Below are 49,810 nucleotides of genomic sequence, written 5' to 3' on the forward strand. Positions count from 1 at the left end.
CTGTTCATTATTGCTAAATTTTGCTCACACAAAGATAATAATTAATTCCACATTTATTTATTGCCTGGTACACTAGGTGCAAGGTTTCAGGTACACCTTGTTTAACTGCGTTGAGCTCATCCCTTGCTGTGTCAACCCTTCCGCAGGGCGATTTGATATAGTTGATTGGTAGAAGTCTCCTGGCTTCCCCTGCGAGCTTGCCCTTGGAGGGTTTTTAATCTGCGAATGCAGTCCTTGTCTACATTCATAAAATGTCGGAGTTATAAGCAAAGTAGCTTTGCTGCGCAAGGAAAGCTTGTCCTGTAAAGAACGAAACTTCCCATTGATTGAAGCTTTTAAGTCTTCTGTAGGAGGCTTAAAAGAGCTAGAGCCGACCAAGAAACTTCAGGCATCATGGCATAAGCCAACTTATTGGCAATTCAACAAAAAGTTCGCCGAAACCTTGAGGCGCTTACTTTTGATACAGACGAAATACTTGACCTTTATCCAAACCGCAAAGCACCTGTTTGTTATGTCACCAAACGCAAGCTAGACGATCAACTCGGCTTGCTGCGCCAAAGAGTAGACGATCTTTTAACCACTATAGAAAGAGCGCATGTATTTAATGATGAGTTTGAAAAAAGAGAAAACAAACACGAGATACGACTGGCATTTAAAACATACCCAAAAGGCCAATATCATTTTTAAAAAGGGTTTATAACAAACTCAACAAACCAACAGCCCTTGCATTGGCAAAACCAGTACAAGGGCTGTTTTTATGAGAAATCGGGCAAATTGCTCACTCGTGCATACGGATGTTGGGCGGTTTTCTTAAGGGTATAGTAACTGTTCAAGCCCGAAATGCCTACATCGCCCAAGCTTGCCAAGTCTATATAGCCTTGGTCGTTTACGGCCTCATCGGGCACTATCAAGTGCATAATTTCTCCAATAATCAAAGTAGTGCCATTGATTTGGATGGGTACTTCTTGCACAAACTTCATCCCTAGCTTAAGCTTGCTTTCTTTGACAAAAGGGGCTTTAAAATCAAACAAATATTCTTCGGTAAGACGGCATTTGTCAAACTCCGATTCGTCTTTCTCAAACTTTACTGAGGTATAGTGGGCTTGCTCGACAAACGACTCGTGCACGTGGTTAATGGTATACATACCATTGTCGCAGATATTTTCGTAGGTATGGCGGCGCACCTCACCTTTGGGGCGCATAATAAAGCCCAACAAAGCCGGATTACTGCCCAAGTGCACTACAGAGCTAAAAATGGCCAGGTTGGGCTCGTTGTTGGCAGAAATTGTTCCAATAAGATTGGCAGGCTTGATACCACTCACTGAGTTGATAATATTGAGGCGTTTTACCCTTTCGGTATTTTCAATGTCTTCTTTGGTCAAATGCATAGGTATCTGTTTATAATTTTACGCTTGACATTCCTCCATCTACATGAATAATTTGCCCTGTCATCCAATTGGCTTTGTCGGAGAACAGAAAAGCCGCAGTTTGAGCAATGTCGTCAGGAGTGCCTATTTTTTTGAGCGGGTGGCGTTGGGCATTTTTGTCTTTTTTATCGTCTGAATTGAGTAAACGACCTGCCAATGGGGTATCGGTAATAGAAGGCGCAATGGCATTTACTCTAATACTAGGGGCAAACTCTGCCGCCAAAGCACGGGTCAAACCCTCAATAGCCCCTTTAGAAGCCGCTACCTGGGCATGAAACGCAAACCCTGTTTGCACCGCTACAGTAGAAAAAAACACGATAGAGGGGTTCTGGGCTGCTTTGAGCTTTTTTTGTATTGCTTGTAATACCTTTACTGCACCCAATACCTGTAACTCGTAATCATTAGCAAATTGTTGGGGCTTGATGCGGGCAAAGGGCAACAAATTGATGCTACCAGGACAATAGGCTACGCCATCGATGCTATCAGGCAAGAAGTCTAAATTGAGAGTTTCATCTGTTACATTGAGTGGGTGGTATTGCACGCCTTTAGGAGCGTCGCTTACTGCGGTGGTATGATAGGTGGCATATACTTGATGCCCCTCGCTGGCTAGTTGTGCTACCAGGGCTTTGCCTATGCCAGACGATCCTCCAATGATTAAGTAATTTTTCATAACCACTTAACTAATTGTAGCTTAAGTTGTTTTGAAATAGCTTTTACTAACGAAACCATTCGTATATTTGGGTAAGTATACGTGGGTTTTATCTATACAATAATAATGAGCTTAACGTTTAATGTAAGAGGCTTAACAAAACGATATTAGGTCTATTACATTGGGAAATTTTTTTTTAGCCATACCAGAAAAAACAGAGCTGGTAAAAAATTCTCAAAAGCATTTATAGAAATCATAAACAGTTAATAGTATGAACCAACAAGAGCTACCTTCAGAAGTAAACCACGAACTCATAGGAGTTTTAGAACAAATCCAACAAATAGATTATATGATTGAAATGCATAGAAATGATGACGATGACTTTATGCTCAACCAATACCAATACAAAAGAACTCAGTTTTTACAAGAATTAAGTGAATTGTTGCAACAAATGAATATTTCACCTGCCGATTTAGTTACTTAAGTGACTACTCAAGCACTTCTAACAACTCACTCATTTTTATCTTTTGAGCACAATCAAAATGCTCCTTTGGACACGCTGTATGCCCATGCAAACCACAAGGACGGCAGGGTAAATCGGGTACTTGCACTATAGTGGCATTATCAGACAAAGGACCATAGCCAAAGCTGGGGGCAGTAGAGCAATAAATAGTGCAACTGGGGGCATTCATAGACGAGGCAAGGTGCATAGGAGCCGAGTCGTTTACGTAGTTCATTTGGGCATTTTGCATCAATGCTGCCGACTCAAGCAAAGTCAGTTCTCCCGCCAGGTTCTTTATAGCAGGGTATTGAGCATCTGTTATAATTTGCTCACAGGCAGCTTTGTCGCCAGGTGCACCCAACAAGTATACTTGTGGCGGAGCGTCATACTTTTGCGCAATGGCTTGCAATAACTCTACCCAACGCGCTTGCAAAAACTGTTTGGTAAACCACACCGAAGTGGGTGCCATACAAATATAAGGCGTATTTTGGCTGTAGCCAGCTACCTTGGCAAATTGGGCTTGAGTGGGGTATAGCTTGGGGCGTGCTCGTTGCTCACTAGTAAGGTGCGCCACCAGCCCCAACACCCTATCTACTTCGTGAATGTTCTTACCGTATTGATAGGCTACTTTTTTGGAAAACAACCAAGCCAGCGGATTCTTTTTGAAGCCAATGCGTTGGGGAGCCCGCGAAAATGCCGTCATAAGCCCGGTAGCAAAAAAGCGTTGCATGTTTACTACCACATCGTAGCGGTTTTGGCGAATACGGCCAATCATTTTAAACATGTTTTTCTTCTTATTTTCTTGCTTGTTCCACACCAATACTTCGTTGAGTAGCGGGTGCCCTTCGAGCAAGCTTTCGTTGCCTTTACGCAGCAAGAAATCAATTTTTGCCTCAGGATAAAACGCATGTATTTTTTCAATGACTGCTGTTCCCAGAATAACATCACCAATAAAAGCCGTTTGTATCAATAATATTTTTTGCACTTTCACAGAATATCTCCAACTTTAAGTTTATTTAAATAGTCCATAGCACTGACAGGGGCAAGCTTTAAGCGACAAGTCGCAAGTTACACCCAGCTCCACAGGCAACTAACAGGGTTCTAGGTATTAGATATGCCTTACTCTACTAACAACTAATAAACTTATAGTACACTTATTTTCAGTCAATTATAAATTTATTAATTAATTAGGAGGCACAAGTGCTTAAAACCCCAATAAATATCGGATAGAAATAGGTTAGTTCACATATTAAACCTGACAAGTAAGCACTTATAAATACTTCTAACTATCAAAGTTGTAAACAATTGAAAATAAACACCTTACAAACTTGATAGTTACCTGTACTTGTCGCTCGAAGCTTGCCTCCCTGTTAAGGCTATGTACTATAAACCAAAGCACAAAAATAGGTATGAAGATAGGATTTGATGCAAAAAGAGCTTTTTTTAATCACAGTGGCTTAGGAAACTACAGTCGCAATATGCTGCAATTACTCGCCCAACACTATCCCGAGCACCAATATCATCTTTATACTCCCTCTAACCAAGATACTATTTCGTTTGAATTACAAGGGGCGCCCATCATCAAAACACCCCAAGGCTGGACAAACCGCAAGTTAAAATCGCTTTGGCGCAGCCTTTGGATGGCAAAAGACCTACAACGCGATGGCATAGACTTGTTTCACGGGTTGAGCAATCAACTGCCCAAAAATATTGGTAAGTTTAAGGGCAAATCGGTGGTCACTATTCACGACCTTATATTTTTGCGTTACCCAACGTTGTATAAAAAAGCTGACCGGATGATAGATACCCGTAAGTTTCGCCACGCTGCCCAGGCTGCCAATCGGGTGATTGCAGTAAGCAAGCAAACTAAAGCCGATTTGATCGACTTTATGCATATTCCGGCTGAAAAAATAAGTGTGGTTTATCAAAACTGCCACTCGTCTTTTAGCAAGTTGGTAAGCAAAGAAGAAAAAACTCAACTAAGCACTACCTATCATTTACCCCAAAACTATATGCTATCGGTGGGCACTATAGAAGCCCGCAAAAACATAGGCATTGTGATAGAAGCCCTGCAAAAAGGAGCGATTGATATGCCGTTGGTAGTAGTGGGGAGCCCTACCCCTTACTTAGACAGCCTCAAGGCATCTATTGCCCAAAATCCCCCCAAGGCTCCTGTTATTTTTTTGCACAATGTACCTCTAAAGCATTTGCCGGGTCTGTACCAAATGGCTCAGTTATTTGTTTATCCTTCTATTTTCGAGGGTTTTGGTATTCCTATTCTTGAGGCGTTGCACTCAAACACTCCTGTGGTTACCAGTCAGGGCAGTTGCTTTCCAGAATCGGGCGGCAACGCAGCCCAATATATTGACCCACATAACGTAGAATCAGTCATTGACGTGCTCAATAAAGTACTCAATGACAATGCTTTACAAAAACAAATGATTGCCCTTGGGCAACAGCATCTCCAGCAATTTATGGGAGACAAATTAGCCCAAGATTTGATGCAAGTATACCAATATGTACTAAACAATTGACCTTGACCAGAGGGCAATCAACCCAATAAATAGCATCATTGATCTAAAAAGCCCTTTGACAAATACAGTTTGCCTGAAAATATCGTATTTTTGCAGGTAGTACCAATTTTTTTAAAATAGTAAGATCATGGAAGTTAAAAGTGCCGAATTTATCAAAAGTAGTACCGACTACACCCAATGCCCGGCAGCACACCAGCCTGAGTATGCTTTTATTGGACGTTCGAATGTGGGGAAGTCTTCCTTGATTAACAAGTTGACCAATAGAAAAAGCCTGGCAAAGACATCTCAAAACCCGGGTAAAACCCAAACTATCAATCATTTTCTTATCAACGATCGCTGGCACCTTGTCGATTTGCCAGGGTATGGCTACGCCAAAGCAAGTAAGACCGAACGCAAAAAGTGGGGCAAGATGATCAATGACTACATCTTGAAACGAGAAGTATTACTAGGTATTTTTGTATTGATAGATGCTCGCCACGAACCCCAAAAAATTGATATGGAGTTTTTGGAATGGCTCGGCGAAGAAGGAATTCCTTTTACCATGGTGTTTACCAAATCAGACAAATTATCGTCTAACAAGCTACCTCAGGCTATAGCCAACTATCGCAAGGCTATGCTCAGAACCTGGGAAGAGATGCCTACTCACTTTGTCACTTCGTCGGTATCAGGGTTAGGGTGCGACGAAATATTAAAATTTATACGAGATGTAAATAAGACTTTCCAACATTGAAACGTTGATCTGATTTAACATAAAAGCGATAAAACACATAGACATTTTAATGCATCATTACGTATCGTTTTTAAAAAATGTCTATTTTTGAGGCTATTTTGCAAAATGTGTATGGTGTTTTCTTCATTTTTAGGCTAGATAAATATGAAGAAAACACATGCTGCATGTTATACATATTGCTTAAAGAAAGTAAAACTTTCGAATCAATTTTTATCAAAAAATATCAAATCGAATGGATTTAAAAAAGATTGCTGCCATCTCAGGAAAACCAGGGTTGTTTAAAGTAGTAAAGCCTACGCGTTCTGGTGTGATTGTAGAATCATTGGATAAGAAAAAACGCAAGGTGGTAGTGGGAGCTACCAGCCGTATGTCAGTGTTGAAAGAAGTATCCATCTACACAACAGATCAAGAAGGCTCGGTGCCTTTGGCAGATGTTATTCTAAAGATATATCAAGACTTTAACGAAGATATACAAAAACTCAACTCTAAAACTTCTTCAGCAGATTTGATGGCGTTTTTGAAAAGCATAGTGCCTGATTATGATGAAGAAAAAGTGTATGTATCAGACGTAAAAAAACTGATTAGTTGGTATAAACTAATTGGCGAAAATGCGCCCGAAACATTGGAAGAGTTAGCCAATGGTACACATGAAGAAGAAGAAGAGAAAGAGACAAAAACTGAGGCTAAGGCTGACGAGAAAGAAGAGACAGAGAAAAAAGAGTCTTAAATTTAGAAATACACCAATACTATCAAACCAATAAGTTCGCTGGGGTAGCTCCGCGAACTTATTGGTTTTTTATGCTTATTCGCCAGAGTTCAAGTTTTTCTTACCAAACTTAAGGGGTAATAAATCGGCAACAGACGAAACCACATATACATTCTCTTCTTGCCCTTGCAAAATCAACTGAATGTTATGAGGCTGTTTTTCTTCATATTCGAGCATTGCCTGGCGACAAGCACCACAAGGGGCTGCAGGTAAAAATACTTCATCGCCCCGCTGAGCAGCTACTGCAATGGCTTTGATTGTACGGTTGGGGTATTGGGCACCAGTATAATAAATAGCGGTTCGCTCGGCACAAATACCAGAGGGGTAGGCCGCATTCTCTTGATTGCTCCCTGTCACGACTGTTCCATCATCCAACAAAATGGCTGCACCTACCAAAAAGTTAGAATAAGGGGCATACGCCTGATGGGTTATTTTTTTGGCGGCTTTGAGCAAGCTGGCATACTCTGGGGCAAGTTCTGACGGGCGATCATACACCTCTATAGAAAGCGTAATATCGAGTTTTTTTTTCTGATCTGTTTGGCTCATGTTACTTGAATATTTAGGAGACAAAGTCAAATGTCTATTGAGCAACTTTTGACTTATAGTATTTTAATGGTTCAAATAACAAAGATACAGGTAACCAAACATAAGTACTTGTTATTATTGTACCTATAGCCATTGATTTTAGAGCTTTATCCTAAGTTTATTTCTTTCTCAACATTTCTAACTCTTGTTCTTTAGCTTTTAAAGCTTCCTGGAGGTCAGCTTTCTCTTTTTCAAATTTTTCTATGATTCGAGCAATAGATTTCTGTTGAGTTTCTAGTATTTCCTGGGCTTTGGCTGTTTCTTGTTCTTTGATAGAAGCAATATTTATGGCGATCTTTTCTTTTTCAAAAGCCTCTTGCTTCTGCTTTGTAATATCCTTGATAAACACCGCTACACCGGTAATTTTACGAAGTTTATTTTTGATAGGAATAAAAGAAAATTGCCAGTAAATATCCTGATTGTTTTCGGGATGATTAAAAATCTCCTCTATTTGTATTTTTTCGCCTTCCAGTGTTTTATCATAATGCTGTTTCCAGTAGTTAAACTTATCTTCCTGAAATGTTTCTGTAATATTTAATCCCGCTTTTAGGGTAATATTTCGGGTAGCATAGGCTGCCCGCATTTTATCATTCAGCAAAGTAATTTTATAACTTTGATCTACCGTCAAAATCATCTCTTCAGTGTTGTTAATCACTGCTTTTAGGTTGGCTTCTCTATTTTGTAGTTTACGCTGAGTCAATAATATTTTACGCTCAGCGTTCTTTCTATCAGTTATATCTACTGCAAACTCTACCAGCTTGTAAGGTTTGCCACTCAAGTCAAATATAGGATTAAAACTACCTTGAATCCATATTTCTTTCCCGTTTTTAGACACTCGGCGCGACTCACCCGAATGATACTCGCCTTGTACCAGTTTATCCCACAGTAGTTGATAAGCTTCCGAGTTGCGTTCTTCGTTAGTAACCAATACTGCATGGTTTTGCCCAATAATGTCATCACGCTTATACTCCATCAAACGCAGGAAGATATCGTTTGCTTCCAGAATGTTGCCATCCATATCATACTCCACAGTGGCATTTGAACGACGGAAAGACTCAAGCTGCCCCTGGAAATCAAGCCTTAGTTTTTTGTCGGTCGTAACATCAAAGGCAATTTTAAGAATTTTATACGTTTTACCTTCTTTATTTTTAATGGGAGTAAAGGTGGTTTGCAACCAGACCTCTTTGCCATACTTGGCGATTTGCTTGAACTCTCCTTTGTGAGGCACTCCGTTTTTCAGATCATTCCACAATGCCTTATAATCGTCGCTTTCAAAATCTTCGGTATCTATAAACATTCGGTAATGTTTGCCAGTAATTTCAGCTGCCGAATAATTCATAGTTTCTAAAAATAACTCATTGGCATTCAATATTTTAAACTCAATATCCATTTCCAGTGTAATCAAGGTCGTATTCATGGCATACGACTGTGCAGTAAGCACTTCTTGATTTTCTTCCATTTCTCCTTGAGTTTGTTGTAAGGTAAGCAGGTTATCGCGCATTTCCTTTTCCTGATCACGCATTTGTCGGGTAATCTCCGTAGACTCCAGCAAGAGTTTATGGGTTTGCTCTGTGGTTTTTACTGCATACAAGGTAGATGCAATGTTTTCGCCTAACTTTTCAAGAAAATCAATTTTATACCTAGGTATCTCCTCAAACGATGCCAACTCCATTACCCCATACACTGTTTCGTTTAGCTTTAATGGAATAACCAAAATACAGCTAGGGTTAGCTCCTCCCATTCCTGAAGAAATATCTACATAATCATTAGGAATGTCGGTCACATAAATAGTGTCTACATCGTTGTAGGCCTGTCCTACCAAGCCTTCGTTCGTGTTGATTTGTTGGGTTCGGTATTTTTGCTTGCCAAAGGCATAACTAGCCAATAGTTCTATAAATATATTCTGCTCATCATTGTCGTTTACTATATAAATACCTCCTTGGTTGGCATCAATGTATTTTACAATGTTAGAGATGATCTCATAACCAAGTGTTTGGGTGTTTTCGCGATAAGTTTGTAAAATATTGCTAAACATCGCCAACCCTTTATTTGCCCAGGCACGTTCTTGCTCTTCTATATTTACTGCACTTAGTTTTTCGCGCATGTTTAACAGTGCTTCTGACAAAGTATCTTTTTCTTCGGCTTCATAAGATAAATCTAACTCGCCTTGTTCAATGCCTTTGATAAAAGTGGTTGCCTGACGTATTTTACCAATCAACAAATTAAGTGTATCAGCAATAATTCCTATCTCATTTTGTTTTTGATAATCTATTCTTTGGTCAAGGTCTCCTGTTTGAATAAGTGCTGCACTGTTGTTTATTTTTTGAATTGGTATGGCTATCCAGGTGTTATACACCAAGTACCCTAAAGCAAGAAACAAGAAAAACATTCCCCAATTGATATACAACAACAACTGTAGGGTTACTTGAGTATTGTTTACAATAGACTCGCAACTGTCAAGCAACTCATTGGTTTGTTTTGACAAAGGATCAATATTTTGCTGAAGTGCCTTGTAAGCCTTGGTACTTAGCGAGTCTAAAGAGTAATCTTTGTTTAAAGTAAGTTTGTATTTTTTGGCAAGTTTCAATGCCAATGCATCAATGGCCACTATAGTATCTTTGGCATTGAGCAATTCATTTATGCCTTGGGTGGCAATAGAATCGTTGATAATTTTTTGTTGGGCTGCCCAAAAATCAAGCACAGCTTGCGCCGGAGACAATTTGTTATACTGATTGTAATCAAACTGTACACGACTTGCCAGAGTGAGTGCATTTGTTTTGTAGGTATTCCATATAGGAGCAATAAGGTTTAAGTTTAACCGGAACTCAGGCGTATTACCTGGCAAACTAATGCTTTCTTGCTCTACTGCAACCTCTCCTTCCTGGGTTACAAGGTTAAGCATTACCTGATAACGGTTTATACTTTTACGCAGTAAACGTTGACTGTTTTCGGTTTCGTATTGTTGACTAATATGATGCGCAAACAAAAGGGAAGAACTAATATCTTTATTGGCTTTAGAAATCTCATTATACAGTTTATTATAGTTTTCTATTTTACTGTTGTATACATTGATAAACAATTGTAAAATAAAAAATATAACTGCAAATGAAATAAAGAATAGGATGATTTTATTTTTGATGACCCTATGTTGATTATTCATACTTTATTCAATTATCCTATTTGAAGGGGTTTTGTTAATCAAGTCTAAATTTAATTATAAAAAACAAAGTGGCTATATAAAACTAGCTATTTTTATTAATAATAAATACCACCGTCATGATATTTTGGTTTTCAATAAGTTGACTTAGCTTTGGGGTACGAAACACAATCACATTTAATATGGCACATATTTTAGTTATAGGAGCAGGAAGATCTGCTGATGCGCTTATCAATTATCTGGCAAAAGCCGTGCAAACTTATCAATGGGAAATGACAGTTGCTGATGTGTCTGCTGACCTGTTGCCACAAAAGTTGGCTCCCTATCCACACATAAAAACGCTTGTATTCGATATATATAATCAAGCACAAGCAACTGAAACTATAGCCAAAGTCGATATGGTAGTCTCCTTATTACCGGCCAGCTTACATGCCGAGGTAGCCAAATATTGCTTAATCCATCAAAAACACTTGTTGACAGCCTCTTATTTGTCAGAAGAAATTAAAGCCATGGCAAAAGATGTAGAACAGGCTGGATTGATATTTTTAAATGAGATAGGGTTAGACCCAGGCATTGATCATATGTCGGCAATGCAAATGATTGATGAGATCAAAGCGCAAGAGGGCAATATTGTATCTTTTAAATCATATACAGGTGGGCTAGTTGCCCCAGAGTATGATAACAATCCCTGGCACTATAAATTTACCTGGAACCCACGCAATGTAATATTAGCAGGCAAAGGAGGTACCGCACAATATATAGAAAATGGTCAATACAAATACATCCCTTATCATCAGCTATTCAATCAAACCAACTCCTTAGAAGTAGAAGGCTTTGGAAAGTTTGAAACCTACGCCAACCGCGACTCGCTCAAATATCGTGAGTTATATGGGCTAGATAATATTCCTACCATGTTGCGTGGCACCCTCAGAGGAGATGGCTATTGCAGTGCCTGGGCTGTCTTGGTTAGTTTAGGGCTTACCTCAGACGACTTTGAAGTAGACACCAAGGGAATGACTTATCGTACCTTTACTGAAGCATTTTTGCCTGACACCAGTGCTAAGAATACGGTTGATAAACTTGCAAGCTTTATAGGCAAGTCTACTGACAATGAGATCATTCAAAAAATTGTCTGGACAGGTTTATTAGATGATATTCCTATTCCTGTAAAAGGTTCTCCTGCTTTTATATTGCAGCACTTGTTAGAACAGAAGTGGAAATTAGAAGATAATGACAAAGATATGATTGTCATGCAACATCAGTTTGAGTATGAATTAACAAACCAAACAAAATATACCAAAACATCTGACCTGGTAGTATTGGGCGACGAAAACCATACTGCTATGGCAAAAACAGTAGGATTGCCATTGGCTATAGCTGCCAAACTCATTTTGTTGGGCAAAATAAACTTAAAAGGGGTTTTTATTCCTACACTAAAAGAAATATATGCACCTGTCATGACTGAGTTGTTGCAACTTGGGATAGAATTTAAGGAAAGACAAACACAATTGACATAGAATATATACTTTGAATAAGTGTTTTTTTATAAATTTACAGCCAGTTTTATTTTAAACAGATAAAGAACCGACCATGAGTCAGAGTAAAAGCAAGCCTGAAGAAGACAAAAACACAGCAAAATCCATTACAGGTCTAAACGAAAAGACAAAAACAACAACCCAATCAGATGAAATAGATTTAAGGGAGTTATGGGGGCAGTTTGTTAGCTTTTTGAGAGTAGTTATTAAATTAGTAATAAAAAGAGGTCTTATTTTGGCTATTTTTCTAGGTATTGGAGGGGGAGTTGGCTTTTATTTTCATAAGGTTTCAGTACCTATCTATAAAACCAAAATGTTAATTAATGCAAAAGGTACTGATTATTCTATTTTGTCAGGCTTATTAGGAACTTTACAAAACTTAGCAGCTGACGGTAATCATAAGGCCATTGCTAATAGACTTAAACTTAAGCTGGACATAGCTAAAACTATTGTTGCTATCAAAGCAGTGGATAAGTTAGTAGTAATTAAAGATTTAAGTATTCAGCAAAACAAAGAGTTGAAGCCTGGTGCAGACAACAAAAAAAACAGTGCTAAAGAAGGAAATACAGAAGTTTTCCAACTAAAAGATCACAAGTTTTCTATTGAACTAAGCCTTACCAATAATGCCCATATTACTGCTTTAGAAAATGCGATCACTGTTTATCTTCGGGAAAATGAGTACCTGAAAAAAAGGGTAAAGACTAAAAAGATATTTTTAACTCAAAAAAAAGAGAAACTTAGAAAAGAAATCCAAGAACTTGATTCTCTAAAGCGTAATATTTCCAAATTATTCACTAACAAGAATCAAAACGTTCGAATTACAAATCCGGGTAATATTTCAAAACTTTATGAAGAAGCTGTAAAGCTACGAGAAGAAGAATTAAAAGTAGATACTACACTTGCTTTGATAGAGAATGTACAAATAATAGAAGGTTTTGTAAAACTTAATAACCCTGTTGTTCAGGTCACTAAACGTATTAAATCCGGATTATACCTTGGTTTTACTATTTGGTTTCTATTAATTTTATGGCTAGATGTACGTAAACCTTTTATTAAGTTTTTAAATAGTGAATCAAAAAACAGTGATTGATACTCAATCTATCATAGATATAAAAAGGCAAGATGCTTCTGCCTCCTGCCTTTTATATAGTATTCTTTCCTGTTTATAGCACACCACAAATACATATTGCGTTAGCCAGGCAAAATGCTTGGCTAATGATCAGTGTAATGCATCAAAAATGTCTTTCATTCCCCCCTTATTTTGAAGTAAACTATTTTAAAAAGTCATAGTAGTAACTACACTATTTTTATTGTTTTGCTCAGCAAGTCATAGACGCTTTCCATCTCATTCATCACTGATTTTATAGGTTCGGCACTTCACAATTTTTTCTAGTTGCTGCGAAAAACCATCACTTAACCAATCTATTTTCAAAGTGTTCGTCAATGAACATTTTTTGTGTTAAAGGCGAACATATAATACACTAAAAAAACCTCCTGCAACAACACAAAACACTGCATATCACATCTTTATGTAAGGTGGCACTCTAATTGGCTAAGCAAGAGCAATGGTATTCCCTGTTAGATACTACATACGCATAAGCCTTTTAATAACTATGAAATTATAAAAACATGGACAAAGTAATTCAGAAGAAACAGTGGACCCCCAAAAAAGTCTTCAGCTTTGGAGGAGCGGGTGGATTATTACTTTTACTATTGATTTACAGTTTTTTTGGTAATTCTTCATCGAAACTGAATGTAAGCCAAGGAAAAATAACTGTAGCCTCAGTGCAAAAAGCTAACTTTCAGGAGTTTATAGTAGTTGATGGTATAGCCCAACCGATCAAAACCGTGTTTTTGGACATTATAGAAGGTGGCAGGGTTGAAAAGATTTTTGTAGAAGATGGATACCAAGTAAAAAAAGGAGATAGTATTCTGAAATTCACCAATACTGCTTTACAGATTGATTTTATGAACCGCGAGTCACAATTACTAGACATGATCAATGAACGACAAACTACCCAAATCAATATGAGGCAAAATGAATTACAAACTTTAAATGAGCTTGCAGACATAGAATACAGACTAAAACAAGCCAAACGAAATCATCGACGCGACTCACAATTAATGAAAGGCAAGGCCATAGCAAAACAGGTATATTTTACCTCAAAAGATAATTATGACTACCAACAACGAAAGTTTGAGTTAGCCAAGAGGTCAATCAAACAAAATACAATGCTGAGAACCGAACGCTTAAACCAACTTGATGCTTCTATCCAACGTATGCAAAGAAACATTGGCTTGTCTCAACGTACACTAGACAACCTCTATGTAATAGCACCTATCAGTGGGCAGTTATCAACCCTCAAAGCCGAAGTGGGTGAGTCTAAATCTCCGGGTGAAAACATTGGACAAATCGATGACTTGGATGGCTATAAAATTAATGTAGGCATTGACGAACACTATATTTCTAAAGTATACACAGGACTCAAAGGAACATTTGAGTTGGAAGGAAAAAGCTATGAATTGGTAGTAAAAAAAGTATACCCTGAGGTACAATCAGGGGAGTTTAAGGTAGATATGGAGTTTTTGAAAACGATTCCGGCTAAAATTCGCCGAGGGCAAACCCTACAAATCAAGCTACAGCTCAGTAGTTCTCACCAGGCAGTTTTAATCCCTCGTGGAGGATTTTATCAGGTGACTGGTGGTGGTTGGATATTTGTGGTAAACCCCAATGGCGACAAGGCTGTAAAACGTAACATAAAACTTGGGCGACAAAATCCACACTATTACGAAGTAACCCAAGGCTTGAAACCTGGCGAAAAAGTCGTTGTATCATCTTATGAAGGTTATGAAAATATTGACCAACTTGTGTTGCAAAAATAACCAGTCTTGCTTACTTTATCACTCAGAATAAAAACCATATAAACCATTCAATGAAACTGTAGCAACCAATGCTGCCCAAAAATAGAAATCAATGATACAGACTAAGAAACTTAGTAAAATATATACTACAGATGAAATAGAAACCACTGCATTGAACAGTGTAAATATGAAGATAGACTCAGGTGAGTTTGTAGCCATCATGGGGCCTTCGGGCTGTGGCAAATCTACTCTGCTGAACATATTAGGGTTATTGGATAACCCTAGCACAGGTGAGTTTTATTTTTTAGATAAAGAAATCAGTGGGTTTAGCGAGAAACAACGTGCCGATATGCGTAAAGCAAATATTGGGTTTGTGTTTCAAAGTTTTAATTTGATTGATGAGTTAACAGTGTTTGAAAACATAGAGTTACCACTTATTTATTTAAAAGTGCCAACTGTAGAACGCAAACGCCGAGTTGAAGAAATTATGAACAAAATGGAGATTATGCACCGTAAAAAGCATTTTCCCCAGCAGCTTTCGGGTGGACAACAACAAAGGGTAGCCATTTCACGGGCTGTAATTACAAAACCAAAACTGATTTTGGCGGATGAACCTACTGGTAACTTGGACTCTAAAAATGGAGAAGAAGTAATGAACCTATTAACTGAACTCAATGCTGGCGGTACCACAATTGTCATGGTTACTCACTCATCGTTGGATGCTGAGTATGCACACCGCATTGTCAACTTATTTGATGGGCAAATTGTGAGTGAACATAAAAATGAAAATACTCTTTCATAAACACTGCCTACCAGATTGTGTACAGCACTGTATACAACCTGGTATTTTGCCAAATATGCTATGCTTCTTTCATTTCTTTTTTCTTATCTTCACTTCATCCCAATCATTTTGAATAATTAATTGATTATTTCGGAAAATAATGCGAGTATAAGGATCCAACAAGAATTTATCAGGGGCAATAGGATACAATTTTAACCCTGTTCCCCGCGACCCTGGAGTCTTGTAGTACAATTGATTGTCGGTCTTCACAATTTTAAAGATATAATACCTGCTTGCCGGGTATTTTCCCGTATGGTGTTTCCACTGGGTTGTATCAGGTTTGTAGGTAGGATAAGCAACCTTGATATACCAGCGAAATAATGCATCAAATCGTATGTGTCGCTTGGTACTTTTAGCAAGTAAAGTGTTGGCAATCAATTCATTTTTATACATTTTAGCAAAAGCAGTCTCTTGGGTAGCTTGCCATTGGGCTTGCAAGCTTTTATCATTGTTACTTATATAGTTTAAGTCAGGCAAGGAACTGTTAGCAAATACCAATTTGCGTAAGAAAATATTAGCTATGGGTGAGGCGGTAACATCACCAAAAACCCCTAAACCTGCGCTAAAAGGCTCACTCAACAAATCAGCGTTGGCGAGCAATAATATGGTCATTTTTTTGTCAGGCACCTTCAAAATTAAAGAAGAACAAGAGCGTCCATACCCATAGTGCCAATACATCTCTACTCCTTGATAACATTGTACAAACCAGCCTTTAGCATAGGGTAAAGTGTCATTTTTTGGAGTAATCCAAGGCTGAAACATACGTTTCTTTTGTTTAGCCGTCAACAATTCCTCCCCCTCCAAGGCCTGAGCATATTTTGCCAAATCAGAAATGTTAGACATCATTCCTACTGAAGTATTAAAGCGGTTAGAGTAAACAAACTTGGCAGGTTGCCCATTTTTTAGTTTATATGGTTTGGCCAACTTTTGGGTAAAGGTGTACCAATTTCGTTTAGCCACTAAAAAATCTTTGCGAGCATTTGTATTAGGGGCAGTATGATGCATCTTCAAGGGAGTGGCAATGTATTGCATCACTAACTGAGCGAAGGATTTTCCACTGGCTTTTTTTAATACTTTTCCCAAAAGCTCAAACCTGGGACTATTGTATTTATAAGCATTACCTACTGGCTTGCTATCTGAGACATGCGATAAAATATGTCGAACCTGAAGATGCTTTAACTTTGGTTTGTTGATACCATACTTTGCCAATGAATCGGTCAACTTTAATTTACCAGCTTGCTCAAGTTTGAGGACAATGGCAGCAGTAAATGTTTTGGTTAAAGACGCAATATGAAAAATGGTTTGTGGAGTAGCTTTGACCTTTTGCTGTATATCGGCATAACCAAAGCCCTTACTCCAGACGAGCTTTCCATTATGCACTACTCCTGCCGACATTCCAGGAATTTTGAGGTGACGCCGATATTGCTCAAGCAAGGTTTCTATATTTTGCCAACGTGCTCCAGGTTGTGCTTGCAATGATACACAACACAGGAAACAAACTGTAAAAAGAACAGTTAATTGCCCGGTTTGTCGCGAAATCAAACTGAACGCCTTGGTTTTGTAATTTTTGAGTTTATTCAAAGTTATATGATATGTTTTTATAAAATGTATCACACAATATTACATAAATAGCATAACTACTTTTATTTGTATAAAAAACAGTTGCATTTAAAGAAAAGAATACGCTTATTCATTCACCTTAGTTTGATTTATACGTTACAATTCTTTAATTTTCACTTAAATAAATCACTGATCATAAAACTTTTATACAACTTACCTTGGCATTATACCATACAAGATAATGGCAAAAACGAGTTTAACTAAAAAAAATTACTTATTTTTTTTTGAAAAGTCTCTAAAATAGACGATTTTTACAAAAAAACAGATAGTTTAAATATATCAATCTTATAAAAATACTATTTAATTAATCGAACCAATTTTGGAATTTAAGAACATATAGCATAGTTACGAAATAGCAAAAAACCCGCGTCATCCAACTGATACGGGCTTTTTTTTTTGTCAAAAACTACGGGATTATGTAAATATCTTTATTTAAAATTATGTTTTACAAACAAAACTTACATAGTAATTTTTCAAAAGAAACTTACATTAATCAAAAGCTACTGCTTACCCCTTCAATTGGGCAAAAACTACCCGCTATTTTTCGTTTGACTTAAGTTTCCATTAGCAAATAAGCACACATGATGTTTAATCTTTAATTAGTTTCTTTATCTCGGTTATAGGTCCACTTTTTCCAAACCAACCAAACTTAAAAGTAAGCGCCATATATTGCCCATTCAAGTTTATCCTAGAGTTGTCATCTTCTTTAATAGTGTTAGAGAACCCTATCCTATACCCTCCAGTAAGGGCTATTTTCATAAACTTAGTAATATTTACTTCTATTCCTGCCTCAGGTGTTAACATAAAAAAATGTTCTCGCAACACACTTTGAGTATCGTCGTAAAACGACGTTGTTGAGCGATAAAATCGCAGGTGCCCCCAACCCATTTTAAGGCTAGAAGTCAAATGTACTAGTTTGTGTGCTTGTGCATCATACCCAAACCATAAGCCTCCCTGACGCATTCTTAGGCGAAGGTTTTCACCGCCTACTGACCTTGTCACAGTAGAAAAAGACATGTTTGACCCATATCCACCAAAAAAGAAATTGTTGAACATAATCGCTCCTCCTCCTCCATTAAACATCGCAATTGATCCATCAATTACTCCTAAACTTACTGTTGGTCCTCCAAACCCTGAGATTTTCATGTTACCAGAACCTCCAAATAAAGTTGTGGGGTTGTCTTGTCCCTGGCTCAAAGAAGCTATACTCAAGCTCAAAAACATTGTCAATATAAATTGTTTCATGGTAATAAATAGTTGTTTTATCTTCGTATATAAAGGCAGACCTGCTTCGTTTAAAAAGGGTTGCCTTTAACACTGAAATTTGTCTGGCTTCGCCTTCTTTGCATAAAAAAACATATAATAACACAACTATATAATGCTCATGAAAAATAAAGTAAGTTTAGTATTTTGTATACCGATAATTTTTTTGGCAAGCTGCCAAACTAAAGAAACCCAGGTACAACATAGTATTCAGCAGTTGAATCAGTTTACTGCTCAGTTATTGCGTAAAACAAAGGGGAAATCTGACCTTATCGCAGGAATAAAAGATGCTCAGAAATATTTAACAGCCAATAAAAGTAATATGCACCAGCACATCGAGCTGACCAAAACCACCAGCAGAGTACAAGTATCAGAAAAAACTATGAAAGCGTGGCAAGCAGCAGTTACCGCTAACCTTACAGAAGTAGAAACATTGAAAAAAGTGCATATTGGTCAAGCTTTGCAAAACGAAGAATTGGCAAAGCAGCTAAATAAACTGGTAAAAGAATACAAAGATTTGTTGCAAAAATAGATTCTAAGTAATATTTTCAACAACACAATTTCAAAACCGTACACTAATTTTTCACTACTAATACTTGTGCAGAGTTTAATTTTATCAGTTTCAAAAGTGCTTGAAAAACAGCGTCTTTCTTTCCGCCTTAGTTTACTGGCGTTAAGTTGAAAATCCCGAACTCGCCTTCGGGGAAATTTGAAGAATGAAGCCGTAAAAACAGATCACTGACCGAGGCACGAGGGAATGTTTGAGCTGTTTCGGTGGAATGAAGCAAATTTTAGCAACAGTAAACTACAGCGGTGGCTTTTTTTGGTTCGTTTTTTTAGCTAAAGAAAATCCATGATCCCGAACTTGATTCGAGGAAATGAACGGATGCCTGAGGGCAAAGAATCAACAATTTAACCCAAAAGACTGCTGATTAATCGCTTTTTTAACTGTATAAATTTATCTAAAAGGCAAAGAACTTTTGTTAAAAAAATGTGTACGGTTTCAAACAACACAATTAGTCAATCTTGTATACACGATTGCTTTCTCAACTATTAACTAACTAATGAAGATGAGAGATAGACTAGAATACTTTATGTCAGTGCTTATTGTAGAAGGCTTAGGTGCTGATGGAACCATTTCGGAAGATGAATTGGACCGTATTTATGATAGTGTGATATCAGGCATTGCTCGCGAACTAGATTTTGATTCTATTGCAGTGCGCGATGCTTTTGAAATTTATTTCCACGAAGATTATCATAATATACCCGATGGAGAGTTAGATGATTTGGTTCAGCAAGCAATAGATGCTATGGACAAAGAATTCGAAGTAGAAGAGCTGCGTAAGTTTATAAGCCTTATCAAAAGTGCTACTGATTTCAATTTGTTTTCTTCTGCTAACAAAAAATATCTTGACTTTTTGCGGGAAGAGTGGGAAGTTTAAAACATTTAAAAGCCACGGCTAATCAGGACATCTCGAAAGGTGTCCTTTTTTATTTCAAGCTATTGATCTGTTGTAATGCTTTGGCTCTAAAGTCATACAACTGTTTGTTTTTTAAACCTAGTTGAGTGGCTTTGTCAAAACTAGCAATGGCTTCACTCAACTTATTAAGTTTGTAAAGATTCAGGCCGCGATTAAACCATAACACGGCTTCTTCTGGCTTTTGTTTGAGTGCTATATCAAAGTCTACTTGTGCCTGTACAAACTTTCCAACTTTAAAGCCGATCAACCCACGATACGGCCGTATAGTGTCAGGTTGCTTGCTCAGATAAAACGCCATTTCAATGTCTTGGTATGCCAAATAATAGTGCTGGGTAAAGTAAAACCCCAGGGCACGAAAAAAAAATCCCTTCCAATGGTTGCGACAAACCCTCAGGAGATGGTCGCAGGTGGCAATGAGCAAATCATAGTTTTTTTGTTGATAAAGCATCTCTGTTTTTGCCAGTAACGCTTCTACAATGAATGACGCGGCAGCCTGCCTCTCCCAACCAATCACTTTATCAAAGTCTTGTATAGCAACATCAAACTTTTGCAGCCTTTGCAACACACCTCCTCTGTGGTAATAGTAAGCCACCTGATTTGCATCCAAGGCAATGGCTTGGGTAATCAGTTCCAGGGAAGTTTCATAAGCTCTTTGCTTGTACTTTTCTATACTTTGGTAATAATACTCTGCCGGGCAACTTTCCATAAAATAATCAAGGATACTAATGCTATTTTTTGATTGATTTGACAGGTTAAAATAAATAAGCACCTAACAATCAAGACATTATGTCATATTAAAATTAGAGGGTTAGCAGCAAATTAAGCCATTTTGTCCTAAAAAACAATTTAATTTGGCTTGGTAACACTTTTGATCAAAAAAAGGCAAACAGTAATCTTTTACACTATTTATCATTTTCTATAACTCACACAAAACTATGAACTTTAAAAATTATACAACTAAAGCACAAGAAGCCATACAACAATCGGCACAGGTAGCCCAGCAAACAGGACAACAAGCCATAGAAACAGGGCACTTGCTAAAAGCCGTAATGGAGGCTGACTACAACCTTACTTCGTTTATTAACAAACAGTTGGGTATTCACTGGAACAACTTACAAAGTAAAATAGATGATTTGCTCCATACCTACCCCAAAGTAAATGGACAGCCTTATTTTAGCAATGATACTGCAGCTGCCCTGCAACAGGCAGAAAAATATAAAACCAAATTGGATGATGAATACATCACCCTTGAGCATTTGCTACTAGGGTTGTTGGTAGGTAAAGATAATACTGCCCAACTGCTCAAAGAAGCAGGTATGAACGAAAAAAACTTACTAAAAACCATCAATGACCTAAGAGGAGGAAATAAAGTTATGAATCAAAACGCTGAAGATACTTATAAATCGCTGGAAAGATACTCTAAGAATTTAAATGAATTGGCGAAAGCCGGAAAACTTGACCCTGTAATTGGGCGGGATGAAGAAATACGTCGTGTACTACAAATTTTATCGCGCCGTACTAAAAACAACCCTATGCTGATAGGTGAACCAGGGGTAGGAAAAACCGCTATTGCCGAAGGGCTTGCCCAAAGAATAGTAGAAGGTGATGTACCAGAAAGCCTTCAGTCAAAACAGTTGGTATCGCTTGATATGGGATTACTGGTAGCTGGTGCCAAATATAAGGGAGAGTTTGAAGAACGACTCAAAGCTGTAATTCAAGAAGTGATAGACTCTGACGGTGAAATTATTCTTTTCATAGATGAGATACACACCTTGGTGGGTGCCGGAAGCGGTGGTGAAAGTGCCATGGATGCCGCCAATTTATTAAAGCCTGCTTTGGCACGGGGCGAATTGCATACTGTAGGGGCTACTACGCTCAAAGAGTATCAAAAATACATAGAAAAAGACAAGGCTCTAGAGCGTCGTTTTCAAGGAGTGATGGTAGATGAACCTAATGTACCTGACGCCATTTCTATTCTAAGGGGGCTGAAAGAACGCTATGAGCTACACCACGGGGTACGCATTCAGGATGATGCCATTATTGCAGCAGTAGAACTGTCTGACCGCTATATTTCTGATCGTTTTTTACCTGACAAGGCTATTGACCTGATGGATGAGGCTGCTTCTAAACTGCGGATAGAGATTGACTCAATGCCGGCAGAACTAGATGAACTACAACGCAAGGTAATGCAACTTGAGATAGAAAGGGAGGCAATAAGGCGCGAAAAAAATAAAAAAAGAGAAAAAGAAATTTCTAGAGAAATCGCCGAATTAAGTCAGCAAAGAGATAGCCTAAAAGCAAGATGGGAAACAGAGAAGGGGGTAATTCAAAGCATAAGAAAGGCTAAAGAAGATATAGAGCAAATGAAAATTGCCGCAGAAACTGCCGAACGAGAAGGCAACTTGGCTAAAGTAGCAGAGCTACGCTATGGCAAAATATTGGAAACAGAAAAAGTGTTGGCAGAGAAACAAGCAGAACTTGCGCATATTCAAGACAATGCATTGCTAAAAGAAGAAGTTGGAAACGAAGATATTGCTGAAGTAGTGGCTAAATGGACTGGCGTACCTGTATCTAAAATGCTAAAAAGTGAGCGTGAAAAATTACTGGAACTGGAAACTGAACTTGCCAAACGAGTAGCAGGACAAGGTCAGGCAATTAAGGTAGTGGCCGATGCAGTACGACGAAGCAGGGCTGGTTTACAAGACCCCCACCGCCCTATTGGTTCTTTTATATTTTTGGGAACCACTGGAGTGGGTAAAACTGAGTTAGCAAAAACACTGGCAAACTTTCTGTTCAACGACGAAGATGCAATGGTACGCATAGATATGTCGGAGTACCAAGAACGCCACGCAGTGAGCCGTTTGATAGGGGCACCTCCTGGTTATGTAGGTTATGACGAAGGTGGGCAATTAACTGAAGCAGTTAGACGCAAGCCATACTCGGTAGTATTGCTCGACGAAATAGAAAAAGCGCACCCTGATGTTTTCAATACTTTATTGCAAGTACTAGATGATGGTCGCTTGACTGATAGTAAAGGGCGATTGGTAAACTTTAAGAATACTATCATTATTATGACATCTAATGCAGGCTCGCATCTTATAAAAGATAACTTTGCAAAATTGTATGAAGAGGGTAATATACTTAGTGAGTTTGATATCATGACCAATACCAGAGAGGAGGTATTTGACTTGCTTAAACAAAGTGTAAGGCCGGAGTTTCTGAACAGAATAGATGAAGTGGTCATGTTCCGTCCGTTAAGCAAACAGGATATGCGAAACATCACTAATATTCAGTTTGCACATATCCAAAAGCTACTTAAAGAGCAGGACATTCACCTTGATGCCCCCGAAAATGTGCTGGATGCTCTGGCAGAAATAGGGTTTGACCCTGAGTTTGGGGCAAGGCCTTTGAAAAGAGTATTGCAGAAACGTATCTTGAATGAACTTTCAAAAGAAATTTTGGCAGGTAAAATAAACAAAGGGTCTGTAGTGACCATGCACCTTAACGAGTATGACCAAATACTCTTTGAAACGATAGAAAATGTGAACATAGATGACTTTAATGGCGATAAAGTTACTGTGTAAATACTTGAATGAAAATCCCTGAAGTGATAGCTTCAGGGATTTTTTTATTATATCGCATCCAACAAGTCTTTAAAACTATTGACTTACACTTTCCAATAAGGAAACACTCTCGATTTTATCGCCTACCTGTAGTTTATGCACTATGTCCATTCCTTCTACTACTTTAGCAAAAATAGTATAGTTACCGTCTAAATGTGGAGTAGGCGAATGAGTAATGAACCATTGACAACTTTCGGTATCTTTACCAGCAGAGGCCAATCCTATATAACCTTCACGGTAACGCAAAGAAGACAACTCAGAAGTAATGGTATAATCTAAACCACCAAAACCATCGCCACGAGGCCCCCCACCCTGTGCCACAAAATTGGCAATAACTCTATGAAAAGCCTTATCATCATAAAACTTCTTTTTGACCAAACCCACAAAAGTAGCCACACTTACCGGCGATTCATTTACAAATAACTCAAAAATAATGTCGCCTTTAGAAGTTTTAAGCTGCACTTTTTGTAATTGAGCTAAGTCTTTGATAGTTGCCCAGTCTACTTCTGTTTTTGCCTTGCCCACTGGAGTAGGCTTTATTTTTCTACCTGCAAAAACATCTATGGTTTTCTTTAGCTCTTGATAACCTTCCAGCTCAAGCGGTAACTTGAGTGAATTCAGCGCTTTTTGCAAAAAGGACTTATCACGATAAAAGTTTTTGTAATTATACTTAGGGTTACGCAATGCCTGAGCACCATATACTACCAAACCAACGTCTTTGCTTTCTATGGCATACTTGAATATCTTTCCAAAATCCTTTTTTACTGTATCAGCTTTTACCTTGTCAAAAGCCTTTAAGCTTCTCACCTTGCTCAATGCAGTAATGGCTGCTGAACGAATGAGTAGTTCTTTGCTATTGTATAAATGATTGGCAAGCCAAGGGTAATTTTCTACCTTTTCGGCCAAAGCAAGCATTAAACCAGCTTTTTCATATACATTGTCTGATTTTTCATACAATGATTTAATGTAGCTGTTCGCTTCATTACTTTGCGCATACTTATTTACTACAGTAAGCAAGTTAGCCCTGGTTTTCCAGCTTTTGAGTTTTTTTGCCAGCTTCCATAATGTATCTGCATCTGATTCGGGGGCATTGTTTAGCATATATTGAGAAGCAGTGATGGCTACGTGCTCGTTGTCATCATTGACAGCGTCTAGCATGGCATTACGAACCGAATCATAAGCAAACCTATAGGCTCTGATTGCATTGACCCTTACCAAATAGTTTTCGTCGTTTTTAAGACTGTTAGTCAAACTAGCGATCACTTCAGGAGTGTTTATTTTGGATAAAGCACGAGCACAGTTCATGCGCACAAACGGGTGTTGGTCGCTTGCCATTGCCTGAATAATCTTATCTTGTACATCTTTGAGCTCAGCCAACCTACCAAAACGTCCTAAATGATTGGCTGCCATCTCGCGTACCCTTTCTTGGTGGCTGGGATTAATCAGATCTACCATTTTGGTGGTCAGTTCATCTTTAAAAACGCCTTTGAGTCCAGCTCGGTATACTCCAAGTGCCAAGCCATATAAAAGTCCCTCGTCTCTAATATCTAAAGAAGCCAAGTAATCCATACCTTTAGCAGTAGCCGATTTACCTATAGCCTCAAGTATCAAGATTTTCACCTCTTTATTTTCTTCTTTGATCCACGCCCTCAACAACTTTTCCTGAACCTTGGCTGGGTTTTGCATGGTTTTACCAATTTGCCCCAAGGCATACACCGATGCTTTGCGTACTTCTACATCTTTGTCTATCAGCAAACTTGCCAACGTATCAACAACAGTGGTATCCTGTATTGACGCGAAAGCCATGGCGGCAGCTTCACGATAAGTAGGGTTACTATTAGAAAAAAATTGAATTACTCCCTTAGAGTCACGGGCTGTTTGGTGATTGTATATATTCACCAGGGTATCATCAGTAAATCGATTGGTCAGTTTAGATTGTTTTTGTGGGCTCTTATCAGCTGTAACTGTTGAGTCTGAAGTTTTATCATCTTTATTCGATTGTTTTTTGGCACAAGCCACTGCCATCAAGCTTATTAAAACCAAAGCAATATAGTTTCTCATGTCGTAATTCTGTCTATAAATTCTATCCTAACTTTTAGATGAGTAAAGATAAAATTCTTATATGACAAGTGCAGAAACAAAGGAGAAAATAATAAAAAGAAACTGTTAATATAATCAGTTACTTACACAAGGCTTATGATGATAAACAGGTATTATTAATGGGCATAATTTGTTCTATACTGCTGATCCCAATATTTCAACCATAGATTATCCTTATGGGGAATTTGTAAGGTAACATATTCGTGCACGATTTGCCAATAAGCGTCAAAGTTGCCTTTGATAAAACATCCGGCAGCAAGCCAATGCTCCCAGAAAGTAGTAAAGTCGGGAGCTATCACATTTTTTAAAGGTGAGCCATCGTACAAAATACGGTAAATACCATTTTCTTTTCTATCTGGTTGGGCGTCTAATATCAGGCAAGGCTCTTCAAAGGTAAGTGGGATACCATAGAGATGTAAGCGTCGCAGTTCCATTTCTTCTTTATCTTCTTCATCATCATAGTTTTCTGCCATTTCACGTAACATGGCCGTATCTCTTACTACATATTTAAAAGGCAAGAAATCGGTACCTGCAGCAAACTTGTTTTTCTCTCCAACAAAAGATACTGACATCAACCCTTCTTCCCAAAACGTCCAAACGTCTTTTGGAACAAATACATCGTATTCTTTTACAAAATCAGCAATATCCTGAGGTTTTACCGAATCTATTTTATCAAATTTAAGGTCAAACTTTCCCGACTCTTCCAACTCGTCTATAAATATGTGATAGATTTCAAGTAAATCTATAATATTATGATTGTGTACATTTCTTATAACTTGCGCCATATTATTATTTTTTTCCTTCTTCTACCTTTTGTATACGCTGAACACTTTCAAAGTTTCATGCTTTTGGCGAAATTTTCGTTATAATCACTCAGGCTTTTTCGGTAACAATGACCAATGCTCTATGGGCTTGAGTTTGAGTTACAAATAAATAATCATTCCCTCCGTCTTTTAGCTGAAGTTTCTTACGCACCAATGCCACTGAGTCGGGAAAGTTTCGCGCAGTAATATTGGCTTTTTTAGCTGGACAGTACTTTGCTACCTCTTTTTTAGTGTACTTACATACTGCTTTTATTTTAAAACTTCGCCCCGGAAAATCTTTTAACCAAGTGTTTGATGTATACAAGTGGCTATGTGGGTGTAACTTTGCCAGCCCAAAGCATTGGGCAATTTGTTTAAAAGCTCCTGCTTTCAATATAGCCACATTAGGCTCGTACAAGTATTCCATAGGCTCGGCATATACTACTTGTGAAACACTCTCTTCACTTCGGGTAAAGCTAAAGTATTGGGTAGGTTTATTGGCGTTTAGGTTCAAAGCTTCAATGTGGGGTTCTACCTGGTGATTGTTTTTTAGTATAAATAGTAGTTCTTTACATTCATTATTTATGGCAACTACTACTACCTTTGCTACTTGCCCCAGCTGCCTTATACCCAAGTCAATATCCAACATTGGTGAAAGTTTGATTAATAATTGTTCAGTCTTTTGCCAAAGTACAGGCAACAGCTCCAGCAAATTAGGGGTGCACTCTTCCAACCTAAACACTTTATTTTTGGCATCATTACGCCGCGCTGGATCAATATAAATTGCGTCTACTTTATTTACTTCTTTAAGAAAGTTTTCCGCAGATTGTGCCTTGGTTTGTACGTTTGTTACCCCAAACGCTTCAAAGTTATGCTGCACAAGTTTCGCAAGTTCGTGGTATTGTTCTACATAATACACCTGATCAAAGGTTTGGGCAAAATGATAGCTATCTACCCCAAACCCTCCAGTAAGATCGGTCAGGGTGCTTCCAGATAAAATTTGGGCTTTATGCAATGCAGCTATTTCAGAAGAACATTGCTCAATAGACAGCAAGGGTGGATAAATAATATTGGGAGTTTCAAACCAGGTAGGCAGTTTGGTTTGTGTTTTACGCCGTGCTTGAATTTGTCCAACAATGTGGGTCATTTCAGACTTAGAGTAGGGCGATGCAGCTAAAATTAAATCTGCGGGGGTTTTATAGAGGTTAGCTTCAATGTACTGCTGTACATCCTCAGATAACAAAAATGCTATATCTGAATCAGACATATCACTCTTTTATTAAGGGTTAAAAAAAGAATATGCCTAAGCTTATACAAATAAACTTAGGCATATTTCAATACATAAAAACGGGGATTATGCCATCTCGATAGATGCTACTACTTTAGAAGAACGTTGCTCTTTGATTTTTTTAAACAAACTAGTGCTTATTGTAGAACAAATAGCCCCTTTCTTACGGGTCAATTCCAACATATTAAGCTCTGAATGTAAATCATCAGCTATGGTTTCACTGCTTGTTACTTGATTCTCTTCTACATCATCTGTGATGATGCCTTTTTCACGAGCCAGCAATAAAACAATCCCAAAGTCTTTTTTCTTCAATGGAAGCTTATCAGTTTCACCCGAAATCCACTTCAAAAAAGAATTCTGGTTTGCAGTGATTTTCGACATACGGTATACAGCCAGGTCAGTTACATAAAAACTTTTTAGTTTCTTGAAAAGATCCAACCAGTCGTATTTGTCTACTTCTACTTCTATTGGAGCATCTTGCACCTCTTGAAGTATTTCATCCTGTAGTGAAGACTCTATATTATAAAAAACCAATTTTTGGTTTACCTGTACTTCATCTACGGTGATTTCTTCCTTTTCGGTACGTTTTTTCTGAAGAATTATCTTCTCTTCAGCATCAAATTCTTGCGTAGTATTGTCATCAAAATGTAGCTTGAATTTTTGGTCAGCCATGACGATTATTTTTTTTTGAGTTTACCCCCCCGGGTTATTATTACCAAAGCAATTTAGCTTTTTAAAAATTTACATGAAGTGCAAAGTTAATAAAGCTATGGCATAAAATTGTTAAAAGCACTTACAATTGATGAAAAAATTATCATTTCCGGCAATCCTACAACCCTATCGCTATAAAACTACACTTTTACATCTTCTAAACCGTCAAAATATGAGCACACAAGCAACCTTTATTTTTTCTTCATGCTTACCTTTATCACAAAACCAACAAAATAATCTCTTCGTACATACATTGTAGCTGCTACAAATCAATAAGTTTAAAACCCTTACACGATGAAAAAACACTTCAAACTTTTTATTTTTCTCTTGTTCATTGTTCAAATCCCCTCTATTGCACATGCCCAAAAAAAACACAAACTCACGCTCAAACTTACTCCTAATACCTCATACATTATCAAACAACAAATATCTCAGCATATTGAACAAGAGTTTCAAGGACAAAGACAAAATATTCGACAAAATAATAGCATTACTTACCAATATGAAATCAAAGAAATAGATGAAGAGGGATTTTATAAGATAGTTGTTGTGTATCAAAAAATACATTATAAACAAGGAAAATCAGTATATGACTCTGAAGATACCACCGCCAAAGAAACGACTTTATCCAGGGCATTGGGTGCTATGATTGGCAGCAAAATAACTATGCAGGTAAACAAGCAAGGGAAAGTAAGGGATTTAACCGGTGCTGACGAGCTAATTGAGAAAATGCTCAATGCAAGGGCAATAGCTGACAAAGCTACTAGAGAAAGGCTTCATAAAACATTTAAAAAGGCTTTTGGAAAGGTTGCATTGAGGGAGTCTATGGAGCAATTCTTTAATATTTATCCTGATAAAAAAGTCGCGACAGGTGATCATTGGTCGAAAAAAGTCGAAAAAACAGCCGCATTTCCAAGTAAAGTAGACATAACTTGGACCTTGGATAAGGTAGAAAAGAACACAGGATTGATTAACATCAAAGCTATAGTAAGACCCACCCCTAATATTATAGTAGACTTAGGTATTGTAAAGGCAAAATATGACCTCAATGGTACCCAAGAAGGCTCTATGGATATAGACATGCAGACTGGCTGGACCAAGCGTTATTATATCAAACAAGTAATGGTAGGTACAATGTATATGACCACAAACAATAGCTCACAAGAGATTGCAGTAGATACTAAAATCACGACCATCTCTAAATACACTACTTTACAAAACTAAGTAAAACTACAAAACCAGCCCTTGCCAGGTAAGTTACCCCACAAAGGCTTGTTACTTTTTTTGCTGGTTTATACTTTTAGTTCTTCTCCCTCGCTTTTGCCAATAATTACTGCTCCGCAGCTATCGCTCCACACATTGGTAGTAGTACGCAACATATCGAGTATTCGATCTACTGCCAAAATCATCCCTAAGCCTTCCAGTGGCAAACCTACAGCACTCAAAATTACCGAAATCATTACCAAACCAGCCATTGGTATGCCCGCTGCACCAATAGACGCCAGTAAGGCAGTCATTACCACTACTATTTGTTGCATAATGCTTAATTCTATGCCATACGCCTGGGCAATAAACATAGCTGCTACACATTCATACAATGCAGTTCCATCCATATTAATGGTAGCACCCAAAGGTAGCGTAAAGCTTGTGATTTTATTAGAAACTCCACTTTTATGCTCTACTGTCTCCATTGACAAAGGTAAGGTGGCGCTTGATGAAGAAGTAGAAAAAGCTGTAAGTAACGGGTTGGTCATATTGCGTAAGTGAGCAAAAGGGTTGGCCTTGCCTATAAACTTTACAATGAGTGGCAAAATGATAAAGAAGTGAGTCCCTAAGCCCAAAATTACCGTGAGCATATACCAGCCCAAACTACCTGCCATTTGCCCCAATGCCTGGCTGTCACCTGCTTGCTCAGCAATGGTGTTGGCAACTAATCCTAAAACCCCTAGTGGAGTAAACTTGATAATGAACATGGTAATCTTCATCATCACTTCAAACACTGCATTAAAAAAATCATTGAGTAGGTCCTTGTAATTTTGTTGTATTTGGGTAATAAAGTACCCAAACATAATTGCAAAGAAGATAATGGAGAGCATTTTACCTGTACTCAATGACTCAAATACATTGGTAGGAATCATATTAATCAAGGTATCGCCAAAAGATCCTCTGGCATCATCGAGACCTTCTACGGCTCCTGCCGAACTAGTAGGAGCCCCTACTCCTGGGCGAATAAGGTTTACAAAAAATAGCCCTGTAGTAATGGCTAATACACTGGTAGATAAATAATATAGCAATGTTTTACCCCCTAAACGTCCTAAGTTTTCTCCGCTCCCAATATTGGTTATTCCAGTAATAATAGAGCTCAAAATCAGAGGTACAATTACCATTTTCAAAGCTCTTAGAAAAATATCCCCCATCCAACTCACATAAGTGACTGGTTGAAACTCTGTTTCTTTTAAGATGGTTTTTCTATACTTTTTTACATTTTCATTACCTATAGCACTTTTCAAGGCTTCTTCAAAAGCTTTATCGTTGTGATAATCTTTCCCCTCTAGTTTTTTAAGGTTCTCAATAATGTCAGTTTCTATATGTTGCTTTTTCTTAGAAGCCTTATCAAAAACTTGTACACTTTGTAGTTTGCTTACTGACTCTTTAGTAACCTCATAAGTGGGTGTTAACTGCAAACCAACAACGACACCTAAAACTAAAGCAATTAGTATTTGCCAATGAAGTGCTATCTTCTTCATAATCTATCTATATATATTATCAATACCTTGTTATCTTATCAATATTAGGGGAACACTTCAGAAACCTTTTTAATGATTGTGAAGCTAGAAACACAGCAAATTTAGTTTGGGTTTTACTCTTTTGGTAAGATGCTGATGAGGTCAAATATAACAGAAAAAAATTTAATTATAAGTAAAAGGCTCAAACTAGAGCATACCCATACTATTGATCATATCATAGATAGGGTCGCTTGAACATCAAAGGTTACAATCCTATCCCTTATAACGCAAAATACTCCGTCAAGCGGAGTACCTTACATCTGTTATATAAACTGTATACTTTAAGAAAAATCAAGCTAAATATTTTGAGTGCAAAGCCTACTATTTACTTCTGACAATTTGAGCACATCATTTTTACACACTTGCACCAGACCCAGGCATAAACTTCCAGAATATGGTTCCTCCAGCAGTCATTGTAGACATAAAGGTATACGGTCCCTGAATCCACTTGTTATTGCCCTCTACTGTTTCTATCACTTGTGTACCTTGTACTACTGTTACATTCTGATAAAGACTTCCGTGTGAAGGATCAGATAATTTAAACCCTTGTTTTGCTCTATAATGATCTCTAAACCTTTGGTAAATATCAGCACCATCCCAAAACGGTCCACTGTCTAAGGTTTGTATCACATGCAACATATCTGCTGTGTTGCGGGTAAACATCTTGATAATAGCCTGTGTAGCATATTTTTTTCGTATAGAGTCTCCACCAGCACTAAAATACTCATTGTATACCGGGCTACCAATTGCATGGGTATAGCTTTTATCTACCAACATTTTGTCAAATGTATAGGTAGCATCCTTTTGCTTTTTGGCAGAAGCATAATTAAACATAGAATAAGCAATTGCAAAAGTTTCTCTTTGCATTTCACCTTCTGGATCATTAGGGTTAATTTGTTGAACCAATCCCATAAAAGAAGCTTCTGCATATATAGTTGCTGCATACATAGTAAGCTGGCTACCTGTTAAAGGAAAGGACTGCCCTCCTACAACTGCTGCATTACCAGAAGGATCTGCACTAACAAGTGACCCATCAAGATTAAAATGATATGTTGCCATTTGGTAAAATATTTATAGTTATGCAATGTAACGTACAATCCAAATATATAAGTTATTTCATTAAGAACTGGCATTATTGGCAATATTTTTACCTCCTTTTCCAACATATTAAATGCCTAAAAGCCAATAAAAAAGCCAGGTAAGTTTATATCACTTACCTGGCTCTATATATAGTATATTTCACTAAAATTAGGCTTCTCCCATCGTGCCTCCAAAATTCATTGGAAACTGCAAGTCATCTCCAGAAGAAATAATATTCCCAAAACTTGCTTCGTATTTTTGAATATTATCTTTCAATGCATCAAGCAACCTCTTGGCATGTTCAGGAGTTAATACAATCCTTGACTTCACTTTTGCTTTAGGTAGCCCTGGCATCACTCTGATAAAATCTACAACAAACTCGCTATTAGAGTGTGCAATCATAGCAAGGTTTACATAAGTGCCTTCTGCTACCTCCTCAGAGAGTTCAATATTAATTTGGTTTTCGTCTTCGGGATCGTACTGTGCCATAAATCTTTCATGAAAAACGGCAGGTGTAGTACCTGCCGCGTATTAATATTTATAATTAGTTTTGTAACTGTCTGTTTTTCTCTCGGTTTGCTGCCAATCTAGGCTCAACCAAAGCGTCATGTTCTTCCTGAGACATTACAATTAAATCATCATAATAACGGATACCAGTACCTGCTGGAATCAAGTGACCTACAATTACGTTTTCTTTCAAACCAATCAAATCATCAGTTTTACCTGTAATTGCTGCTTCACTTAATACTTTGGTAGTTTCCTGGAACGATGCCGCTGAAATGAAACTCTTAGTACCTAATGAGGCTTGTGTGATACCTTGTAGCGTTGGTTTAGAAACTGCTGGTTCCGCGTCTCTCACTTTTACTACTTTCATATCACGACGTTTCAAACTGGAATTCTCATCACGTAAAGCACGAGCTGTTACAATCTGACCTGCTTTAAATTTAGCAGATTCGCCTGCCTCTACAACTACCTTCTTGTTCAGAATGTTATCGTTTTCTTCTCTAAACTCAAACTTGTCTACTACTTGGTTAGGCAAGAAACTAGTATCTCCGGCATCAATGATTTGAACCTTTTGCATCATCTGACGTACGATGATCTCAATATGCTTGTCATTGATTTTTACCCCTTGTAAACGGTAAACTTCCTGAATCTCATTTACTAAATACTCTTGTACTGCTGTAGGTCCTTTAATAGAAAGAATATCAGCAGGAGTAATCGCTCCATCAGACAAAGGTTGTCCAGCTCTTACAAAGTCACCATCTTGTACCAAAATGTGCTTAGACAATGGCACCATATATTTTTTGCGAACCCCATCCTTAGATTCTACAAAAATTTCACGATTACCACGCTTAATTGTACCATAAGATACAATGCCATCAATAGCACTTACTACTGCAGGGTTTGATGGGTTACGCGCCTCAAATAGCTCTGTTACTCGAGGCAAACCACCAGTAATATCCCTGGTTTTACCAATAGCTCTTGGTACTTTTGCTAACACTTGGCCAGCTTTAATAGCATCGCCTTTATTCACCGCCAAACGGGCACCTACCGGAATGTTATAACTCTTGGTCTTATCGCCAGCATTTACAACAATTGCAGGGTTTTTAGTTTTATCCTTTGTGTCAATAATTACTTTTTCACGGAAACTTGTTTGTTCGTCAGCTTCTTCTTTAAAAGTAATTCCTTCCTCTATAGATTCAAACTCAATCTCTCCAGTAACTTCTGACAAAATTACTGCATTGTATGGATCCCAGCTACAAATCTCATCACCAGACGCAACCTCTACTCCATCTTTTACTTTCAAGAAAGCGCCATAAGGAATATGGTTGGTAAGTAATACTTTATTTGTGCCCTTCTGTACAATTTTCACCTCACCAGAACGTCCCATTACTACATCTACTTTCACCTCATCTCCATCAGAAGTAGTCACAGTAGTCTTTACCGTTCTAATACCTTCAAACTCAATGAGGCCACTAAACTTAGCTGTCAATGTAGTATCAACAGCAATATTGGAAGCAGTACCCCCTAAGTGGAAAGTACGAAGTGTAAGCTGTGTACCGGGCTCACCAATAGATTGGGCTGCAATAACCCCTACTGATTCGCCTCGTTGAACCATTTTATTAGAAGCAAGGTTTCTTCCATAACATTTTGCACAAACTCCATAACGGGTTTCACAAGTCAATACAGAACGAATCTCAACCTCTTCAATACTGGTATTTTCAATTCTTGTAGCAATTGCTTCAGTAATTTCCTCCCCTGAAGCAACTATCAACTCATCAGTCAATGGATCAGTAATATCATGTACTGATACACGCCCCAGAATTCTCTCTGACAAATATTCAACGGTAGTCTCATCATCTTTCAATTCGGAGGTTTGAATACCACGCAATGTACCACAGTCTTCCTCGGTAATGATCGCATCCTGTGCCACATCAACCAAACGTCTTGTCAAATAACCAGCATCTGCTGTTTTAAGTGCAGTATCAGCCAAACCTTTACGAGCACCGTGAGTAGAAATAAAGTACTCAATTACATCTAATCCTTCCTTAAAGTTAGAGATAATAGGGTTTTCGATGATTTCACCCACAGAACCTTGTAAGTTCTTTTGTGGTTTTGCCATCAATCCCCTCATACCACCTAATTGGCGAATCTGCTCACGAGAACCACGGGCACCAGAGTGCATCATCATATAAATCGAATTGAATCCTTGCTGATCAGCCTCTAATTTACCCATTAAAATCTCGGTAATTCTTGAGTTGATACGAGTCCAAATATCAATTACTTTATTATATCTCTCATTATCAGTAATCAAACCAAGCATATAGTTGGTTGATACCTCTTCTATATCTTCTTTTGCCTTGGCAATCAATGAATCCTTCTCAGCAGGAACCACTACGTCACCTAAACCAATAGAAAGTCCACCTTTATAAGCAGTTTGGAAACCAAGGTGCTTGATATCATCTAAGAAGTGTGCAGTACGGGCACCACCAGAAATCTTATATACATGAGAAATAATTTTCTGAAGCTTTTTCTTTGTTAGTAACTCGTTTACATAGCCTACCTCCTCTGGAACAAACTCGTTAAAGAGTACTCGCCCAGCAACGGTTTCAATCATCTTAGTTTCTAACTCTCCACTCTCCTCATCTCTTACTTGTACATTTACATGAATGTATGCATTTTTAGATAACTGCTTTTCATTCAATGCAATGATTACCTCCTCAGCATCATAAAAACGTTTGCCTTCCCCTTTAATAGGTACTTCCTTGGTAGTTTTACGTCCTTTAGTAAGGTAATAAAGCCCTAATACCATGTCTTGCGATGGTACTGTAATTGGCTTACCATTCGCTGGGTTTAATATATTGTGAGCCGAAAGCATCAACACAGAAGCCTCTAAAATAGCTGCATGACCCAATGGCACGTGTACTGCCATCTGGTCACCATCAAAGTCAGCGTTAAATGCTGTACAAGCCAGGGGGTGTAACTGAATAGCCTTACCTTCAATTAATTTAGGCTGGAATGCCTGAATACCCAATCGGTGAAGCGTTGGGGCTCGGTTAAGCAGTACTGGGTGTCCTTTAAGTACATTTTCCAAAATATCCCAAACTACAGGGTCTTTTCGGTCTACAATTTTCTTAGCAGATTTTACTGTCTTAACAATACCACGCTCAATTAGCTTACGGATAATAAATGGTTTGAAAAGTTCTGCCGCCATGCTTTTTGGTAACCCACACTCATGGAGTTTGAGCTCAGGACCTACCACAATTACAGAACGACCAGAATAATCAACCCTTTTACCCAATAAGTTTTGACGGAAACGACCTTGTTTACCTTTCAACATGTCTGAAAGGGATTTTAAAGCACGGTTACCATCAGCCCTTACAGCATTGACTTTACGTGAGTTGTCAAATAATGAATCTACGGCTTCCTGAAGCATACGTTTTTCATTACGAAGAATTACTTCAGGAGCTTTAATTTCTATTAGTCGTTTAAGACGATTATTCCTAATAATCACACGACGATATAAATCATTCAAGTCAGAGGTGGCAAAACGTCCCCCATCTAAAGGAACCAATGGTCGTAATTCAGGAGGAATTACAGGAACCATTCTGATAATCATCCACTCTGGTTTATTCTCAATACGATTTTGAGCATCACGGAAAGCCTCTACTACACGTAAACGTTTCAATGCCTCTGCTTTTCGTTGTTGAGATTTATCTTTTGAAGCAGAATCCCGCAAATCAAACGATAGCTTATCTAAGTCAAGACGTGCCAAAAGCATTTCTAGTGCTTCTGCTCCCATCTTAGCTATAAACTTATTAGGATCGCTATTGTCTAATTGTTGGTTTTCTCTTGGTAATTTATCTACTATATCTAAATATTCATCTTCGGTAAGGAAATCAAGGTAATTGATACCTTCATCTTCCATAATACCCGACTGAATCACTACATATCTTTCATAATAAATGATTTGATCCAGTTTTTTGGTCGGCAACCCTAGCAGGTAGCCAATTTTATTGGGAAGAGATCGGAAATACCAAATATGTACCACGGGTACAACTAACTCGATATGTCCCATACGTTCACGGCGAACCTTTTTCTCAGTTACTTCAACTCCACATCTATCACAGATAATGCCTTTATAACGTATCCTTTTATATTTCCCACAATGACACTCCCAGTCCTTCACAGGACCAAAAATGCGTTCACAGAACAAGCCCCCCATTTCTGGCTTGTATGTGCGGTAGTTGATGGTCTCTGGTTGCGTCACTTCACCATAAGAAGAATCCAAAATAGACTCAGGGGAAGCTAAGCTTATTGTGACTTTCCTAAAATCGTTGGTCAGCTTTTTATTTTTTCTAAATGCCATCCTGATAATTTAAAATTAAGTGGGTTATTATATAATGAAAGATAATTATCCTATAAGTTAAAATTGAAAGTTTTAACCAAAGTTAAGTTTTATGATAACTCTTTAACTACAAGAGAATTAACCTCTATAACTAAATGTAGTTATAAAGGTTAAAACAACCTAAACTTTAACTTTTTTTTAACACTGTATCTACTGCAGAGTAATTTCAAGCGCTAAACCTCTCAATTCATGCACTAATACATTAAAAGACTCAGGAATGTTAGGGTTAGGAATATTCTCTCCTTTCACAATTGACTCATAAGCCTTGGCTCTACCAATTACATCATCTGACTTTACGGTCAAAATTTCCTGAAGAACATTGGCAGCACCAAATGCCTCAAGAGCCCACACTTCCATTTCTCCAAAACGCTGTCCACCAAACTGGGCTTTACCACCCAACGGCTGTTGAGTAATCAATGAGTAAGGACCAATAGAACGTGCGTGCATTTTATCATCAACTAAGTGACCAAGCTTCAACATATAAATAATTCCAACAGTAGTTGGTTGGTCAAAACGTTCCCCAGTCAATCCATCATACAGATAAGTACGGCCAAACTCAGGCAATCCAGCTTTATCAAGCTCTGTTGTTACTTGATCTTCAGTGGCGCCATCAAAAATAGGAGTTGCGTATTTCTTACCTAGTTTTAATCCTGCCCAACCTAGTACAGTTTCATAGATTTGTCCCAGGTTCATACGAGAAGGTACACCCAATGGATTCAAAACAATATCTACAGGAGTTCCATCTTCCAAGAAAGGCATATCTTCAGCACGCACAATTTTCGCCACTACTCCTTTGTTTCCGTGACGTCCCGCCATTTTATCTCCTACTTTCAGTTTACGCTTTTTAGCAATGTAAACTTTGGCAAGTTTTACAATACCAGCTGGCAATTCATCACCTACTTCAAGTGCAAATCGTTCGCGCTTAAACTTACCAGAAATTTCGTTGCGTTTTTTATTGTAATTTTTCACCAATCCAACTAACAACCTGTTTGTTTTTTCATCCTCGGTTGCATTGTCTAAAATCAAATCTGCAACAAAGTTAGCTTCTTCTGGCACGTTATAAGTGCTTTCGTCACGATAGACATTCTCTTTTGGGAATAAGTTTTCATGAATATTGGTTTGGTTAAACTTAACCCCTTTTGACATTACAATATTGCCAAACTTATGCTTAATTCCCTTAGAAGTTTTACCGTCAAGTAAAGTGACCAATTTCTCAACTACAATCTCTTGTATTGCTTGTAAATCTTTTCGGTATTGAGTAATCAAAGACTTTACTTCTTCTTTTGCCTTTGCTCTTAAGTCTTTATCTTTCTTAGGGCGTGAAAATAACTTGGTATCAATCACTACTCCACGCAAAGATGGAGGTGCTTTCAACGAAGCATCTTTCACATCTCCTGCTTTGTCTCCAAAAATTGCTCTTAATAATTTTTCTTCTGGTGTAGGATCAGACTCTCCTTTGGGAGTGATTTTACCAATCAATATATCTCCTTCGCGGATTTTAGTACCAACCATCACAATACCATTTTCATCCAGATACTTGATAGCATCTTCACTCACGTTTGGTATTTCTGCGGTAAGCTCTTCTTGTCCACGCTTAGTATCTCTTACTTCTAGCTCCTTCTCTTCGATATGAATAGAAGTAAATACGTCGTCTCTTACTACTCTTTCAGAAATCACGATCGCATCCTCAAAGTTATACCCTTGCCAAGGCATAAAAGCTACTTTCATATTAGCTCCAAGTGCTAATTCGCCATCGTTGGTAGCATATCCTTCGCACAACGCTTGACCTTTTTTCACCTTTTGTCCCTTATAAACAATAGGGCTAAGATTTACACAAGTGTCTTGGTTTGTTCTTCTAAACTTAATTAAGTTATAAGAAACAATATCATCTTGGAATGATGTAAGTTGCTGCTCCTCGTTAAAATCATAACGAACTATGATTTTTTTAGAATCTACATAATCAATGACTCCATCATACTCTGCCACTACTAGTGCGCGAGAATCTACTGCTACTTGCTCTTCTAGGCCAGTTCCAACAATAGGAGCCTGTGGACGAAGCAATGGAACAGCTTGACGTTGCATGTTAGATCCCATCAAAGCACGGTTTGCATCATCATGCTCAAGGAAAGGGATCAATGATGCTGCCACTGATACAATCTGGTTTGGAGCAACGTCCATATAGGATAACACTGCGGGGTCTACTACCGGGAAATCACCTTCAAGCCGTGCTTTTACTTTATCTCTAAGGAATTCACCACTTTCGGAGATAGGTACATTTGCTTGTGCAATATGGTGAGTATCTTCTTCCTCAGCAGTCAAATAAGAAATGTCATTGGTTACTTTGCCTTCTGCTACCTTACGATAAGGAGTTTCAATAAAGCCCATGCTGTTCACTTTTGCATGAACACACAAAGAAGATATCAAACCAATGTTTGGGCCTTCTGGAGTTTCAATCGTACACAAACGACCATAGTGAGTATAGTGAACATCACGTACTTCAAATCCTGCACGTTCACGAGATAATCCTCCTGGTCCTAATGCAGACATTCTGCGTTTATGAGTAATTTCAGCTAATGGATTAGTTTGATCCATAAACTGAGAAAGTTGGTTTGTACCAAAGAAAGAATTGATTACAGAAGAAAGTGTTCTTGCATTAATCAAGTCTACAGGTTTGAAATCTTCGTTGTCACGAACATTCATTCTTTCTTTAATAGTACGAGCCATACGAGCCAAGCCTACACCAAACTGTGTATATAATTGTTCTCCTACAGTTCTTACACGACGGTTACTCAAGTGATCAATATCATCTACAACCGCCTTCGCGTTGATTAACTTGATCAAACGTTTTACAATAGAAACAATATCTTCACGTGTTAGTACGCGAGTATCACTGTCTATTGCTAATTCTAATTTTTTATTAATACGGTAACGACCAACCTCTCCTAAATCATAACGCTTATCGCTAAAGAATAAGCTTTGAATGATCTCACGGGCTGTTTGTTCATCAGGAGCCTCAGTGTTACGCAACTGACGGTATATTTGTTCCAGTGCCTCTTTCTCAGAGTTTGAGTTATCTTTTTGAAGCGTATTATATATAATTGAGTAATCGGTAACATTGACATCATCACGGTGAACAATAATAGACTTCACTCCAGAGTCAATGATAGTATCTATGTCTTCTGCTTCAAGTATCGAATCACGTTCTAAAAGGATTTCATTTCGTTCAATAGAAACAACCTCACCTGTATCTTCATCAACAAAATCCTCAGTCCACGTTTTCAAAATACGAGCAGCAAGCTTACGACCAATGGCTTTATCTCTCAACACTTTGTCTTCTGCCTCAATCTCCTCTGAAAGATTAAATAAGTCCAAAATTTGCTTATCTGAACCAAAACCAATGACACGTAAAAGTGTTGTTACTGGAAATTTCTTTTTACGGTCAATGTAAGCGTACATCACATTGTTTACATCAGTCGTAAATTCTATCCAAGAACCTTTAAAAGGAATAATACGTGCAGAATATAGTTTGGTACCGTTCGTGTGCTTACTTTGAGCAAAGAATACACCAGGGGAACGGTGTAATTGAGACACAATCACCCTTTCTGCGCCATTTATAATAAATGACCCTTTAGTGGTCATATAAGGAATGTTCCCTAAAAATACTTCCTGTTCAATGGTTTCAAAGTCCTCATTATCTTCATCACTACAAGATAACCTGAGTTTAGCTTTTAAGGGCACTGAATAAGTCAGCCCTCGATCTATACATTCATCCACCGAATATTTTGGGGGATCAATAGAATAGTCGATAAACTCAAGCAAGAAATTTTCCCGTGAATCAGATATGGGAAAATTCTCAGAGAATACCTTGTACAATCCTTCTTGTTGACGAAATTCAGCAGGGGTTTCCAGTTGAAAAAAGTCTTGAAAAGATTGTATTTGAACATCAAGAAAATCAGGGTATTTCACTACTTTTTCTACGGTAGCAAAACTATGTCTTTCGTTGTTGTTGGGATTTTGCATGGGTAACCTGTGTCCTAAGAGTATAGGGTATTTATTATTGTCGTGAATCAATAATATTCTTCAAAAGCCAAGCCGTTAAAAAATAGCCTCATATACATGAGGAAAAGACCTGAACGTATTTTATACGCCAGGTCTGGAATTTTATCTCAAATATTGAGTTGGCTAAATATAACCAACTCAATTGAAAGTTCAAATAAATTACTTGATCTCTACTTCAGCACCTAATTCTTCTAACTGAGCTTTCAATGCATCAGCTTCAGCTTTATCAACACCTTCTTTCAAAGGTTTTGGAGCTTCATCTACCAATGCCTTAGCATCTTTCAATCCTAAGCCAGTTAGTTCTTTTACTGCTTTTACTACTTTAAGTTTAGCGCCACCAGCAGATTTCAAAACAACATCAAATGCAGTTTTCTCTTCTTCACCACCACCAGCTTCACCACCGCCAGCAGGACCAGCTACAGCTACAGCTGCTGCTGCAGGTTCGATACCGTGATCATCTTTAAGAATAGTTACTAATTCGTTTACCTCTTTCAAAGATAAGTTTACTAACTGTTCTGCGAACTCCTTCAAGTCTGCCATTGTATTAAAATTTTAAAAAAGTCTAAATTGAATGTTATTACAAAATTATAAGCTATTGATTATGCTTCTTGTTTATCAGACAAAGCCTTAAGCACACCTGCCAATTTGCTGCCACTGCCTTGTAAAGCAGATACCAAGTTGCGACCTGGAGACTGTAAAAGTCCAACAAGTTCGGCGATCATCTCTTCGCGAGACTTGATCTTAGAAAGAGGCTCTAAGTGCTCAGCTCCAATATAGATAGCTGAATCTATAGATGCACCTTTCAATGTAGGTTTTTCGTTGCCCTCTTTTTGAAACTTTTTAAGCACCTTAGCAGGATCACTCATCGCTTCACCAGCGAACATGATACCTGAAAATCCTTTAAGTGCTTCTGAATCAAACAAAGTAGTATAATCAGATTCTTGTTGCTCGAGTGCTTTTTGGATCAAAGAATTTTTCGCTACACGATATTCTATACCTTTTTCAAAACACATACGACGGAAATTGTTAATGCTTTCCACATTCATTCCAGCCGCATCGGTGATATAAAAACCAGGTGCATTAGAAAATTTTTCTTGTAATTCTTTAATCACTACTGCTTTTTCTTCCCTTGTCATTTTCCTAAAAATTTAATAGTGATCTCCTCAGTTAATTTTCAAAGGTATTTTTATCTACCATAACCGACGGACTCATCGTACTTGACAAGTAAATACTTTTAATATAGGTACCCTTAGCAGAAGCAGGTCTTAACTTAACCAAAGTATTGATTAACTCACGAGCATTATCATTTAACTTCTCAGCAGTAAAAGATGCTTTACCAATTGAAGTATGAATAATACCAGTTTTGTCTACTTTGAAGTCAACCTTACCAGCTTTTACCTCTTTTACAGCATTTGCAACATCAAGTGTCACAGTACCTGATTTAGGGTTTGGCATTAGTCCACGAGGTCCTAATACTCTACCTAAACGTCCCACTTTAGCCATTACGGTAGGCATAGTAATTACTACATCAATGTCAGTCCATCCACCTTCAATCTTTTTGATGTATTCATCTAACCCTACGTGATCAGCACCAGCATCTTTGGCCTCTTGCTCCTTGTCTGGAGAACATAAAACCAATACTCTAACGTCTTTACCAAGACCGTGAGGAAGTGTAACAGTTCCTCTAACCATCTGGTCAGCTTTTCGAGGGTCAACTCCCAAACGCACGTCAACATCCACGGAAGCGTCAAATTTGGTGAAAGTGATATCTTTGATAACACTTACAGCCTCATTTAGTGGATACTCACGACTCTTGTCAAACTTTGAGAGAGCCTCTTTCTTCTTTTTTGTTAATTTTGCCATTTTAAATGGATCTTGAATGGGCAAGCAAATGAGTTTTATTTCATTCTACCATTCATTATACAAAAATTCTCTTTAGAAGGGTTTTTCTCCTGTCACTGTAATTCCCATACTACGTGCTGTACCAGCTACCATCATCATGGCTGACTCTTCTGTAAAACAGTTTAGGTCAGGCATCTTAGTTTTGGCGATTTCACGAACCTGATCCCAAGTAACTTGCGCTACTTTTTTACGGTTAGGCTCACCAGAACCAGATTTAACTTTGGCAGTTTCTTTTAGTAATATAGGAGTTGGAGGTGTTTTAATCACAAAGTCAAAAGACTTGTCTTTGTAATAAGTCACCACAACAGGCAAAATCATTCCCTTTTTGTCCTGAGTACGTGCATTAAATTGCTTACAGAACTCCATAATATTCAAACCCTTACTACCAAGAGCGGGTCCGATAGGAGGTGCAGGCTTTGCATCGCCACCAGAAACTTGTAGTTTTAGATAACCTTCAACTTCTTTTGCCATAACACTTCAAAAAATTAAGTTGAGCGTTTTTGCTCAACTATGGAGGTATTATATCCCTTATTGTATATAAAATAAGCAGGTTTAAAAAACATTACTCTTGTTTTTCAACCTGCGAATAGTTCAATTCAACTGGTGTATTTCTGCCAAAAATCTTTACCATTACATTTATTTTTTGGCGTTCTTCAAACACTTCTTCAACAGTCCCAGTAAAACCATTGAACGGCCCATCTATTACTTTTACAGTTTCTCCAACAATAAAGGTAGTTTCCAACTTCACATCATCTTCAGCACTTTCATCTACTTTACCCAATATTCGGTTTACTTCTGATTGCCGTAATGCCACGGGGTCTTTGGAGGTACTTCCGGTAGCTCCTAAGAATCCTATAATACCAGGAATGCTGGTAATCATGTGAATCAATTCTCCTGTAGTGGGATTATCTTTTTCAAGGTTAGCCTGTACCATTATATATCCAGGAAAAAAGCTTTTTTCACGCAATCGTTTTTTACCGTTACGCATTTCATATACTTTTTCGGAAGGGATGAGTACTTGCGGAACATGTTCATGAAATTCACGCTTGGCTATTTCATTTTCTAAGTATGTTTTCGCTTTTTTCTCTTTACTGGCTATTGCCCTTACCACATACCACTTTAATTGACTCATCGAAATTTTTTTGTTAGTTTAAGTTATTTAAAATGCGCTGTAATACAAGTTCATCGCATTTTCAAAAACCTTATCAATCATAAAAATTACCAATGCAAAAATTACAGAAGCTATTAATACTAAAGTAGAACTGTTTTGCAGTTCTTTATATTTAGGCCAAGTAACTTTATCTCTGAGTTCTTTGAAAGAATCTACCACAAAAAGCCTCGCTTCACGAAAGAATGACAACAGATTGTTCATACTAAAGTTCTTAATAAATAAATTGATATGCACGGGTGGAGAGACTCGAACTCCCAGCCAACGGTTTTGGAGACCGCTACTCTACCAATTGAGCTACACCCGTGTATAAAAGAAGGTCCTTTAAAAAGGAGTGCAAATATATATGATTAGATTTATAAATACAAGTGCGTTCTTAATATTATCAAGAACGCACTTATTTATATTAGTTTAGTCTAAAACTTCTGTTACCTGACCTGCACCAATTGTACGGCCACCCTCGCGAATTGCGAACTGTAGACCTTTTTCCAATGCCACAGGGTTAATCAAATCAACAGTAAGGCTTACGTTATCACCAGGCATTACCATTTCAACACCTTCTGGAAGTTTAACTTCACCAGTTACATCAGTTGTACGTAAGTAAAACTGAGGACGGTATTTGTTAAAGAATGGGGTATGGCGTCCACCTTCTTCTTTTGATAAAACGTAAATTTCTGCTTTAAACTTAGCATGAGGAGTTACTGTATTTGGCTTACAGATAACCATTCCACGCTTGATTTTTTCTTTTTCAATACCACGTAGCAACAAACCAACGTTGTCACCAGCTTCTCCGCGATCCAAAATCTTACGGAACATTTCTACCCCAGTAACTACTGACTTCATATCAGCACCCATACCAAGGATTTGAACTTCATCACCAGAGTTGATAACACCACGCTCAATACGACCAGTAGCAACAGTACCACGACCAGTAATAGAGAATACGTCTTCAACAGGCATTAAGAAGTCTTTGTCAATGGCACGCTCTGGAAGAGGAATGTACTCATCAACAGCAGCCATCAATTCGTTTATTTTTTCAACCCATTTAGGCTCAGCATTCAAGCCACCCAAGGCAGAACCTTGAACAACAGGTAAGTCATCGCCAGGGAATTGGTAATCGCTCAATAGTTCGCGAACTTCCATTTCTACCAACTCTAACAACTCTTCGTCGTCTACTAAGTCTACTTTATTCATAAAAACAACCAAAGCAGGTACACCTACTTGGCGTGCTAATAGAATGTGCTCACGAGTTTGAGGCATTGGGCCGTCAGTTGCAGCTACTACAAGAATAGCTCCGTCCATTTGAGCAGCACCAGTAATCATGTTTTTCACATAATCGGCGTGACCAGGACAGTCAACGTGTGCGTAGTGACGAGTTTCAGTTTGGTACTCTACGTGAGAAGTGTTGATTGTAATACCACGCTCTTTTTCTTCAGGGGCATTGTCAATAGTATCAAAGTCTCTTACTTCTGCACCACCTTGTTCTGCCAATACTTTAGTAATCGCAGCAGTTAGGGTAGTTTTACCGTGGTCTACGTGACCAATGGTACCAATGTTTAAGTGGGGTTTCGAACGGTCAAATGTCTCTTTAGCCATTTTTGAAAATCCTTAGTTTAATCTGAACAATTAATCTATTTGCTTGTTGGGTTTCTAAAAATTTCTTAGAGCCAATGAGGGGAATTGAACCCCTGACCTCTTCCTTACCAAGGAAACGCTCTACCCCTGAGCTACATCGGCTTATTAAAAATTTTTAGGCTTGGTGAGGAATGAGAGCAGAGCCCACATCCTTTTGAGTTGGAAGTTGAGCGGGAGACGAGGCTCGAACCCGCGACCTACAGCTTGGAAGGCTGTCGCTCTACCAACTGAGCTACTCCCGCTTTTAAAATGATTGGAATTTAGTGAGATAATAAGATTTAATGAATTGCAGTCAAATATACAATATTTAATTTCAAAACCTACTATTTTCCAAGATTTTGTGGGGAGAGCAGGATTCGAACCTGCGAAGGTATAAACCAACGGATTTACAGTCCGTCCCATTTGGCCGCTCTGGAATCTCCCCGATTTTTCAACTTTAAAACCCTCACCTTGTTTAAAGTGAGTGCAAAGGTAAGAGGTTTTTTTTAAAGGTCAAATATTTTAGAAACTTTTTTATAATTTATTTCTCAAATATTCGTTTTATGATGTCAAATAGGGCTTTGGCTTATCCAAAGCCCTTTTCTTTGATGAAAAGCTACTACTTATTTTTTAGTAGTATCAGTAGTTTCACCTTCAGTTTTGCTTACTGTATCAACTACTACAGTTGAATCTTTAGCAGTTGTATCATCTTTAACTGGAGTACTTTCTGGCTTTTTCTCAGGCTCAGTAGTTGTATTAGCTGAGGTATCAGATACAGAAGTAGTATCAGATTCAGTACCAGTTTTTTTGTCACCACCGCAAGAAGTGAAAGTGAATAGACCAGCAACAAGAAGTAATGCAAATAATTTCTTCATAGTTTTTAGTATTTTTAGATTTGAGGCACAAAAGTAAGTGCTTGGATTTTAAATCAAAACTTTTTTTTTATTTTTTTCGGAAGAAGAGTTGAATAGGCACTCCTTCAAAATTAAAATGCTTACGCAACTTATTCTCCAGATACCTTTGGTACGACTCTTTGATGTATTGGGGGAGGTTGCAAAAAAACGCAAATGTAGGCTTATATGTAGGTAATTGCGTCACATACTTTATACGAATGTACTTACCTTTGATAGCTGGTGGTGGATAATGCTCTATTTCGGGCAGCATCATTTTATTTAGCTCAGAAGTCGAAATCTTTTGATTTCTGTTGTCATAAACCTCTATTGCTTTCTCCACTACCTGAAATATTCTTTGCTTTTCGAGTACCGATCCGAATATGATAGGAATATAAGTCATAGGTGCAATTTTCTCTGCAATATCCTTCCTAAACTTCTCTGCGGTTTTGGTGTCTTTCTCTATTAAATCCCACTTATTTACCATAATCACTATACCTTTACCATTTTTGTCGGCTAGTCCTATGATATTTACATCTTGCCCTTCTATACCTCTGGTAGCATCTACCATTACAATACAGATGTCAGAAGCTTCAAGTGAGCGTAAAGCACGCATTGTAGAGTAAAACTCGATATTGTCTTTCACCCTGCTTTTACGCCTTAGTCCAGCTGTATCTGTAAGAATAAAGTTTTTGCCAAATGCCTTATAATGTGTGTTGACAGAGTCACGAGTAGTACCTGCAATATCAGTTACAATACTTCTTTCTTTTCCAGTTAAAACATTTACCAATGAAGATTTTCCTGCATTAGGACGCCCTACAATTGCTATTTTAGGTATCCCAGCATACGGGTCTTCTTCTTCAATATCGTCAAAATGCTTCACCACCTCATCTAACAAATCTCCTGATCCTGATCCGCTTTGAGCTGAAATAGGAAATATATCTCCCTCCAACCCAAGTTGATAAAACTCAGAAGCCATGTATTCTTTTTCTATATTGTCGGCTTTGTTAGCCACAATAATTACAGGTTTACTACCACGTCTCAACACATTCGCAAAATCTTTATCCAAGTCGGTAAGCCCGGTAATACAATCTACTACAAACAAGACAACTGATGATTCTTCTATAGCAATCTCTACTTGTTCACGAATAGCGCCCTCAAACACATCTTCTGACCCTACTACATATCCACCTGTATCTATTACAGTAAAAAATTTACCTATCCACTCTGCTTGTCCATACACTCTATCACGTGTTACACCACTTTGGTTATCCATGATGGACTTACGTTGTTCAATTAAGCGATTAAACAGGGTTGATTTACCTACATTAGGTCGTCCTACTATCGCAACAATGTTTGACATTATATTTTATTAAATTAATATAGCTACTTGCTACAGGTTATTTAAAATTATAAAAATATTCTATAAGGGTGCTTTCAACACCATATAATATACAGCAATACACACCACTATTACTCTAGGTATCAAAGAACAAAATTTATCAAAACCAAAGAACGAAGTTCAGACCTACTTTACCCATTTAGAAGCCCTGACAGGGGCAAGATTTAAGCGACAAATCGCGAGTCCTTAGATATCGATGAATACTGGTGCCACTCCCTATTTCACAGGTTACTACATTTTCCTCATCACGTTGATTTTTAATTTATCAAAACCATAGTTAAAAGACTAGAGTAAGTAGCAGCAAGCAATCAGCTATAAGCTACAAGCAAAGATAACTCTCTCATAATATGACAGTTATACTTGCATATTAGGTATATTTAATTTTGTCTTGGTACATACCAGGTTTATCTATACCCTAAGTGATCCAGTTTGTTTCGCTGTTGTCTCCAATCAGGAGAAACTTTCACATGTTGAGCCAAAAATACTTGCTTGGCAAAAAACTCTTCTAAGTCTTTACGGGCTTCTATGCCTATTTTCTTGAGTGCTTGTCCCCCCTTGCCTATCAATATCCCTTTTTGACTTTGGCGTTCCACTAAAATTTCTGCCCTAATATTGATGATGTCTTCTTTTTCTTTAAACTCGGTGATCATCACTTCGCAAGCATAAGGAATTTCTTGTTTATAGTTTTTAAAGATTTTTTCACGAATCATTTCTGCGGCAAAAAAACGCTCAGGTTTGTCAGTAAAAGTATCTTTAGGAAAATAAGGAGGATGCTTAGGCAATGCCTTTAATATTGACTCAAATAATTTATCAATGTTGATACTGTTCAAAGCTGATATAGGAATTATTTCACTGGGTTGAATAAGCTCTTTCCAATAAGCTATTTTCTCTTCTACCTGATTATCCTTTGCCAAATCTATTTTGTTTACCAATAAAATAACAGGTGCTTCGCTTATTTTCAGCTTTTCTATTACATCATTTTCATCGTGTTTTTCAAAAATATCTGTTACAAACAATATAACATCAGCATCATCCAGAGATGTGTTCACAAAACGCATCATGGATTTGTGCAGTTCGTATTTAGGCTTGATAATTCCAGGAGTATCTGAGTATACTATCTGAAAATCATCGCCATTGATTACTCCCATAATACGGTGTCGGGTTGTTTGTGCTTTGGAGGTAATAATAGATAGCTTCTCCCCTATCACCTGATTCATTAGAGTAGACTTACCCACGTTGGGCTTGCCAATAATACTCACAAAGCCTGCATGATGATTGTCATCTTCTGGGATTAGCCATTCTTCGTTTTCCATAAAGTGTTTATATTAATATTAGTGAAGAGAAACAACTCAGCTATGAAATAAATATGTCAGAGCTTAATTTAACTATTTTTGCAAAGGTACTTGTTTTATAACAAAAACCCCCTACCTTTGTCATCCAATTTATATCGCGGGGTAGAGCAGTTGGTAGCTCGTCGGGCTCATAACCCGGAGGTCATAGGTTCGAGTCCTGTCTCCGCTACT

40 protein-coding genes and 5 tRNA genes are annotated in these 49,810 nt (G+C 37.9%); 14 read left to right on the plus strand and 31 right to left on the minus strand.

Annotated elements, in window-relative coordinates; all coding sequences use genetic code 11:
* The first annotated feature begins 411 nt into the window (after positions 1 to 411).
* Positions 412 to 687: a hypothetical protein gene (locus Q0954_RS13655; RefSeq protein WP_299457722.1), complete on the plus strand. Its 276-nt coding sequence runs from the start codon at positions 412 to 414 to the stop codon at positions 685 to 687.
* 68 nt (positions 688 to 755) lie between these two features.
* Here Q0954_RS13655 and Q0954_RS13660 read toward each other — a convergent pair whose 3' ends face one another.
* Positions 756 to 1,388 (minus strand): flavin reductase, encoded by a 633-nt coding sequence (locus tag Q0954_RS13660; protein ID WP_299457723.1) that lies wholly within the window; start codon positions 1,386 to 1,388, stop codon positions 756 to 758.
* Positions 1,389 to 1,398: 10 nt separating this feature from the next.
* Positions 1,399 to 2,097: an SDR family NAD(P)-dependent oxidoreductase gene (locus tag Q0954_RS13665; protein ID WP_299457725.1), complete on the minus strand. Its 699-nt coding sequence runs from the start codon at positions 2,095 to 2,097 to the stop codon at positions 1,399 to 1,401.
* Between the two features lie 250 nt (positions 2,098 to 2,347).
* Between Q0954_RS13665 and Q0954_RS13670 the strand changes: the two genes are divergently transcribed.
* Positions 2,348 to 2,560, plus strand: coding sequence for a hypothetical protein (locus Q0954_RS13670; RefSeq protein WP_299457727.1), 213 nt, complete (start codon positions 2,348 to 2,350; stop codon positions 2,558 to 2,560).
* A gap of 4 nt (positions 2,561 to 2,564) precedes the next feature.
* Here the strand turns inward: Q0954_RS13670 and Q0954_RS13675 are convergent, their stop codons facing one another.
* Positions 2,565 to 3,569: a glycosyltransferase family 9 protein gene (locus tag Q0954_RS13675; protein ID WP_366916743.1), complete on the minus strand. Its 1,005-nt coding sequence runs from the start codon at positions 3,567 to 3,569 to the stop codon at positions 2,565 to 2,567.
* 418 nt (positions 3,570 to 3,987) lie between these two features.
* On the opposite strand from Q0954_RS13675, the gene Q0954_RS13680 reads away from it, so the two are divergent.
* The 3 genes from Q0954_RS13680 (at position 3,988) to Q0954_RS13690 (ending at position 6,569) form a co-directional block, all read left to right on the plus strand.
* Entirely contained in the window at positions 3,988 to 5,112 is a 1,125-nt protein-coding gene (locus Q0954_RS13680; protein ID WP_299457729.1) for a glycosyltransferase family 1 protein, read from the plus strand.
* A 127-nt stretch (positions 5,113 to 5,239) separates the two neighbouring features.
* Positions 5,240 to 5,842, plus strand: a complete 603-nt coding sequence (gene yihA / locus Q0954_RS13685) for a ribosome biogenesis GTP-binding protein YihA/YsxC (protein ID WP_299457731.1) — start codon at positions 5,240 to 5,242, stop codon at positions 5,840 to 5,842.
* A gap of 232 nt (positions 5,843 to 6,074) precedes the next feature.
* Positions 6,075 to 6,569 (plus strand): DUF5606 domain-containing protein, encoded by a 495-nt coding sequence (locus Q0954_RS13690; protein ID WP_299457733.1) that lies wholly within the window; start codon positions 6,075 to 6,077, stop codon positions 6,567 to 6,569.
* 75 nt (positions 6,570 to 6,644) lie between these two features.
* On the opposite strand, the gene cdd is transcribed toward Q0954_RS13690, so the two are convergent.
* Complete coding sequence (gene cdd, locus Q0954_RS13695) at positions 6,645 to 7,154, minus strand: cytidine deaminase (RefSeq protein WP_299457735.1); 510 nt, start codon at positions 7,152 to 7,154, stop codon at positions 6,645 to 6,647.
* Between the two features lie 157 nt (positions 7,155 to 7,311).
* Positions 7,312 to 10,353: a PAS domain S-box protein gene (locus tag Q0954_RS13700; RefSeq protein WP_299457736.1), complete on the minus strand. Its 3,042-nt coding sequence runs from the start codon at positions 10,351 to 10,353 to the stop codon at positions 7,312 to 7,314.
* A 179-nt stretch (positions 10,354 to 10,532) separates the two neighbouring features.
* Here Q0954_RS13700 and Q0954_RS13705 point away from each other — a divergent pair, with 179 nt between their 5' ends.
* The 4 genes from Q0954_RS13705 to Q0954_RS13720 all read left to right on the plus strand — a co-directional run bounded on the left by Q0954_RS13705 (position 10,533) and on the right by Q0954_RS13720 (position 15,549).
* Positions 10,533 to 11,867 carry a saccharopine dehydrogenase family protein gene (locus Q0954_RS13705; RefSeq protein WP_299457737.1) on the plus strand — a complete coding sequence of 445 codons (1,335 nt, stop codon included), beginning with the start codon at positions 10,533 to 10,535 and terminating at the stop codon, positions 11,865 to 11,867.
* A 73-nt stretch (positions 11,868 to 11,940) separates the two neighbouring features.
* Positions 11,941 to 12,975: a hypothetical protein gene (locus Q0954_RS13710; RefSeq protein WP_299457738.1), complete on the plus strand. Its 1,035-nt coding sequence runs from the start codon at positions 11,941 to 11,943 to the stop codon at positions 12,973 to 12,975.
* A 539-nt stretch (positions 12,976 to 13,514) separates the two neighbouring features.
* Positions 13,515 to 14,768: an efflux RND transporter periplasmic adaptor subunit gene (locus Q0954_RS13715; protein ID WP_299457740.1), complete on the plus strand. Its 1,254-nt coding sequence runs from the start codon at positions 13,515 to 13,517 to the stop codon at positions 14,766 to 14,768.
* A gap of 91 nt (positions 14,769 to 14,859) precedes the next feature.
* A complete protein-coding gene (locus Q0954_RS13720; RefSeq protein WP_299457742.1) occupies positions 14,860 to 15,549 on the plus strand; it encodes an ABC transporter ATP-binding protein in 690 nt (229 codons plus the stop codon).
* Between the two features lie 69 nt (positions 15,550 to 15,618).
* On the opposite strand, the gene Q0954_RS13725 is transcribed toward Q0954_RS13720, so the two are convergent.
* Complete coding sequence (locus Q0954_RS13725; protein WP_299457743.1) at positions 15,619 to 17,169, minus strand: serine hydrolase; 1,551 nt, start codon at positions 17,167 to 17,169, stop codon at positions 15,619 to 15,621.
* Positions 17,170 to 17,796: 627 nt separating this feature from the next.
* Positions 17,797 to 18,453 (minus strand): hypothetical protein, encoded by a 657-nt coding sequence (locus tag Q0954_RS13730; protein WP_299457747.1) that lies wholly within the window; start codon positions 18,451 to 18,453, stop codon positions 17,797 to 17,799.
* Between the two features lie 184 nt (positions 18,454 to 18,637).
* On the opposite strand from Q0954_RS13730, the gene Q0954_RS13735 reads away from it, so the two are divergent.
* Together Q0954_RS13735 and Q0954_RS13740 are read left to right on the plus strand one after the other, a co-directional pair.
* Positions 18,638 to 19,003, plus strand: coding sequence for a hypothetical protein (locus Q0954_RS13735; RefSeq protein WP_299457749.1), 366 nt, complete (start codon positions 18,638 to 18,640; stop codon positions 19,001 to 19,003).
* Between the two features lie 538 nt (positions 19,004 to 19,541).
* Positions 19,542 to 19,913, plus strand: coding sequence for a hypothetical protein (locus Q0954_RS13740; protein WP_299457751.1), 372 nt, complete (start codon positions 19,542 to 19,544; stop codon positions 19,911 to 19,913).
* Positions 19,914 to 19,962: 49 nt separating this feature from the next.
* Here Q0954_RS13740 and Q0954_RS13745 read toward each other — a convergent pair whose 3' ends face one another.
* Entirely contained in the window at positions 19,963 to 20,658 is a 696-nt protein-coding gene (locus Q0954_RS13745; RefSeq protein WP_299457752.1) for a tetratricopeptide repeat protein, read from the minus strand.
* A 229-nt stretch (positions 20,659 to 20,887) separates the two neighbouring features.
* Between Q0954_RS13745 and clpB the strand changes: the two genes are divergently transcribed.
* On the plus strand, positions 20,888 to 23,536 hold the full coding sequence (gene clpB, locus Q0954_RS13750) for an ATP-dependent chaperone ClpB (protein ID WP_299457755.1): 2,649 nt from the start codon (positions 20,888 to 20,890) through the stop codon (positions 23,534 to 23,536).
* Positions 23,537 to 23,611: 75 nt separating this feature from the next.
* Here the strand turns inward: clpB and Q0954_RS13755 are convergent, their stop codons facing one another.
* The 4 genes from Q0954_RS13755 to Q0954_RS13770 all read right to left on the minus strand — a co-directional run bounded on the left by Q0954_RS13755 (position 23,612) and on the right by Q0954_RS13770 (position 28,438).
* The gene (locus tag Q0954_RS13755; protein WP_299457758.1) at positions 23,612 to 25,636 is read right to left on the minus strand and encodes a peptidylprolyl isomerase; all 2,025 of its coding nucleotides are present in this window, start codon (positions 25,634 to 25,636) and stop codon (positions 23,612 to 23,614) included.
* A 155-nt stretch (positions 25,637 to 25,791) separates the two neighbouring features.
* A complete protein-coding gene (locus tag Q0954_RS13760; RefSeq protein ID WP_299457761.1) occupies positions 25,792 to 26,460 on the minus strand; it encodes a hypothetical protein in 669 nt (222 codons plus the stop codon).
* Between the two features lie 88 nt (positions 26,461 to 26,548).
* The gene (locus Q0954_RS13765; RefSeq protein ID WP_299457763.1) at positions 26,549 to 27,745 is read right to left on the minus strand and encodes a hypothetical protein; all 1,197 of its coding nucleotides are present in this window, start codon (positions 27,743 to 27,745) and stop codon (positions 26,549 to 26,551) included.
* 87 nt (positions 27,746 to 27,832) lie between these two features.
* Positions 27,833 to 28,438 carry a hypothetical protein gene (locus tag Q0954_RS13770; protein ID WP_299457765.1) on the minus strand — a complete coding sequence of 202 codons (606 nt, stop codon included), beginning with the start codon at positions 28,436 to 28,438 and terminating at the stop codon, positions 27,833 to 27,835.
* Positions 28,439 to 28,771: 333 nt separating this feature from the next.
* On the opposite strand from Q0954_RS13770, the gene Q0954_RS13775 reads away from it, so the two are divergent.
* Positions 28,772 to 29,701: a DUF6263 family protein gene (locus Q0954_RS13775; RefSeq protein WP_299457767.1), complete on the plus strand. Its 930-nt coding sequence runs from the start codon at positions 28,772 to 28,774 to the stop codon at positions 29,699 to 29,701.
* Between the two features lie 68 nt (positions 29,702 to 29,769).
* On the opposite strand, the gene Q0954_RS13780 is transcribed toward Q0954_RS13775, so the two are convergent.
* The 19 genes from Q0954_RS13780 to era all read right to left on the minus strand — a co-directional run bounded on the left by Q0954_RS13780 (position 29,770) and on the right by era (position 49,600).
* Positions 29,770 to 31,224: a dicarboxylate/amino acid:cation symporter gene (locus Q0954_RS13780; RefSeq protein ID WP_299457769.1), complete on the minus strand. Its 1,455-nt coding sequence runs from the start codon at positions 31,222 to 31,224 to the stop codon at positions 29,770 to 29,772.
* A 393-nt stretch (positions 31,225 to 31,617) separates the two neighbouring features.
* A complete protein-coding gene (locus tag Q0954_RS13785; RefSeq protein ID WP_157558522.1) occupies positions 31,618 to 32,322 on the minus strand; it encodes a hypothetical protein in 705 nt (234 codons plus the stop codon).
* Positions 32,323 to 32,511: 189 nt separating this feature from the next.
* On the minus strand, positions 32,512 to 32,832 hold the full coding sequence (locus tag Q0954_RS13790) for a DUF3467 domain-containing protein (RefSeq protein ID WP_299457773.1): 321 nt from the start codon (positions 32,830 to 32,832) through the stop codon (positions 32,512 to 32,514).
* Between the two features lie 55 nt (positions 32,833 to 32,887).
* Positions 32,888 to 37,213 carry a DNA-directed RNA polymerase subunit beta' gene (rpoC, locus tag Q0954_RS13795; protein WP_299457775.1) on the minus strand — a complete coding sequence of 1,442 codons (4,326 nt, stop codon included), beginning with the start codon at positions 37,211 to 37,213 and terminating at the stop codon, positions 32,888 to 32,890.
* Positions 37,214 to 37,402: 189 nt separating this feature from the next.
* Positions 37,403 to 41,272, minus strand: a complete 3,870-nt coding sequence (rpoB, locus tag Q0954_RS13800) for a DNA-directed RNA polymerase subunit beta (protein WP_299457777.1) — start codon at positions 41,270 to 41,272, stop codon at positions 37,403 to 37,405.
* Between the two features lie 198 nt (positions 41,273 to 41,470).
* The gene (gene rplL, locus Q0954_RS13805; protein ID WP_002698246.1) at positions 41,471 to 41,851 is read right to left on the minus strand and encodes a 50S ribosomal protein L7/L12; all 381 of its coding nucleotides are present in this window, start codon (positions 41,849 to 41,851) and stop codon (positions 41,471 to 41,473) included.
* 59 nt (positions 41,852 to 41,910) lie between these two features.
* The gene (gene rplJ / locus Q0954_RS13810; protein WP_299457780.1) at positions 41,911 to 42,447 is read right to left on the minus strand and encodes a 50S ribosomal protein L10; all 537 of its coding nucleotides are present in this window, start codon (positions 42,445 to 42,447) and stop codon (positions 41,911 to 41,913) included.
* A gap of 31 nt (positions 42,448 to 42,478) precedes the next feature.
* The gene (rplA, locus tag Q0954_RS13815) at positions 42,479 to 43,174 is read right to left on the minus strand and encodes a 50S ribosomal protein L1 (RefSeq protein WP_299457782.1); all 696 of its coding nucleotides are present in this window, start codon (positions 43,172 to 43,174) and stop codon (positions 42,479 to 42,481) included.
* A gap of 72 nt (positions 43,175 to 43,246) precedes the next feature.
* Complete coding sequence (rplK, locus tag Q0954_RS13820; protein ID WP_002698242.1) at positions 43,247 to 43,684, minus strand: 50S ribosomal protein L11; 438 nt, start codon at positions 43,682 to 43,684, stop codon at positions 43,247 to 43,249.
* Positions 43,685 to 43,775: 91 nt separating this feature from the next.
* On the minus strand, positions 43,776 to 44,345 hold the full coding sequence (gene nusG / locus Q0954_RS13825; RefSeq protein ID WP_002698241.1) for a transcription termination/antitermination protein NusG: 570 nt from the start codon (positions 44,343 to 44,345) through the stop codon (positions 43,776 to 43,778).
* Between the two features lie 27 nt (positions 44,346 to 44,372).
* Entirely contained in the window at positions 44,373 to 44,585 is a 213-nt protein-coding gene (gene secE / locus Q0954_RS13830; protein ID WP_299457786.1) for a preprotein translocase subunit SecE, read from the minus strand.
* A 30-nt stretch (positions 44,586 to 44,615) separates the two neighbouring features.
* Positions 44,616 to 44,688, minus strand: a tRNA-Trp gene (locus tag Q0954_RS13835).
* 104 nt (positions 44,689 to 44,792) lie between these two features.
* Complete coding sequence (tuf, locus tag Q0954_RS13840; protein ID WP_299457789.1) at positions 44,793 to 45,977, minus strand: elongation factor Tu; 1,185 nt, start codon at positions 45,975 to 45,977, stop codon at positions 44,793 to 44,795.
* A gap of 69 nt (positions 45,978 to 46,046) precedes the next feature.
* Positions 46,047 to 46,118, minus strand: a tRNA-Thr gene (locus Q0954_RS13845).
* A 67-nt stretch (positions 46,119 to 46,185) separates the two neighbouring features.
* A tRNA-Gly gene (locus tag Q0954_RS13850) sits at positions 46,186 to 46,258 on the minus strand.
* A 99-nt stretch (positions 46,259 to 46,357) separates the two neighbouring features.
* Positions 46,358 to 46,440 (minus strand) — tRNA-Tyr (locus Q0954_RS13855).
* A gap of 178 nt (positions 46,441 to 46,618) precedes the next feature.
* On the minus strand, positions 46,619 to 46,870 hold the full coding sequence (locus tag Q0954_RS13860; RefSeq protein WP_299457791.1) for a hypothetical protein: 252 nt from the start codon (positions 46,868 to 46,870) through the stop codon (positions 46,619 to 46,621).
* Positions 46,871 to 46,937: 67 nt separating this feature from the next.
* Positions 46,938 to 48,248: a ribosome biogenesis GTPase Der gene (der, locus tag Q0954_RS13865; protein ID WP_299457794.1), complete on the minus strand. Its 1,311-nt coding sequence runs from the start codon at positions 48,246 to 48,248 to the stop codon at positions 46,938 to 46,940.
* A 443-nt stretch (positions 48,249 to 48,691) separates the two neighbouring features.
* On the minus strand, positions 48,692 to 49,600 hold the full coding sequence (era, locus tag Q0954_RS13870; RefSeq protein WP_299457796.1) for a GTPase Era: 909 nt from the start codon (positions 49,598 to 49,600) through the stop codon (positions 48,692 to 48,694).
* A gap of 135 nt (positions 49,601 to 49,735) precedes the next feature.
* On the opposite strand from era, the gene Q0954_RS13875 reads away from it, so the two are divergent.
* A tRNA-Met gene (locus Q0954_RS13875) sits at positions 49,736 to 49,808 on the plus strand.
* Positions 49,809 to 49,810: the final 2 nt, after the last annotated feature.

The sequence above is a fragment of the uncultured Microscilla sp. genome (assembly GCF_947493425.1).
Lineage (GTDB): Bacteria > Bacteroidota > Bacteroidia > Cytophagales > Microscillaceae > Microscilla.

Excerpts from the sequence above, each read along its gene's own strand:
- Q0954_RS13660 (WP_299457723.1), bottom strand. The coding sequence starts at position 1,388 with ATGCATTTGACCAAAGAAGACATTGAAAATACCGAAAGGGTAAAACGC.
- Q0954_RS13665 (WP_299457725.1), bottom strand. The coding sequence starts at position 2,097 with ATGAAAAATTACTTAATCATTGGAGGATCGTCTGGCATAGGCAAAGCC.
- Q0954_RS13670 (WP_299457727.1), top strand. The coding sequence starts at position 2,348 with ATGAACCAACAAGAGCTACCTTCAGAAGTAAACCACGAACTCATAGGA.
- Q0954_RS13680 (WP_299457729.1), top strand. The coding sequence starts at position 3,988 with ATGAAGATAGGATTTGATGCAAAAAGAGCTTTTTTTAATCACAGTGGC.
- yihA (WP_299457731.1), top strand. The coding sequence starts at position 5,240 with ATGGAAGTTAAAAGTGCCGAATTTATCAAAAGTAGTACCGACTACACC.
- Q0954_RS13690 (WP_299457733.1), top strand. The coding sequence starts at position 6,075 with ATGGATTTAAAAAAGATTGCTGCCATCTCAGGAAAACCAGGGTTGTTT.
- cdd (WP_299457735.1), bottom strand. The coding sequence starts at position 7,154 with ATGAGCCAAACAGATCAGAAAAAAAAACTCGATATTACGCTTTCTATA.
- Q0954_RS13700 (WP_299457736.1), bottom strand. The coding sequence starts at position 10,353 with ATGAATAATCAACATAGGGTCATCAAAAATAAAATCATCCTATTCTTT.
- Q0954_RS13705 (WP_299457737.1), top strand. The coding sequence starts at position 10,533 with ATGGCACATATTTTAGTTATAGGAGCAGGAAGATCTGCTGATGCGCTT.
- Q0954_RS13710 (WP_299457738.1), top strand. The coding sequence starts at position 11,941 with ATGAGTCAGAGTAAAAGCAAGCCTGAAGAAGACAAAAACACAGCAAAA.
- Q0954_RS13715 (WP_299457740.1), top strand. The coding sequence starts at position 13,515 with ATGGACAAAGTAATTCAGAAGAAACAGTGGACCCCCAAAAAAGTCTTC.
- Q0954_RS13720 (WP_299457742.1), top strand. The coding sequence starts at position 14,860 with ATGATACAGACTAAGAAACTTAGTAAAATATATACTACAGATGAAATA.
- Q0954_RS13730 (WP_299457747.1), bottom strand. The coding sequence starts at position 18,453 with ATGAAACAATTTATATTGACAATGTTTTTGAGCTTGAGTATAGCTTCT.
- Q0954_RS13740 (WP_299457751.1), top strand. The coding sequence starts at position 19,542 with ATGAGAGATAGACTAGAATACTTTATGTCAGTGCTTATTGTAGAAGGC.
- Q0954_RS13745 (WP_299457752.1), bottom strand. The coding sequence starts at position 20,658 with ATGGAAAGTTGCCCGGCAGAGTATTATTACCAAAGTATAGAAAAGTAC.
- clpB (WP_299457755.1), top strand. The coding sequence starts at position 20,888 with ATGAACTTTAAAAATTATACAACTAAAGCACAAGAAGCCATACAACAA.
- Q0954_RS13755 (WP_299457758.1), bottom strand. The coding sequence starts at position 25,636 with ATGAGAAACTATATTGCTTTGGTTTTAATAAGCTTGATGGCAGTGGCT.
- Q0954_RS13760 (WP_299457761.1), bottom strand. The coding sequence starts at position 26,460 with ATGGCGCAAGTTATAAGAAATGTACACAATCATAATATTATAGATTTA.
- Q0954_RS13765 (WP_299457763.1), bottom strand. The coding sequence starts at position 27,745 with ATGTCTGATTCAGATATAGCATTTTTGTTATCTGAGGATGTACAGCAG.
- Q0954_RS13770 (WP_299457765.1), bottom strand. The coding sequence starts at position 28,438 with ATGGCTGACCAAAAATTCAAGCTACATTTTGATGACAATACTACGCAA.
- Q0954_RS13775 (WP_299457767.1), top strand. The coding sequence starts at position 28,772 with ATGAAAAAACACTTCAAACTTTTTATTTTTCTCTTGTTCATTGTTCAA.
- Q0954_RS13780 (WP_299457769.1), bottom strand. The coding sequence starts at position 31,224 with ATGAAGAAGATAGCACTTCATTGGCAAATACTAATTGCTTTAGTTTTA.
- Q0954_RS13785 (WP_157558522.1), bottom strand. The coding sequence starts at position 32,322 with ATGGCAACATATCATTTTAATCTTGATGGGTCACTTGTTAGTGCAGAT.
- Q0954_RS13790 (WP_299457773.1), bottom strand. The coding sequence starts at position 32,832 with ATGGCACAGTACGATCCCGAAGACGAAAACCAAATTAATATTGAACTC.
- rpoC (WP_299457775.1), bottom strand. The coding sequence starts at position 37,213 with ATGGCATTTAGAAAAAATAAAAAGCTGACCAACGATTTTAGGAAAGTC.
- rpoB (WP_299457777.1), bottom strand. The coding sequence starts at position 41,272 with ATGCAAAATCCCAACAACAACGAAAGACATAGTTTTGCTACCGTAGAA.
- rplL (WP_002698246.1), bottom strand. The coding sequence starts at position 41,851 with ATGGCAGACTTGAAGGAGTTCGCAGAACAGTTAGTAAACTTATCTTTG.
- rplJ (WP_299457780.1), bottom strand. The coding sequence starts at position 42,447 with ATGACAAGGGAAGAAAAAGCAGTAGTGATTAAAGAATTACAAGAAAAA.
- rplA (WP_299457782.1), bottom strand. The coding sequence starts at position 43,174 with ATGGCAAAATTAACAAAAAAGAAGAAAGAGGCTCTCTCAAAGTTTGAC.
- rplK (WP_002698242.1), bottom strand. The coding sequence starts at position 43,684 with ATGGCAAAAGAAGTTGAAGGTTATCTAAAACTACAAGTTTCTGGTGGC.
- nusG (WP_002698241.1), bottom strand. The coding sequence starts at position 44,345 with ATGAGTCAATTAAAGTGGTATGTGGTAAGGGCAATAGCCAGTAAAGAG.
- secE (WP_299457786.1), bottom strand. The coding sequence starts at position 44,585 with ATGAACAATCTGTTGTCATTCTTTCGTGAAGCGAGGCTTTTTGTGGTA.
- tuf (WP_299457789.1), bottom strand. The coding sequence starts at position 45,977 with ATGGCTAAAGAGACATTTGACCGTTCGAAACCCCACTTAAACATTGGT.
- Q0954_RS13860 (WP_299457791.1), bottom strand. The coding sequence starts at position 46,870 with ATGAAGAAATTATTTGCATTACTTCTTGTTGCTGGTCTATTCACTTTC.
- der (WP_299457794.1), bottom strand. The coding sequence starts at position 48,248 with ATGTCAAACATTGTTGCGATAGTAGGACGACCTAATGTAGGTAAATCA.
- era (WP_299457796.1), bottom strand. The coding sequence starts at position 49,600 with ATGGAAAACGAAGAATGGCTAATCCCAGAAGATGACAATCATCATGCA.